At 67.2% G+C, this 55,794-nt stretch carries 50 protein-coding genes (1 of these 50 running past the window's edge); 21 read left to right on the top strand and 29 right to left on the bottom strand.

All coding sequences use genetic code 11. The annotated features are described in order from the left end of the window. The first annotated feature begins 34 nt into the window (after positions 1-34). The 5 genes from DBZ45_RS01290 to DBZ45_RS01270 all read left to right on the top strand — a co-directional run bounded on the left by DBZ45_RS01290 (position 35) and on the right by DBZ45_RS01270 (position 4,505). Positions 35-796 (top strand): CPBP family intramembrane glutamic endopeptidase, encoded by a 762-nt coding sequence (locus DBZ45_RS01290; protein ID WP_223256863.1) that lies wholly within the window; start codon positions 35-37, stop codon positions 794-796. 69 nt (positions 797-865) lie between these two features. Then, complete coding sequence (locus tag DBZ45_RS01285; protein WP_111902170.1) at positions 866-1,306, top strand: VOC family protein; 441 nt, start codon at positions 866-868, stop codon at positions 1,304-1,306. A 21-nt stretch (positions 1,307-1,327) separates the two neighbouring features. Then, entirely contained in the window at positions 1,328-2,296 is a 969-nt protein-coding gene (locus tag DBZ45_RS01280; RefSeq protein ID WP_111902169.1) for a 1,4-dihydroxy-2-naphthoyl-CoA synthase, read from the top strand. 76 nt (positions 2,297-2,372) lie between these two features. Beyond that, complete coding sequence (locus DBZ45_RS01275; protein ID WP_111902168.1) at positions 2,373-3,530, top strand: AMP-binding protein; 1,158 nt, start codon at positions 2,373-2,375, stop codon at positions 3,528-3,530. 93 nt (positions 3,531-3,623) lie between these two features. After that, positions 3,624-4,505 carry a 1,4-dihydroxy-2-naphthoate polyprenyltransferase gene (locus DBZ45_RS01270; protein ID WP_102971691.1) on the top strand — a complete coding sequence of 294 codons (882 nt, stop codon included), beginning with the start codon at positions 3,624-3,626 and terminating at the stop codon, positions 4,503-4,505. Between the two features lie 21 nt (positions 4,506-4,526). Here the strand turns inward: DBZ45_RS01270 and DBZ45_RS01265 are convergent, their stop codons facing one another. Then, a complete protein-coding gene (locus tag DBZ45_RS01265; protein WP_190242956.1) occupies positions 4,527-4,850 on the bottom strand; it encodes a DUF4229 domain-containing protein in 324 nt (107 codons plus the stop codon). A 198-nt stretch (positions 4,851-5,048) separates the two neighbouring features. On the opposite strand from DBZ45_RS01265, the gene DBZ45_RS01260 reads away from it, so the two are divergent. Both DBZ45_RS01260 and DBZ45_RS01255 read left to right on the top strand, forming a co-directional pair. Beyond that, positions 5,049-5,552 (top strand): PLD nuclease N-terminal domain-containing protein, encoded by a 504-nt coding sequence (locus DBZ45_RS01260; RefSeq protein WP_111902166.1) that lies wholly within the window; start codon positions 5,049-5,051, stop codon positions 5,550-5,552. A 158-nt stretch (positions 5,553-5,710) separates the two neighbouring features. Then, a complete protein-coding gene (locus DBZ45_RS01255; protein ID WP_111902165.1) occupies positions 5,711-6,736 on the top strand; it encodes a DUF808 domain-containing protein in 1,026 nt (341 codons plus the stop codon). A 136-nt stretch (positions 6,737-6,872) separates the two neighbouring features. Here DBZ45_RS01255 and ccsB read toward each other — a convergent pair whose 3' ends face one another. Genes ccsB through DBZ45_RS01230 form a run of 5 tightly spaced genes read right to left on the bottom strand, consistent with a single transcriptional unit; the run spans position 6,873 to position 11,766 of the window. Further along, the gene (ccsB, locus tag DBZ45_RS01250) at positions 6,873-7,982 is read right to left on the bottom strand and encodes a c-type cytochrome biogenesis protein CcsB (RefSeq protein ID WP_111902164.1); all 1,110 of its coding nucleotides are present in this window, start codon (positions 7,980-7,982) and stop codon (positions 6,873-6,875) included. Then, positions 7,982-9,724, bottom strand: coding sequence for a cytochrome c biogenesis protein ResB (gene resB / locus DBZ45_RS01245; RefSeq protein ID WP_111902163.1), 1,743 nt, complete (start codon positions 9,722-9,724; stop codon positions 7,982-7,984). Before resB ends, ccsB begins: the two co-directional genes overlap by 1 nt. Then, a complete protein-coding gene (locus DBZ45_RS01240; protein ID WP_111902162.1) occupies positions 9,724-10,479 on the bottom strand; it encodes a cytochrome c biogenesis CcdA family protein in 756 nt (251 codons plus the stop codon). Before DBZ45_RS01240 ends, resB begins: the two co-directional genes overlap by 1 nt. Positions 10,480-10,485: 6 nt before the next feature. Next, positions 10,486-11,097 (bottom strand): TlpA family protein disulfide reductase, encoded by a 612-nt coding sequence (locus DBZ45_RS01235; RefSeq protein ID WP_111902161.1) that lies wholly within the window; start codon positions 11,095-11,097, stop codon positions 10,486-10,488. 3 nt (positions 11,098-11,100) lie between these two features. Further along, positions 11,101-11,766 carry a histidine phosphatase family protein gene (locus DBZ45_RS01230; RefSeq protein ID WP_111902181.1) on the bottom strand — a complete coding sequence of 222 codons (666 nt, stop codon included), beginning with the start codon at positions 11,764-11,766 and terminating at the stop codon, positions 11,101-11,103. A 198-nt stretch (positions 11,767-11,964) separates the two neighbouring features. Here DBZ45_RS01230 and DBZ45_RS01225 point away from each other — a divergent pair, with 198 nt between their 5' ends. After that, on the top strand, positions 11,965-12,513 hold the full coding sequence (locus DBZ45_RS01225; protein ID WP_111902160.1) for a YceI family protein: 549 nt from the start codon (positions 11,965-11,967) through the stop codon (positions 12,511-12,513). A 384-nt stretch (positions 12,514-12,897) separates the two neighbouring features. Next, positions 12,898-13,797, top strand: coding sequence for a hypothetical protein (locus DBZ45_RS01220; protein WP_111902159.1), 900 nt, complete (start codon positions 12,898-12,900; stop codon positions 13,795-13,797). Between the two features lie 60 nt (positions 13,798-13,857). Here the strand turns inward: DBZ45_RS01220 and DBZ45_RS01215 are convergent, their stop codons facing one another. Both DBZ45_RS01215 and DBZ45_RS01210 read right to left on the bottom strand, forming a co-directional pair. Next, on the bottom strand, positions 13,858-14,571 hold the full coding sequence (locus DBZ45_RS01215) for a redox-sensing transcriptional repressor Rex (RefSeq protein WP_111902158.1): 714 nt from the start codon (positions 14,569-14,571) through the stop codon (positions 13,858-13,860). A gap of 86 nt (positions 14,572-14,657) precedes the next feature. After that, on the bottom strand, positions 14,658-14,915 hold the full coding sequence (locus DBZ45_RS01210; protein ID WP_111902157.1) for a glutaredoxin family protein: 258 nt from the start codon (positions 14,913-14,915) through the stop codon (positions 14,658-14,660). Between the two features lie 83 nt (positions 14,916-14,998). Between DBZ45_RS01210 and DBZ45_RS01205 the strand changes: the two genes are divergently transcribed. After that, positions 14,999-15,817, top strand: a complete 819-nt coding sequence (locus DBZ45_RS01205) for an HAD family hydrolase (RefSeq protein WP_111902156.1) — start codon at positions 14,999-15,001, stop codon at positions 15,815-15,817. A gap of 73 nt (positions 15,818-15,890) precedes the next feature. On the opposite strand, the gene DBZ45_RS01200 is transcribed toward DBZ45_RS01205, so the two are convergent. The 8 genes from DBZ45_RS01200 to DBZ45_RS01165 form a co-directional block, all read right to left on the bottom strand. Beyond that, positions 15,891-15,989: a 30S ribosomal protein bS22 gene (locus DBZ45_RS01200; RefSeq protein ID WP_003792170.1), complete on the bottom strand. Its 99-nt coding sequence runs from the start codon at positions 15,987-15,989 to the stop codon at positions 15,891-15,893. Between the two features lie 220 nt (positions 15,990-16,209). After that, a complete protein-coding gene (locus tag DBZ45_RS01195; protein WP_003797758.1) occupies positions 16,210-16,422 on the bottom strand; it encodes a helix-turn-helix domain-containing protein in 213 nt (70 codons plus the stop codon). A 98-nt stretch (positions 16,423-16,520) separates the two neighbouring features. Further along, complete coding sequence (locus tag DBZ45_RS01190; RefSeq protein WP_111902155.1) at positions 16,521-17,669, bottom strand: 3-deoxy-7-phosphoheptulonate synthase; 1,149 nt, start codon at positions 17,667-17,669, stop codon at positions 16,521-16,523. Between the two features lie 344 nt (positions 17,670-18,013). Further along, positions 18,014-19,036 carry an acetylxylan esterase gene (locus DBZ45_RS01185; protein WP_111902154.1) on the bottom strand — a complete coding sequence of 341 codons (1,023 nt, stop codon included), beginning with the start codon at positions 19,034-19,036 and terminating at the stop codon, positions 18,014-18,016. Positions 19,037-19,076: 40 nt separating this feature from the next. Beyond that, entirely contained in the window at positions 19,077-20,582 is a 1,506-nt protein-coding gene (locus tag DBZ45_RS01180; RefSeq protein ID WP_111902153.1) for a rhamnulokinase, read from the bottom strand. Further along, on the bottom strand, positions 20,579-22,624 hold the full coding sequence (locus tag DBZ45_RS01175; protein ID WP_111902180.1) for a bifunctional aldolase/short-chain dehydrogenase: 2,046 nt from the start codon (positions 22,622-22,624) through the stop codon (positions 20,579-20,581). Before DBZ45_RS01175 ends, DBZ45_RS01180 begins: the two co-directional genes overlap by 4 nt. Before the next feature lie 23 nt (positions 22,625-22,647). Next, positions 22,648-23,826 carry an L-rhamnose isomerase gene (gene rhaI / locus DBZ45_RS01170; RefSeq protein WP_111902152.1) on the bottom strand — a complete coding sequence of 393 codons (1,179 nt, stop codon included), beginning with the start codon at positions 23,824-23,826 and terminating at the stop codon, positions 22,648-22,650. A gap of 61 nt (positions 23,827-23,887) precedes the next feature. Then, positions 23,888-24,256 (bottom strand): L-rhamnose mutarotase, encoded by a 369-nt coding sequence (locus DBZ45_RS01165; protein WP_111902151.1) that lies wholly within the window; start codon positions 24,254-24,256, stop codon positions 23,888-23,890. A gap of 193 nt (positions 24,257-24,449) precedes the next feature. On the opposite strand from DBZ45_RS01165, the gene DBZ45_RS01160 reads away from it, so the two are divergent. From DBZ45_RS01160 to DBZ45_RS01150, 3 genes are all read left to right on the top strand, one after another. After that, a complete protein-coding gene (locus DBZ45_RS01160; RefSeq protein WP_111902150.1) occupies positions 24,450-25,475 on the top strand; it encodes a LacI family DNA-binding transcriptional regulator in 1,026 nt (341 codons plus the stop codon). Positions 25,476-25,636: 161 nt separating this feature from the next. Continuing rightward, positions 25,637-27,700 carry a DUF6807 family protein gene (locus DBZ45_RS01155; RefSeq protein ID WP_111902149.1) on the top strand — a complete coding sequence of 688 codons (2,064 nt, stop codon included), beginning with the start codon at positions 25,637-25,639 and terminating at the stop codon, positions 27,698-27,700. Between the two features lie 39 nt (positions 27,701-27,739). Further along, positions 27,740-29,755: a beta-galactosidase gene (locus DBZ45_RS01150; RefSeq protein ID WP_111902148.1), complete on the top strand. Its 2,016-nt coding sequence runs from the start codon at positions 27,740-27,742 to the stop codon at positions 29,753-29,755. Between the two features lie 88 nt (positions 29,756-29,843). Here DBZ45_RS01150 and DBZ45_RS01145 read toward each other — a convergent pair whose 3' ends face one another. The 3 genes from DBZ45_RS01145 to DBZ45_RS01135 all read right to left on the bottom strand — a co-directional run bounded on the left by DBZ45_RS01145 (position 29,844) and on the right by DBZ45_RS01135 (position 33,226). Continuing rightward, positions 29,844-31,193 carry an ABC transporter substrate-binding protein gene (locus tag DBZ45_RS01145; RefSeq protein WP_440130485.1) on the bottom strand — a complete coding sequence of 450 codons (1,350 nt, stop codon included), beginning with the start codon at positions 31,191-31,193 and terminating at the stop codon, positions 29,844-29,846. A 151-nt stretch (positions 31,194-31,344) separates the two neighbouring features. Then, positions 31,345-32,292: a carbohydrate ABC transporter permease gene (locus DBZ45_RS01140; protein ID WP_111902147.1), complete on the bottom strand. Its 948-nt coding sequence runs from the start codon at positions 32,290-32,292 to the stop codon at positions 31,345-31,347. Continuing rightward, positions 32,282-33,226 (bottom strand): carbohydrate ABC transporter permease, encoded by a 945-nt coding sequence (locus tag DBZ45_RS01135; RefSeq protein ID WP_111902146.1) that lies wholly within the window; start codon positions 33,224-33,226, stop codon positions 32,282-32,284. Before DBZ45_RS01135 ends, DBZ45_RS01140 begins: the two co-directional genes overlap by 11 nt. Before the next feature lie 377 nt (positions 33,227-33,603). On the opposite strand from DBZ45_RS01135, the gene DBZ45_RS01130 reads away from it, so the two are divergent. Both DBZ45_RS01130 and DBZ45_RS01125 read left to right on the top strand, forming a co-directional pair. Then, positions 33,604-35,640, top strand: coding sequence for a DUF6807 family protein (locus DBZ45_RS01130; RefSeq protein ID WP_111902145.1), 2,037 nt, complete (start codon positions 33,604-33,606; stop codon positions 35,638-35,640). Further along, positions 35,637-36,722 carry a M24 family metallopeptidase gene (locus DBZ45_RS01125; RefSeq protein WP_111902144.1) on the top strand — a complete coding sequence of 362 codons (1,086 nt, stop codon included), beginning with the start codon at positions 35,637-35,639 and terminating at the stop codon, positions 36,720-36,722. The genes DBZ45_RS01130 and DBZ45_RS01125 overlap by 4 nt, the downstream gene beginning before the upstream one ends. Before the next feature lie 114 nt (positions 36,723-36,836). On the opposite strand, the gene DBZ45_RS01120 is transcribed toward DBZ45_RS01125, so the two are convergent. Genes DBZ45_RS01120 through DBZ45_RS01105 form a run of 4 tightly spaced genes read right to left on the bottom strand, consistent with a single transcriptional unit; the run spans position 36,837 to position 41,309 of the window. Next, positions 36,837-37,970, bottom strand: coding sequence for a mandelate racemase/muconate lactonizing enzyme family protein (locus DBZ45_RS01120; RefSeq protein WP_111902143.1), 1,134 nt, complete (start codon positions 37,968-37,970; stop codon positions 36,837-36,839). Further along, a complete protein-coding gene (locus DBZ45_RS01115; RefSeq protein ID WP_111902142.1) occupies positions 37,970-38,875 on the bottom strand; it encodes a 5-dehydro-4-deoxyglucarate dehydratase in 906 nt (301 codons plus the stop codon). The genes DBZ45_RS01120 and DBZ45_RS01115 overlap by 1 nt, the downstream gene beginning before the upstream one ends. Beyond that, a complete protein-coding gene (locus tag DBZ45_RS01110; RefSeq protein ID WP_111902141.1) occupies positions 38,872-39,864 on the bottom strand; it encodes an NAD-dependent epimerase/dehydratase family protein in 993 nt (330 codons plus the stop codon). Before DBZ45_RS01110 ends, DBZ45_RS01115 begins: the two co-directional genes overlap by 4 nt. Positions 39,865-39,890: 26 nt before the next feature. Then, positions 39,891-41,309 (bottom strand): Gfo/Idh/MocA family protein, encoded by a 1,419-nt coding sequence (locus tag DBZ45_RS01105; RefSeq protein WP_111902140.1) that lies wholly within the window; start codon positions 41,307-41,309, stop codon positions 39,891-39,893. Positions 41,310-41,528: 219 nt separating this feature from the next. Here DBZ45_RS01105 and DBZ45_RS01100 point away from each other — a divergent pair, with 219 nt between their 5' ends. Further along, the gene (locus tag DBZ45_RS01100; protein ID WP_111902139.1) at positions 41,529-42,542 is read left to right on the top strand and encodes a LacI family DNA-binding transcriptional regulator; all 1,014 of its coding nucleotides are present in this window, start codon (positions 41,529-41,531) and stop codon (positions 42,540-42,542) included. A 46-nt stretch (positions 42,543-42,588) separates the two neighbouring features. Here DBZ45_RS01100 and DBZ45_RS01095 read toward each other — a convergent pair whose 3' ends face one another. After that, positions 42,589-43,179 (bottom strand): TetR/AcrR family transcriptional regulator, encoded by a 591-nt coding sequence (locus tag DBZ45_RS01095; RefSeq protein WP_111902138.1) that lies wholly within the window; start codon positions 43,177-43,179, stop codon positions 42,589-42,591. Positions 43,180-43,311: 132 nt separating this feature from the next. Between DBZ45_RS01095 and DBZ45_RS01090 the strand changes: the two genes are divergently transcribed. Together DBZ45_RS01090 and DBZ45_RS01085 are read left to right on the top strand one after the other, a co-directional pair. Further along, positions 43,312-44,589: an MFS transporter gene (locus DBZ45_RS01090; protein ID WP_111902137.1), complete on the top strand. Its 1,278-nt coding sequence runs from the start codon at positions 43,312-43,314 to the stop codon at positions 44,587-44,589. Next, positions 44,590-47,094 (top strand): beta-glucosidase family protein, encoded by a 2,505-nt coding sequence (locus tag DBZ45_RS01085; RefSeq protein WP_111902136.1) that lies wholly within the window; start codon positions 44,590-44,592, stop codon positions 47,092-47,094. It begins immediately after the preceding gene. Between the two features lie 90 nt (positions 47,095-47,184). On the opposite strand, the gene DBZ45_RS01080 is transcribed toward DBZ45_RS01085, so the two are convergent. Further along, the gene (locus DBZ45_RS01080; RefSeq protein ID WP_111902178.1) at positions 47,185-47,892 is read right to left on the bottom strand and encodes a FadR/GntR family transcriptional regulator; all 708 of its coding nucleotides are present in this window, start codon (positions 47,890-47,892) and stop codon (positions 47,185-47,187) included. Positions 47,893-47,999: 107 nt separating this feature from the next. On the opposite strand from DBZ45_RS01080, the gene DBZ45_RS01075 reads away from it, so the two are divergent. Then, on the top strand, positions 48,000-49,340 hold the full coding sequence (locus DBZ45_RS01075; RefSeq protein ID WP_111902135.1) for an alpha-hydroxy acid oxidase: 1,341 nt from the start codon (positions 48,000-48,002) through the stop codon (positions 49,338-49,340). Between the two features lie 16 nt (positions 49,341-49,356). Here the strand turns inward: DBZ45_RS01075 and DBZ45_RS01070 are convergent, their stop codons facing one another. Both DBZ45_RS01070 and DBZ45_RS01065 read right to left on the bottom strand, forming a co-directional pair. Continuing rightward, complete coding sequence (locus tag DBZ45_RS01070; RefSeq protein ID WP_111902134.1) at positions 49,357-50,037, bottom strand: ArsR/SmtB family transcription factor; 681 nt, start codon at positions 50,035-50,037, stop codon at positions 49,357-49,359. Positions 50,038-50,112: 75 nt separating this feature from the next. After that, complete coding sequence (locus DBZ45_RS01065; protein ID WP_111902133.1) at positions 50,113-51,324, bottom strand: acetoin utilization protein AcuC; 1,212 nt, start codon at positions 51,322-51,324, stop codon at positions 50,113-50,115. A gap of 105 nt (positions 51,325-51,429) precedes the next feature. Here DBZ45_RS01065 and DBZ45_RS01060 point away from each other — a divergent pair, with 105 nt between their 5' ends. Then, positions 51,430-52,863 (top strand): TrkH family potassium uptake protein, encoded by a 1,434-nt coding sequence (locus tag DBZ45_RS01060; RefSeq protein WP_111902132.1) that lies wholly within the window; start codon positions 51,430-51,432, stop codon positions 52,861-52,863. Between the two features lie 40 nt (positions 52,864-52,903). Beyond that, entirely contained in the window at positions 52,904-53,542 is a 639-nt protein-coding gene (locus DBZ45_RS01055) for a potassium channel family protein (RefSeq protein ID WP_190242957.1), read from the top strand. A 68-nt stretch (positions 53,543-53,610) separates the two neighbouring features. On the opposite strand, the gene proC is transcribed toward DBZ45_RS01055, so the two are convergent. Together proC and DBZ45_RS01045 are read right to left on the bottom strand one after the other, a co-directional pair. Beyond that, complete coding sequence (gene proC / locus DBZ45_RS01050; RefSeq protein WP_111902131.1) at positions 53,611-54,444, bottom strand: pyrroline-5-carboxylate reductase; 834 nt, start codon at positions 54,442-54,444, stop codon at positions 53,611-53,613. A gap of 474 nt (positions 54,445-54,918) precedes the next feature. Beyond that, positions 54,919-55,794, bottom strand: the 3' portion of a protein-coding gene (locus DBZ45_RS01045) for a Ppx/GppA phosphatase family protein (RefSeq protein ID WP_111902130.1). The gene runs 117 nt beyond the window's last position; the window shows 876 of its 993 coding nt (coding positions 118-993); its start codon lies off the right edge, out of view; its stop codon occupies positions 54,919-54,921.

Here is a 55,794-nt window from a genome sequence, read left to right as displayed (position 1 = left end):
GTTCGCGCGGGGGTTGGCGCATTACGCTGGAAGCATGGTGAATACCAGACGCATGCTCCCGAGTCCGCGGCCGGATCTCTACCGGTTTTCGCCGCTGGACCTCACCGCCGTGGGGCTTTATGTTGCCGTCGCGGCCTTCTTCGCGCTGGCCGGGGAACTGATCCTGCCGCTGCTGCGCGAACTTGCCCCGACGCCGGCCGTCGCGTCCTACGGCGTGAACCTCCTCTTCTACGGAGGCGTCGGCGCCCTGGCGCTGTTTGCCGCCCACGGGGTGGTGACCCGGGACCTCAAAGTGCTTGCCACCCGGCCCTGGTTCACGCTCGCCATGGTGCCGCTGGCCGTCATCGCCATGATGATTGTCACCGCGATCCTGGTGGCCGTGGGCGGGACCACCGAGACGTCCGCCAACCAGGCCGGGCTACAGGCGCTCATGCGGCAGGTGCCGGCCTGGCTCATGGTGCCGCTGATCGTTGTGGTGGGCCCGTTCGTCGAGGAGTACGTGTTCCGGCACCTGCTGATCGGGAAACTGAGCCGCCGGGTCAACATCTGGATCTGCTGCGGGCTGTCCGTGGTCCTTTTCGCTGCCCTGCACATCGTGGGCCAGGAAGCGGTCACCCTCCCCGCGCTCATGCCGTACCTGGCCATGGGCGCCACCCTGGTGTTCGTCTATGTGTGGACAGGGCGGAACCTGATGTTTTCCTACTTCGTCCACGCCACCAAGAACCTGCTCGCTGTGGTCTTTTTGTACACCATCCCGCCGGAACTCCTGGACCAGCTGCAGCGGGCCCAGAGCTAGAATCGCTCGCACCTCAGGGAGCCCCGGGCCCCCTATCCCGAGGCGGCGCCGCCGTCGTAGTTTGGTGCCATGGGACTCAACATTCAGATCGCCATCGACTGCAAGCACCCGCATGATCTCGCCGACTGGTGGGCCGAAACGCTGGACTGGTCAGTGGAGCCGCAGGATGAGGGCTTCATCCGGTCCATGATCAGCCAGGGCTTCGCGACGGAAGACCAGACCATGACGCACAACGGCAAGCTCGTGTGGAAGGAGGGCGCGGCGATCCGGCCCACCGAGGAAATCGACGCCAAGGCGCCCGCCCGGCGTCTGCTGTTCCAGACCGTGCCGGAGCAGAAGACCATCAAGAACCGGGTGCACTGGGACGTCAGGCTCGACGGCCGGAACAAGGATGACGTCCGCGCCGAGCTTGAAGCCCGCGGCGCCACGTTCCTCTGGACTGCCAGCCAGGGCCCGCACGAATGGCACACCATGGCGGACCCCGAGGGCAACGAGTTCTGCATCAGCTGAGCCGATTACTAGACTTGGACGGTGAGCAACGAATTCCCCGCCAAGGTATCCGACGTCTTTGACCCGTCCCGCTGGCGCACCGTGTCCGGCTTCGACGACTTCCAGGACCTGACCTACCACCGGCAGGTGGAGCGGTCGGACGACGGCACCGTAGCACGGGACCTGCCAACCGTCCGCATCGCGTTCAACCGGCCTGAGGTCCGCAATGCCTTCCGCCCGGGGACCGTGGACGAGCTCTACCGTGCCATGGACCACGCCCGGATGACCCCGGACGTGGCCACCGTGCTGCTCACCGGCAACGGCCCGTCACCGAAGGACGGCGGCCACTCGTTTTGCTCCGGAGGCGACCAACGGATCCGCGGCCGGGACGGCTATCGGTACGTAGTAGAGAACACAGCTGACGGCGAGACCCACGAAACCATCGACCCCGCCCGCGCCGGGCGGCTCCACATTCTGGAAGTCCAGCGGCTCATGCGGACCATGCCCAAGGTGGTCATCGCCGTCGTCAACGGCTGGGCGGCCGGCGGCGGGCACTCGCTGCACGTGGTCTCCGACCTCACCATTGCTTCGCGCCAGTTCGGAAAGTTCAAGCAGACGGATGCGACCGTGGGAAGTTTCGACGCCGGCTACGGCTCGGCGCTGCTGGCCCGGCAGATTGGCCAGAAGGCCGCCCGGGAGATCTTCTTCCTTGCCCGTGAATATTCCGCCGAGGACATGGTTCGGATGGGGGCCGTGAACGAGGCCGTTGACCATGAGCGCCTGGAGGAGGTGGCGCTGGAATACGCCGCGGACATCGCCCGGCAATCGCCGCAGGCCATCCGGATGCTCAAGTTCGCCTTCAATCTCGCCGACGACGGCCTGGCCGGCCAGCAGGTGTTCGCCGGCGAGGCCACCCGGCTGGCGTACATGACGGACGAGGCCGTGGAGGGCAAGGAGGCCTTCCTGCAAAAGCGCGACCCCGACTGGTCCCGGTTCCCGTATTACTTCTAAAGCCCGCACTCGTCGGAAGGCACCCCATGCTCCCCAGGCCCGCGCACCTCATGCCCGCACAACGCAGGAGCACACAATGAATATCGAGCCTGCCCTCAAGGCGCTGGCGGCCGCCCTCCACGGTGAGGGTCCCGCCGTCGAGCTCTCCGCCGGTCCCGACGGCGAGCCGGTGGTGACGCCAGTCCCGACGCCCGGGTTCGAGGACGCCGTCGCCGTGGTGCGCACGTCCGGGTCCACCGGGACGCCCAAGGCGACGGTCCTGACGGTGGATGCGCTGGCGGCGTCGTCGATGGCCACCGCGTTCGCGCTCAAGGGCGAGGGGCAGTGGCTGCTGGCCCTGCCGCTGCAGTACGTGGCCGGCGTCCAGGTGCTGGTGCGGTCGCTGTTCGCCGGCACCCGGCCCTGGGCCATGGACCTGTCCGGGGGCTTCACGGCCGAGGGCTTCACCGCGGCCGCCCTTGAGCTGACCGACAACATCCGCTTCACGTCGCTGGTGCCCACGCAGCTGCAGCGCCTGCTCGCCAGCCCGTCCGCGGACACACTCGCCGTGCTGCGGCGCTTCAACGGCATCCTGCTCGGCGGCGCCCCGGCCTCTGCGGAGCTCCTCGAGGCCGCTCGCGACGCCGGCCTCCGGGTGGTCACGACCTACGGCGCAGCGGAAACCTGCGGCGGCTGCATCTACGACGGCTATCCGCTCGAGGGCGTGGCCCTGCGGCTCGCCGAAGACGGCCGGATCCACCTCGGCGGGGCCACCCTCGCTGCCGGCTACCTGGGCGCGCCGCGGCAGACCGCGGAGGCCTTCATCGAGGAGGACGGCGGCCGCTGGTACCGGACCAACGACCTCGGCACGCTGGATTCCGATGGCCGGCTCACCGTGCTGGGCCGCGCCGACGACGTCATCATCACCGGCGGCGTCAAGGTCTCCGCCGCGCACGTGCAGGCGGAGCTGGAAAAGTCCGACGGCGTGGCCGCGGCTTTTGTAGCCGGCGTCGAGTCCGCGAAATGGGGCCAGGCCGTGGCGGCCTATGTGGCAGTCGCCGGGAGCGCGTCCGGGGACGGCTCCGGTGGCGCCGCACGTGACGGGGCCGCGTGGGCCGAGGAATGGCACCGCACGCTGGGGCTGCTGGCCCCCAAGACCGTCCTTCCGGCCGCTGAGCTGATCATGCTGGCCAACGGCAAGCCGGACCGGCTGGCCATGATTGAACGGCTCAACGCACTCCATCAGGGAAAGTAGAGTAGACCTGCCGCGCCGCCGCGGCTTCCGTGTGCCCAGCGCACGCCCATGCATTTTTTGAACGCATCACCGACCCAACGCGAGGTACTAACCGTGGCAACAGCCGCACAATGGATCCAAGGCGCCCGGCTCCGCACGCTGCCGGCCGCGATCGCCCCCATCCTGATCGGCTCGGCGGCGGCCTACGAGATGGCTTCCTTCCGTCCGCTCAATGCGGTTCTGGCGGCCCTCGTGGCGCTGCTGCTGCAGATCGGCGTCAACTACGCCAACGATTACTCGGACGGGATCCGCGGGACGGACGAGAACCGGGTGGGGCCGCTGCGTCTGGTCGGGTCCGGCGCCGCCCGCCCCGAGCACGTGAAATATGCCGCGTTCGGCGCCTTCGGCCTGGCGATGCTCGTGGGGCTGGTGCTGGTCATCATCACCCAGACCTGGTGGCTGCTGCTGGTGGGTGTGGGCTGCGTCATGGCGGCCTGGGGCTACACCGGCGGAAAGAACCCGTACGGCTACATGGGACTGGGAGACGTCTTCGTGTTTGTCTTCTTCGGCCTCGTGGCCACCCTCGGCACCACGTACACCCAGGCCGGGCAGATCGGCCTGCCAGCCGTGATTGGCGCCATCGGCACCGGACTCATCGCGTGCGCCCTGCTCATGGCCAACAACGTCCGGGACATCCCCTCGGACATCGAGGCGGGGAAGAAAACCCTGGCGGTGCGGCTGGGCGACAAGCACGCCCGCGAAAGCTACGTGCTGATGCTGGCCGTGGCCATCCTGCTGGTGGTGATCCTGGCGCCCACGCGGCCGTGGATGCTGATTGTGCTGCTCCTGATCCCGGCCTGCCTGATGCCGGCCTGGCTCATGATCAATGGGCGGAAGCGCAAGAGCCTCATCCCGGTCCTGAAGCAGACGGGCCTCATCAACCTGGGCTACGCGGTGCTGTTCTCACTGGGACTCGTGCTGAGCAGCGGGCTGTAAGCCCAGGCGCCTCGCTGCAGGCTACGCGCCCTCGCCGCGGGGTTCGCGGTTCTTGGCGTCGTTGCGGATGGTGACGTCCGGGTGGGTGTCCACAAGGCGGTCCTCGGCCTGGGCATCGTCCACCTCACCGGCGGTGCGGATGGGCTTGGCACGGCCGGAGAAGCGGGCATGCAGGGACGCCGTGGCCGCATCCCGCTGCTTCTGGAAGAAGAGGTAGCTGATGGCGAAGGAAATCAGCCCCGCACAGATGACGGCCAGAAACCACCCCAGCTGCAGGAAGACGAACAGCACAAACAGGGGCAGGAAGATTGCGAACCGGATCAGGGTGTATTTCAGAAAAGCCACGATCCAAGTTTAGCCGTCCTGCCTGAACGTATCCTGCCGGTGGCATAGACGCTCTGTTCCCCGCTGCTCCGGCCATCTCCGGCGCGTGGCCTGGCGCAGGTCGCGTGTCACCCGGGAATGCCGTTCGGCGTTTTGCTGGCGCATTACTGTGGGCATACTGTAATCTCCGCCGGGGCACACGGCGGCTAGACTAATTGCATGCCTCGTGTCGCCATCGCAGTCGCCGTTCTCGCCCTCTACGTCTACGGACTGGTGGACGTTATCCGGACTGATGGACGTCTCACGCGCGGGTTCTCAAAAACAACCTGGATCATCATGGTTGCGCTCCTGCCGCTCATCGGTGCCGCTCTGTGGTTCCTGATCGGCCGCCCCCGCGCGTCGGCTGTGGCCCAGCCCGTCTACCAGCACCACCCCACCGCCCCCGACGACGACCCCGACTTCCTGCGGAACCTCGAGCAGCGCCGCCGCCAGGCCGAGGCGGAACGACTCCGCAAGCTGAGGGATGACGCCGCCCGGAAGAACCAGGCCGACGGCGGCCCGCACCGCTCGGGCAGCACAGGCACGGGTACGACGGGCACTGCCGCTCCGGGCACCACCAGCGGCAGTTCGGATGCCGGCGGCCCGGCAGCGGGTGAGCCGGGTCCACGCAAGCCGGGCGCCGCGGGCGAGGCCAACGCTGAAGGCAACCCCGAGGCGAAGTAGCACCCCTCCAATCCGTATCCCATCACAATCTTCAGGGTACGGGCGCTTGGATCCGGTGTATTCATGCGTGCGACGTATACTCCGAGCATGCCAATCACGCGCCTTAGTCGAAGCCTCCACGCCCAGCCGTCCGCCGTCGAACCGTGCGGGAGCAACCTGTGAGCGGCGGTCTCGTCGCACTGCTGGACGACGTCGCCGCGTTGGCCCGCATAGCCGCCGCCTCGGTCGACGACGTCGCTGCAGGTGCTGCCAAGGCCGGGGCCAAGGCCGCCGGCGTGGTCATCGACGACGCTGCCGTCACCCCGCAGTACGTGTCGGGGGCGGACCCGTCCCGCGAACTGCCGATGATCAAGAAAATCTTCTGGGGCTCGCTCCGGAACAAGCTGTTGATCATCCTGCCAGCGCTCCTGCTCGTCAGCGCCTTCGTCCCCGGGATCATTCCGTTCATCCTCATGCTGGGCGGCACGTACCTCTGCTACGAGGGTGCCGAGAAGGTTTGGCACAAGCTCCGCGGCCACCACTCAGCGGAGGAAGATGCGCCGGCGGTGGACCGGGGGCCCGGGGCGGAGGCCAAGGTCGTCAAGGGCGCCATCACCACGGACTTTATTCTGTCCTGCGAGATCATGGTCATCGCCATGAACGAGGTGGCCACTGAATCCTTGTGGGTCCGCGCGCTCATTTTGGTCGTCGTGGCCTTCGTGATCACCATCGCCGTGTACGGTGCCGTGGCGCTCATCGTCAAAATGGACGACGTCGGCCTGCACCTGACCACCAAGGACTCAGCGGGCTCCCAACGCTTCGGCGAGCTGCTCGTCAAGGGGATGCCCGCGGTGCTGACCGCTATAACCCTCGTCGGGACGATCGCCATGCTTTGGGTTGGCGGCCACATCATGCTGCAGGGGGCACACGACCTCGGCTGGCACGCGCCGTATGACCTGGTCCATGCCCTCGAGACACCTTTCGCGGGAATCCCGGTGGTGGGCGGCTTCCTGGCCTGGCTCGTGAACACCCTGTGCTCGGCCGTCCTCGGAATCGCGTGGGGCCTCGCCGTCATGGCTGTCGTGCACCCGCTGATGAAAGTGCTGCCCTTCGGCAAGGAGAAGGGCGGGCACGAGCAGGGAGACGTCCGCGCCGCAGCCGCCGGCCCTCAGCCGACGAAACGTAACGTCGATCCAGCCCCCTAGCTCGTACCCGCACGGGCGTGCAACAGCAGTTTGAGCGCTCGCCGTTTTCGCCGAAAGGGCCGCCCAGCAGCAAGCTGAGCGGCCCTTCCTGGTGAATTGGTGAGCCAAGCGGCCCGTCTTGATAGTTCGGCAGCGCCTAAAGCCCGGAGTAGGAGTGCAGGCCGTTGAAGAACTGGTTCACGATGGTGAAGTTGAAGACCACGCACAGGTAGCCCACGATCGACAGCCAGGCCGCGCGGGTTCCCGTCCAGCCGCGGGTGGCGCGGGCGTGCAGGTAGCCGGCGTAGACCACCCAGATCACGAAGGTCCACACTTCCTTGGTGTCCCAGCCCCAGAAGCGTCCCCAGGCTTTCTCTGCCCAGATCGCACCGAACATGAGGGTGAAGGTCCAGCCGATGAAGGCGATCGCGTTGATGCGGTAGGACAGGTTCTCCAGGCTCAGCGCGGACGGCACCAGGCGCATGAAGCCCAGCTTGTCCGCACCACCGGCCGCAATGGTCCTCTGCCGGTGCGACTGCACCAGCTGCAGCGCGGACATGGCGAAGGTCAGCGTGAACAGCGCCGAGGACAGCACGGCGATGGAGACGTGGATGATCAGCCAGTAGCTCTGCAGCGCAGGCACCAGGTGGCCGACGGGCGTCCAGAACGCAACGGACGCGGCCACCAGCATGATGACCACCAGGCCCACTACGAACGTGCCGAGAAAGCGAAGGTCGCGGCGGATCAGCACCAGGAGGAACACGGCCGCGGCCACGAACGCGCCGGTGGTGAGGAACTCGTACATATTGCCCCACGGCACACGGCCGGCGCCGACAGCGCGGGTCAGCACGGCGGCGGCGTGGATCGCGGCGCCCAGGACGGTCAGTGCCACGGCAACGCGTGCGGGGGCCCGGCGTTCGCCGTAGCGCATGCTGTCGTCGGCGGTCTGCCCGGCGGCGCCGGTCGCGGAGGAGGCGTACGACGACGGCCGCTCGGCGCGGTCTGCCGGTCCGGACAGGCGGCCCTCACCGCTGCCCGCGGGCCGCGGCGCGGCTGCTCCTGCGGAGGCGCCCGCCGCCACCGGAACCTTGGCGGACGTGGCCGCCGACGCATCGGCAGCTGCGGCCTTGAGGTCAATCGCCTTCAGGGACTTGCTGCTCCTGGCCAGGTCCCACGCGAACGCGATGAAGGCGACGGTGTAGGTGCCGGCCGCCAGCAGCATGAAGAGCTCGCTGTACTGGCCCATGGTCTCGTTGATGGGAAACATTACTGGTCCTTCTTGGGCTCAGGCGAGCCGGCTGGTGGGGAGTTGGAAGGTGCTGTTTCGGGGTTGTCGGCGTCCAGGTTCCACTTGCCCGCCAGGAGGCTGCGCAGCGTGGAGGCCTCGCCGGCCAGCCGGTGGTCCTCGCCGCGGGCCAGGAGGCCGTACTCCACCATGGTCCGGCCGTCCTCGTGGGTTCCGGTGCGCACCCAGACGCGGCGGCGGTTGACGTAAAGCGAGACGATGAGGCCGGCCACGGCAAGCAGCGCGAACATCAGCGCGGAAAGCTGCCCGGGGTTGTGGTGGATGTCCACGCCCACGTACTTCTTCACGCCGTCGAACGTGATGGACCCCTTGCCTTCGGGCAGCGTGTAGGTGTTGCCCGGCGCGAGCGTGATGCCACCCGCCTCAGCCTTGCGGCTGTTGAGCTCCTTGAGGCCCTTGACGTCAAGCTCAAACACGTTCTGCGGTGCGCCCTTGTCCAGGCCGAGGTCGCCGTAGTACGAGTTCAGGCTCAGCTGCGGGTTGATGAGGTCCGGGTCGCCGCTGAAGGAGATGCCCTGCTCGGTCACGAACGCAGTCGGCAGGAAGAAGCCGGCGAATCCCAGCTGGTCGGGCTTCGCATCGGGCACCTTGATCACCACGGAGGAGTAGTAGTTCTCGCCTTGCAGCTTGGCCACCACGGGACCCTGCATGGCCACGTTGCCCTTGCCGTCGCGGACCGTGACCACCGGAGCGTACCCGTTGCCCGTCAGGTAGATGCTGGTGCCGCCGAGGGTGACGGGGTCGTTGACCTTGAGGACTTCCTTCTTGGCCGGCGCCCCGGGGTTTTCCTTGGTGGTGACGTCCGCCGTGAAGTCGATGGGCTGGCCGAACTTGCCCTGCGATTCGCGGTCGAACGTGGCCTGGAACTTGTCCAGCTGGATGGAGTAGGGCTGGAGCTGGCTGCTCTGGAAGTTGGTGCCGGGCGTGAACTGGTCGTAGCCCACCAGGGTGTTCACGAACGTGTCACCCTCCACCAGGATCCGCTGGCCGCTGTAGCCGAAGAGCCCGCCGACGGCCACAGACACCAGCACGCCGATCAGCGACGTGTGGAAGACCAGGTTTCCCACTTCCTTCAGGAAGCCGCGCTCAGCCCCCAAAGACGGCCGCGCGCCGTCGTCGTGCCTTACCTCAACGCGGTACCCGCGTTTCTTCAGCAGCGCCGCTGCCTCCTCAATGGCGTCCGACGCCGGGATCCCGGCGTCCGCTGGCACCACCAGGGTGCCGTACTCGGGCAGGCGGGAGAGCCGCTTCGGCGTGCGCGGCGGCTGCGAACGCATGGCCTTGTAATGGGCAATGGCGCGGGGCACAACGCAGCCGATCAGCGAGATGAACAGCAGGATGTAGATGGCCGAGAACCAGGCCGAGGAGTAGACGTCGTACAGCTGCACCGAATCCAGCAGCTTGCCGTAGTCGGGGTGGTCCTTGATGTACTGCGTGACCACGGAGGGGTTGGCCGGCCGCTGCGGGAACAGCGATCCGGGCACCGCGGCCACCGCCAGCAGCAGCAGGAGGAACAGCGCAGTGCGCATGCTGGTCAGCTGGGTCCAGGCCCAGCGGAGCATGCCCACAATGCCCAGGGACGGGAGGGCGGCCCCGGCCTTGGCGGCCTTCACGGCATCCTTGGGCGCGCCTTGATGGGCGGGCCCGGGCTGCGGGGCATCCTCGGCCGGGGATTTCTCGGTTGACTTCACACGCTCGCTCATCAGATCGGCAACTTCACATCGGTTTGGAACCAGTACTGCAACTCGGTGACCCAGGCCCCCCACAGACCCGTGGCCATCAGGATGCCCAGGACTATCAGTACTCCGCCGCCGGTGCGCTGGATGGCCAGCCGGTGTTTGCGGAAGAAGGACATCACGCCCGCACCGCGCCGCACCGCCAGGGCGATCAGCAGGAACGGGATGCCCAGCCCAAGGCTATAGACGAAGGCCAGGAACGCACCTTTCGCGGCGGAGGAACCGCCGGAGAGGCTCAGGAGCTGGACTGCCGAATAGGTGGGTCCGATGCAGGGCGCCCAGCCGAGGCCGAACGTGATTCCCAGCAGCGGTGCGCCCCAGAGGCCCGCCGGCGGTTTCGCGTGGATCTTGGCGTCGCGCTGGAACCAGGAGAAGCCCCCCATGAACACCACGCCCATGAGGATCACCAGGACGCCGAGGACTTGCGTAACCCAGGCGTTCTGCCCGCCAGAGATCAGCGAGCCCAGCTGTCCGAATGCGCCGCCGAGCAGCACGAAGATCACCGAGAAGCCGAGCACAAACAGGCCGATGCCCGCGAGCATGCGGCCACGCTTCTGCTTCTGCAGGTCCACACCCGTGAGGCCCGTGACATAGCCCAGGTATCCGGGCACCAACGGGAGCACGCACGGTGAGAGGAAGGACACGAGTCCGGCGAGCAGCGCCACTGGGATGGCGAGCAGCAGCGAACCGTTCAGGATGGCTTCGGCGAAGGGGCTGTTCACGGGAGGTTACTCTGCCACGGCAGACTGGATGAGAGCTTTGAGTGTGCCCTTCTCGATCTCCCCCAGAATACGCGACGCCACCCGGCCCTGCTTGTCCACCACGAGCGTCGTGGGGACGGCACCGGGGGGCACCAGGCCGGACACGGCCAGCAGCACGCTGCCGTCCTTGTCGTCGAAGCTCGGGTAGGTGAGGCCGAAGGTCTTGTCGAAGGCGTCAGCCGTGGCCTTCTCATCTCGCAGGTTAACGCCGAAGAACTGGACGCCCTTGGTCTTGAACTCCTGGTGGAGGGCCTCCAGGGACGGCGCTTCCACCCGACAGGGCGCGCAGCCGGCGAACCAGAAGTTCAGCACGGTGACCTTGCCCAGGAAGTCCTTGGGGGTCACGGCGGTGCCGTTGAACAGGGTGCCCTGGATCTGGATGCCGGACTTGCGCTCGGCTGCGGCGAACTCAGTCACGGAGCCGTCGCCGGCCACGTAGTTCTTGTTGTCCCCGGCCTTGGCCTGCTTGGCCAGGGCGTCCTCCTGGGCGCAGGCGGACAGGCCCAGCGTGAGCGCGGTGAGGGCCAGGCCGCCGGCGGCGAGGACGCTGCGGCGGGAGCTTTTGGGTGTGTCAGTCATAACTTAGGCTCCGGGGGTGCTCGAGGCACCGGGAAGAAGGGCGGCGGCGGGTTCGCTGTACTCCACGCGCAGCAGGACGCCGTCGTCGCCGAAAACCAGGGAGGTGAGGGAGGTCAGCGTGCACTCGCGTTTCCGCGGATCGTGCCACAGCGGCTTGCCCTCGGCGCTGAGCCGCGTGGCCCAGATCGGGAGCTGGTGGCAGACCAGGATGGCCTCGGCACCGTCGCCGCCCAGTTCGACGGCTTTGGCGCGCGCTTCCTGGACGGCCTCCGTCACGCGGGCTGCCTGCTGCTTGTAGGGCTCGCCCCAGGAGGGGCGGAAAGGGTTAATCAGGTGCGGCCAGTGCTTGGGTTTGCGCAGCTCGGCCTTGGTGACCTTGAGCCCTTCGAAGTAGTTTTCCGCCTCGATGATGCGGCCGTCCGTGTGGATGTCCAGCCCGAGGGCTTCCGAGGTGGGCTGGGCAGTTTCCTGGGCGCGGGTGAGCGGCGACGCCACCAGGTACACGATGTTGGCGCCCTGGGAAACGCGTTCGCGGAAGTGCTCGGCGAGCGTCTGCGCCATCTGCCGGCCAAGTTCGGAGAGGTGGAATTCAGGCAGCCTGCCGTACAGGACACCCGTGGGGTTATGGACCTCGCCGTGGCGGAGCAAATGGACAGTGGCTTGGGGCATGTCTACCAGTTTCTCAAAGGGCAGGGGCATTGGCGAAATCTTCTACATCAAGTAGAACTCAGAATTTTTTCAAAAAGTTCCCCGGCGGTGGAATAAAAGATGCAAATGCATGTTTATACTGGATGCAGCAGTTAGTTGAGGCTTCAACGAAGGCTTCAATGAGCACCCGATTGACCCACCGATACAAGGAGAACCACCATGGCACTTTCCACCGAACTCACCCGCGGCACCTGGACCCTCGACAACTCCCACAGCGAGATCGCCTTCACGGTCCGCCACGCCGGCATCAGCAAGGTCCGGGGCCAGTTCAAGGACGCCGCCGCAACCCTGGACCTCGCCGAGGACGTAACGGCCACCAAGGTTGAGGCCACCATCCAGACCGCCAGCTTCGACTCCGGTGACGTCAACCGCGACGGCCACGTCCGCGGCGAAGACTTCTTCGACGTCGAGAAGTTCCCGGAGATCTCCTTCGTCTCCAACGGCCTCGTTGCCAAGGGCGACAGCTACGAGCTCCAGGGCGACCTGACCATCAAGGGTGTCACCCGCCCCGTCACCCTCGAGACCGAATTCAACGGCGTTGCAGTTGACCCCTTCGGCAACACCCGCGCCGGTGTTTCCGCCGAGACCACCATCAGCCGCAAGGACTTCGGCCTGACCTGGAACGCCGTGCTTGAAGCCGGCGGCGTCCTGGTCAGCGACAAGGTTGCCATCAACCTGGAACTGGCCTTCATTGCACCGGCAGCGTAGGTTTCACGGCTGGTTTCCCAGCCACGGTTCCTGACACCGAAACGCCCCGTCCGCGGACTCTCCGCAGACGGGGCGTTCGGCGTTTCCGGCCTTCTGGAACTGGCAGAATCCCGAGCGATGAACCGGACCCCCGTGATCCCGGGGCCGCCCCTGATCGACACCCGGCGACGCTCGACGCAACACTTCCCGGCGACGCCGCCGATCTTCAAGGCGGAAAATCCACTGCCGGCAGCGTTTCCGCAGGTTGGGCCGCCTTTGGAATACCTCTCCGGAATGATCCACCGCGTACCCGCTGAGGGGTACGGTGGGAAGTGAACCATGCTGGGGAGGGCAGGCGTCTGAACCGGTAGCCGATTCAGAACGTCACTACGCAAAGGACCGCTCATGAGCAATCCTCCAGTTCCGCACTCCAATGACCCCGGCTCCAATGAGCCCAACGACGGTTCCCAGCCAGGCAACGGGCAGCCACGCTACGGTCAGGACGCGCCCCAGTACGGCCAGAACAATCCCCAGTTCGGTCAGGGCGAGCAGGGCACCCCGCAGTACGGCCAGAACTCGCCGCAGTACGGACAGGGCGGACAAAGCACCCCGCAGTACGGAGAGAATGCTCCGCAGTACGGCCAGAACTCGCCACAGTATGGACAGGGCGGACAGGGCGGACAAGGCGGACAAGGCGCACCGCAGTACGGACAGCCCCAGTATGGCCAGAACCCGCCGCAGTATGGACAGCCGCAGTCCGGCCAGTCCCCCTACGGCCAGAGTCCTTACGGCCAGTCCCCCTACGGGCAGTACCCGTCGGAACAGGCCCAGGCAGCCACCGGCGCCGGCGTCCCGAAACTCGTGAATAATTCCTTCTGGATGATCATCGCTGCGGGTGTCCTGTGGATCCTGTCCATCCTGATCACGATTCCCACCCTGGATGACCCAGCCATGCGGAGCACGTTCGAGGAGCAGCTGCGCGGCAGCGGCCAGAACATCGCGTTCGAGGACGTTAAGGGCTTCATCATCGGAACCATGGTGGTTTTTGCCCTGATCGGCGCCGGCCTCTACGCGCTGGTGGCGTTCAACGTCCGGAAGGGCAAGAACTGGGCGCGCATTCTGGGCACTGTCCTTGCCGCTCTTTCCGTGTTCAGCCTCTTCCCGGCGGGCCTGAACACCCTGGCGGGCCTCCTCGGCATCGCCGCGATCATCATGCTGTACCTGCCGGGAGCGGCACCGTACTTCCAGAAGCCGCAGCCGTTCGCCAATCCGTACTCGCAGCCGGGCGGCCCCTACGGCCGCTAGGCACCGCGCAAAAGCAACAAGTCTTACCGCCAACGGGCGCGGATTCCTGAAAGGCCGGAGTTATTCCGGCTGACCGGGGGTCTGCGCCCGTTGCGCGTGGTAGGCCAGGATCTGCAGCTCGGTGGCCATGTCCACCTTCCTCAGCGTCACGCCGCCGGGCACCTGGAGCATCACGGGAGCAAAACTGAGGATGCTGCGCACGCCGGCGCCCACCACCCGGTCACAGATGCTCTGGGCCACTGCGGCAGGCAGCGCCAGCACCACCATGTTGGTGCCGGTCCGCTCCAGGACCGCCTCCAGGTCGGCAACGTCACTGACCCGCAGCCAGCCCACCTCGTTGCCCACTACCATCTGGTCGGCGTCGAAGATGGCCACCACGTCAAAGCCCCTGGATTCGAAGCCGCCGTAGCGAGCCAGCGCCTTGCCCAGGTTGCCGGCGCCGACAATCGCGACTTTCCAGTCATGCGTCAGGCCCAGTGCGGCGGCGATGTGGCGACTCAGGTACTGCACCTCATAGCCCACGCCCCGGGTGCCGTAGGAGCCCACGTGCGACAGATCCTTGCGGAGGGTTGAGGAGCTGACCCCGGAAAGCTCAGCAAGTGATTCGGAGGAGACCCGCTCGGTACCTTCGGCCAGCAGGGAGTTCAGCGCGCGCAGGTAGATCGTCAGCCGGGCCACGGCCGCCGGCGGAATCTGCTTTCCGGCAGCCCCGGTGGGCACGGTTGGCCCGACTGGCCCGGGAACGGCCTGGGGTGGTGAATCGAGCGAAGTCACTATCTGCTCCGTTGCGTCGCGTTGTGAGTCCACTCTAAATCCCCATCAGTTAAGTCAACAAAGCCGACGCCATTGTTCGAAATCGGCTAATCCCCCGCGATGGCACGGCGGAGGACGCGCTCCAGGCGGGCCTCGTCGATCTTCCAGAAGTCGCGCTGGATGCCGTCCACCAGCACCACCGGAATCTCCTCGGCGTAGCGGTCGCGGAGTTCGTCGTCGGTGTCCAACTGCCGCTCCGACCACGAAAGTCCCAGCCCGGCAGTTACCCGCCCGACGGCGTCGCGCGCCGCGGCGCACAGGTGGCAGTCAGCTTTGGTGAGGAGAACGACGTCGGGGTTTGCCATGGTTCAACCGTATCGCCGTTCCCGGCGGTGAGCGACGCGGCGGCAGTCAGTCGCGGCGTACTGCATTGACTAGACTCAGTGGCATGCCCGAGGAGAAGTACGTCGCTGTGGCCCACCGTCCGGTTGCGAAGCAGCAGCACGGCGAGGCAGCCTTCTTCGACGTGGACAACACCCTCATGCGGGGCGCCAGCCTGTTCCACGTGGCCAGGAAAATGCACCAGCGCGGAGCCTTCACGCTGGCGCAGGCGGCGGGTATGGCGTGGAAGCAGCTCAAGTTTGTGCTCCGGGGCGAGAATCTCAATGACGTCCACGCGGTGCGGGATTCAGCCCTGAGGCTTGCCGCCGGCATCACGGAGGAGGACATCAGGGCGCTGGGCGAGGAAGTCTACGACGAGATGATCGCCTCCCGGATCTGGCCCGGTGCGAAGGCCCTGGCCGAGCAGCACCTGCGGGTAGGCCGGAAGGTGTGGCTCGTCACAGCGACGCCGATCGAGGTGGCCACCGTGATTTCCACGCGGCTGGGGCTCACCGGCGCCCTCGGCACCGTGGGCGAGACGAAGGACGGCTTCTACACCGGCAGGCTCGTCGGGGACATCCTGCACGGCGCAGCCAAGGCCGTGGCGGTACAGGGCGTCGCGGACCAGCAAGGGCTGGACCTGAAGCGCTGCTGGGCCTATAGCGACTCCTACAACGACATCCCGCTGCTGACGATGGTGGGCCACCCCGTGGCGATCAACCCGGACGCCCGGCTGCGCAAGCACGCCCGCGAACACAACTGGCCGGTCTACGACTTCCGCTCAGGCCGCCGGGCCGCCACCCTGGGCCTCAAAGCAGCCACAGCAGGCGGAGCAGTCTACGGCCTGTGGCGGGGCTACACGCGCTTCCGCGGCCCCCGGGTCTGACACGCTTTCCTGCTCAGACGCAAAAATGCCCGCACCCTCGAAAGGGAACGGGCATTGACGCGTAGAGCGGACTCTACTTCTTATTGCGGCGCTGGTGGCGGGTCTTACGAAGCAACTTGCGGTGCTTCTTCTTGGCCATACGCTTGCGACGCTTCTTAATAACTGAACCCACGAAAGTTCCTTACAAACTAGATGCAGTACCTGTCTGATGGAGAAGGTCCGTGGACTGAGCAACAGACTGAACAACTGACAGATTCTTACAATGACGTAAAACGTTCCTTAACAGGGTACCGCTTATCCGGAGCATCCCCTGACCAGCACAGTCCGTGGCGTGCAGCGGCCCCCAAGGCGGCTGCAGCAACCACGGGATCGGTGCGGTCAGTAGGGTCCGGTTAGGCGGTGCCCGTATGACCGTCCACGACAGCACCCTTGAGGTACTGTTCGACGGCGGTCTCCGGGACGCGGTAGGAGCGGCCGAACCTGACGGCGGGCATCTCCCCCGAATGGACAAGGCGGTACACGGTCATTTTGGAGACACGCATTACCTCAGCCACCTCGGCCACGGTCAAGAACTTGGCGTTCGAGAAGTTCGACTCTGCGGACATTACCCATATTCCTTTGCTCTCAGCAACGACGCCGGCCTATCTGCGGTGTGCGCCGATGCTGAGCCATCGAACAACCGTGTTCTAGTTACTCTAGATGCTCACGTGGCCATTGTGAAAGCCCGCCGTTTCCGCGACGATGCCGCCAGCTGTTCGAGCACGGACGCCGTCACATCCCACTCCATGCAGGCATCCGTGACGCTCTGGCCGTAGGTCAGGTCCGAGCGGCCGGCGGCGTGTTCGGCCACATCGAGGTTCTGCGCGCCGCCCACCAGGAAGCTCTCCAGCATGACGCCGGCAATGGCCCCGGCGGCCGTTCCCGCGTCCTCGAGCTGGGCGCCGATCTCGAGCGCCACCTCGGCCTGGCGGTGGTGGCTCTTACCGCTGTTGGCGTGGCTGGCGTCCACGATCAGCCGCGGGTTGAGGTTCTTGGCGGCGAGCTTGGCAGAGGCCGCCTCGACGTCGGCTGCGGAGTAGTTGGGGCCCTTCCGGCCGCCGCGGAGGATCACATGGGTGTCAGTGTTGCCCGCGGTGGACACCAGGGCGGCCCGGCCGTCGCCGTCGATCCCGAGGAAAGCCTGGGCTGCGGCGGCAGCACCGCAAGCGTCGACGGCGACCTGGAGGTCGCCGTCGGTCCCGTTCTTGAAGCCGATGGGCATGGAAAGGCCGGAGGCGAGCTGCCGGTGGATCTGGCTTTCCGTGGTGCGCGCACCGATGGCGCCCCAGGAAATGAGGTCGGCCATGTACTGCGGGCTGATGGGCTCGAGGAACTCGGTGGCGGTGGGCAACCCCAGGGCGGCGACCTGCTGCAGGAAGCTGCGTGCCGCGCGCAGGCCGCCGGCGATGTCGTGGCTGCCGTCGAGGTGCGGATCGTTGATGAGGCCCTTCCAGCCCACCGTGGTGCGGGGCTTTTCGAAGTAGGCCCGCAGGACGATGAGCAGGTCTTCCTTGTGCTTCTCGGCCTGGCTGACCAGCCGGCGGGCGTACTCCAGGCCGGCCTTGGGGTCGTGGATGGAGCACGGACCGACGATCACCAGCAGGCGGTCGTCCACCCCGTCCATGATGGCCCGGACCTCGTCCCTTCCGCGTTCGACGACGTCGGCCGCCTTCGCGTCCAGCGGCAGTTCCGCCATCATCTCCTGCGGTGTGGGCAGAGCGGTGAGCTCGCTGACCCTCAGGTTCGACGTGGACTGGCGTTTCGACGTCGATGATGCGGACGACTGCTGGGTTTCGGTGGCTGTTGCGCTCATTTTCGGGGGTCCTGTTCCGGCTGGGAGCGGGCCCCTGATCAGAACCCGCCGTAGATATGGCGAAGGGCAGAGAATGATCTCTGCCCTGTTGGCTCTGAAGGAAAGTTGGATGCGTGTCAGTTAGACGCGGGCCCCTCCAGAGCCAACGAAAAATACGCATACCAACGGTTAGTCATGGAAACGACCATAAGCCCGCACCGGGGGATCGCCAAATCGGCCGCGTCATATTCGGACCGCGCGGCACCGCGGATGGGCAGGAGCGCGAACGGACATTTGTGGCCCCCGGAAGCGTTTCCCAAGGGCCACGAGTGTACGTTCGCGCTGTTCCTGTTGACGGGAGCGGCTCAGTCCAGGAGCTTGCGCAGGTACTGCAACTGCCGGATCCAGTGGTGCTCCTGGCCGCCCTCGTGGTTGTTGAAGCGGTAGACGTCGATGTCCTTCGCCGGTCCCCCAGCCGCCACTCCCCCGCCGGCGCCGGTCCCGTAGGCGTTGTAGCTGGCGAAAACGGTCGACGGCGGACAAACGTCGTCCATCTGCGCCACGGAGAATAGCGCCGGGGCGATGGCGGAGCGTCCCAGGTTGACGCCGTCGAAGTAATTCAGCACGGCCAGCATGGGCTCGTACCGATCGCGGTGCCGGCCGAGGAAGGCCGCGATTTCCGGATAGGGGCCGCGCGGCGCGATGTCGATCGCGCGCGGGAAGTCCTGGAGGAACGGGACGTCGGGCAGGGCGGCAATGACGCCGTCGAGCCGCCCGGCAGCGAGGCCGGCCACGGCGACGGTGATCCCGCCGCCCTGGCTCACGCCCGCCACCACAATCCGGGACGCGTCCACGTCCGGATGCGACTGGGCGGCCTCGACGGCACGGAACGCATCCATGTACACGCGGCGGTAGTAATAGTCCTCGCGGCTGGCCGCACCCCGCGTCATGAGGCCCGCATACGCCACCTCACCTGCCGACGGATGCGGGTCCGCGGTGTCGCCGACTGCCCCCGAGTAACCCTGGCCGCGGGTGTCCATGATGAAGTGCGCGTACCCTGCCTGCGCCCACCTCGTGTCCTGGTTCACCAGTCCCCGGCCGCCGGAATAGCCGGCATACTGCACGACGGCGGGCAGCGGGCTCCCGGCTTTCCGGGTCACCGGCAGGTGCAGCCAGCCTTTCACCGGGTCACCTCCGTAGCCGGCGAACCTGACGTCGAAGGTGTCCACGACGGCCAGGTAGTTCTCCACCGGCTCGAAGACGGCGCTTAGCGGGAAGGTCCTTGCGTCCCGGATCGTGCGGTCCCAGAAGGCCTCGAAGTCCGGCGGCAGGACGGCCGAGGAGGTGTACTGGCGGAGCTCCTCAAGGGGAAGATCGAACAGCGGCATGGATTTTCCATTCTGGGGGTTGGCGGGCAGTTGCGTCCTATCAGACCAGCGCGGCCTCGAACCTGTCGAGCCTGTGTGACGCGCGCACCAGCGCCCGCAGCGCGTCGAGTCCGCCGGCGACGGCGCCGGCGGCGCGGGCCTGGATAAGCACGTTGCCGAGGGCCGTGGCCTCGACCGGACCGGCGATGACGGGTTTGCCGGTGGCCTGCGCGGTGAGCTGGCACAGCAGCGCGTTCTGCGAGCCGCCGCCGACGATGTGCACCACGGCTACGGCAACGCCGGCGAGGCGTTCGGCGTCGGCGATGGTGCGCGCATACCCTGCCGCGAGGCTGTCCAGGATACAGCGCACGATCGCCGCTGCCTCGTCGGGAAGCACGGCGCCCGTGTTGCGGGCGGCGGCGCGGATGCGGTCCGGCATGTTGTCTGGGGCGATGAAGGCGGGATCGTCCGGGTTGATCCGGGGCCCGCCGGCCGGGAGCGCCGCGGCCGCATCGAGGAGATCCCCGATCGCCGGCCGGTAGCCGCCGTCGGCCCAGGTCCGTTGGCATTCGCTGAGCAGCCAGAGGCCGCCGACGTTGCGCAAGTACCGGGTGGTGCCGTCCACGCCGCGCTCGTTGGTGAAGTTCGCCGCGCGGCTGGCTTCGGTGAGCACCGGGCTGTTCAGTTCCAGCCCAACGAGGGACCAGGTGCCTGAGGAGATGTACGCGAAGTTCTCCTGCTCCGCGGGGACCGCGGCGACGGCCGAGGCGGTGTCGTGCGAGCCGACGGCCACCACCTTCGTTGCCGCGGGCAGCCCGGTCTGTTCCGCGATTCCGGGCAGCAGGGTGCCGAGTGTTTCGCCGGGCTGGATCAGCGGCGGGAACAGATCCTTGGGCAGGCCCAGGGGTCCGAACAGCTCGCTGGCCCACTCCCCCGCGACGGCGTCGAACAGCCCGGTGGTGGAGGCGTTGGTGGCCTCGGTGCGGCGCTGCCCGGTGAGCAGGAACGCGATCAGGTCCGGGATCAGCAGGGCCTGCAGCCCGCCGAGGTCCGGTTCGGTGGCGAGCTGATAGAGCGTGTTGAATTGCAGGAACTGCAGGCCGGTGGTGGCGTAGAGCCGTGCCGGGTCCAGCTTCCCGTGCACCCGGGCCACGGCGCCGCGGCTGCGTTCGTCCCGGTAGCTGTACGGCTGCGCGGTGAGCTCGCCGGCCGTGTTGACCAGGCCGTAGTCCACCGCCCAGGTGTCGATGCCGATGCTGCTGATGGTTTCCCCACGCTCGCCCGCAATCCGGGCGGCGGCAGCGAGGCCGGTGAGCACCTCGGCGAAGAGGGCGTCAAAGTCCCAGCGCAGGCCGCCGTCGGACTCCACCACACCGTTGGGGAAACGGTGCACGACGTCGAGCGTGGCCCGCGCCGGACCGCCGTCGCCTGCGTCTTCTCGAGAACCGAGCCGCCCCAGGATTACGCGCCCCGAGGAGGCACCAATATCGACAGCGGCGAACACACTGCCGGCGAACAGGCCGCCGTCGACACTCCCCTTTGCACTGGGTGCCGATGCGGTGCTCACCGGAGGAAGGCTGCCGCTACGCCGGCGTCCACGGGGATGTGGAGGCCGGTGGTGTGGGAGAGTTCGTTGCTGGTGAGCACGGCCGCGGCGTTGGCGACGTGTTCGGGCAGGACTTCGCGTTTGAGCAGGGTGCGCTGGGCGTAGTACTCGCCCAGTTTCTCCTCGTCCACGCCGTAGACGGCGGCGCGCTTGGCGCCCCAGCCGCCGGCGAAAATCCCGGAGCCGCGGACCACGCCGTCGGGGTTGATGCCGTTGACGCGGATGCCGTGCTCGCCCAGTTCCGCGGCGAGCAGGCGGACCTGGTGGGCCTGGTCGGCCTTGGTGGCGGAGTAGGCGATGTTGTTCGGGCCGGCGAACACGGAGTTCTTGGAGGAGATGTAGATGATGTCCCCGCCCAGGCCCTGTTCGATCATGACCTTGGCGGCGGCCTTGGCCACCAGGAAGGAGCCCTTGGCCATGACGTTGTGCTGGAGGTCCCAGTCCTTTTCGGTGGTGTCGAGCAGCGGCTTGGAGATGGACAGGCCGGCGTTGTTCACTATCAGGTCCACGCCGCCGAAGGCCAGTACGGCCTCGTCGATCGCGGCGGCCACCTGGGCTTCGTTGGTGACGTCGGCCTGGATGCCGACGGCCACATCCGGGCCGCCAAGCTCCTCGGCGACGGCCCGGGCGTTCTCGAGGTTGAGGTCCGCGATGACCACGCAGGCGCCTTCGGCGGCGAGGCGGGTGGCGATGGCCTTGCCGATGCCGGAGGCCGCGCCGGTGACCAGGGCGATGCGGGTGGCGTGGGACTTGGGTTTGGGCATCCGGGCCAGCTTGGCTTCCTCCAGGGCCCAGTACTCGATCCGGAACTTCTCGGATTCCTCAATCGGGGCGTACGTGGAGATCGCCTCGGCGCCGCGCATCACGTTGATCGCGTTCAGGTAGAACTCCCCGGCGACCCGGGCGGTCTGCTTGTCCTTGCCGTAGGAGAACATGCCCACGCCCGGGACCAGGACGATGGCGGGGTCGGCGCCGCGGAGCGCTGGTGAGTCGGCGTCGGCGTGGCGGTCGTAGTAGGCCTGGTAGTCCTCGCGGTAGGCGGTGTGGAGTTCCTTCAGCCGTGCCACGGAGTCCTCGATCGAGGCACCGGCGGGCAGGTCCAGGATGAGCGGTTTGACCTTGGTGCGGAGGAAGTGGTCCGGGCAGGAGGTGCCGAGTGCACCGAGGCCGGGGTGTTCGGCGGCTTCGAGGAACTCCAGCACGGCAGGGTGGTCGCTGAAGTGGCCCACCTGCGGCCTGTCCGCGGAGGCCAGGCCGCGGATCACCGGGGCCAGCGCGGCGGCCTTCGCTTTGCGCTCAGCCTCGGGCAGCGGGGCGTAGCCGGGCAGCCTCGGGCCGAAGGGTTCGGCCTTGCCGTTGGCGGCGATGTACTGCTCGGCCTGTTCGATGATCCAGAGCGAGTTCGCTTCTGCTTCCTCACTGGTCTCGCCCCAGGCGGTGATGCCGTGGCCGCCGAGGATGGTGCCGATGGCCTGCGGGTTGGCGTCCTTGATCGCGGCGATGTCCAGGCCCAGCTGGAACCCGGGCCGGCGCCACGGCACCCACACCACCTTGTCACCGAAGATCTTCGCGGTCAGCGCCTCACCGTCCGCGGCGGTGGCGACGGCGATCCCCGAGTCCGGGTGCAGGTGGTCCACGTGCGCGGCGTCCACCAGCCCGTGCATGGCCGTGTCGATCGACGGGGCGGCGCCGCCCTTGCCGTGCAGGCAGTAATCAAACGCGGCGACCATCTCGTCCTCGCGCTCCACGCCCGGGTAGACGTTCTTCAGCGCCCGCAGCCGGTCCAGCCGCAGCACCGCGAGGTTCTGCGCCTGCAGGGTGCCAAGGTCACCGCCGGAGCCCTTCACCCACAGCAGCTGGACGTCCTCACCAGTGACAGGGTCCTTCTCAAAACCCTTCGCGGAGGTGTTGCCGCCGGCGAAATTCGTGTTCCGCTTGTCCGCGCCCAGGCGGTTGGAACGCGCGATCAGGTCTTCAACAGTCTTGTTTGCTGTGTTCTGCATGTCTGTGTTCTGCATATTCATGCCTAAGCGCCCCATCCGGCTTGCTGGCCGCCCGCGCGGTCCTCGTTGATTTGCTTCTGGTAGCCACTGGCCTTGTAGGCGGCGAGCGGGTCGGCGGGCAGGCCGCGGGATTCACGCCATTCGGCCAGGACCGGCCGGACGTCGGTGTAGAAGGCGTCGTTGAACACCGCGTTGGCGGCGAGGACATCCCCGGCACGCTGCGCCTCGGCCAGCGCGGCCGTGTCCACCAGCATTGCGCGGGCGGTCATCTCCTGCACGTTCAGCACCGAGCGGATCTGGCCCGGGATCTTCTCCTCCAGGTTGTGGCACTGGTCCAGCATCAGCGCGACGCCTGCATTGTCTCCTGCGGACTTGCCGAAGCCGCCGCCGCGGATCACCTCGTGCATGATGCGGAACAGCTGGAACGGGTCCGCGGCGCCCACGATCAGGTCGTCATCGGCGTAGAAGCGGGAGTTGAAGTCGAACGAGCCCAGCTTGCCCAGGCGCAGCAGCTGCATCACGATGAACTCGATGTTGGTGCCGGGCGCGTGGTGGCCGGTGTCCAGGCAGACAAATGCCTTCTCGCCCAGGGCCAGGGTCTGCGCGTACGAGGTGCCCCAGTCCGGAACGTCCGTGTGGTAGAAAGCCGGCTCGAAGAACTTGTACTCCAGCACCAGGCGCTGGTCCTCGCCCAGGCGGGCGTAGATCTCCTGCAGCGATTCGGCCAGCCGGTCCTGGCGGCCGCGCATGTCGTCCTGGCCCGGGTAGTTGGTGCCGTCCGCGAGCCAGATCTTCAGGTCCCGGGACCCGGTGGCATGCATGATCTCGATGCACTCAAAGTGGTGGTCGATCGCGCGGCGCCGGACGGCGTCGTCAGACGACGTCAGCGAGCCGAACTTGTACTCGTCATCCTGGAAGGTGTTCGAATTGATCGTGCCCAGCCCCACGCCCAGACCGGCCGCGTACTCCTTCAGGGCGGCGTAGTCATCCACCTTGTCCCACGGGATGTGCAGCGCAACGGTGGGCGCGAGGCCGGTCAGCTCGTGGACCTTGGCGGCATCCGCCAGTTTCTCCTGGACGGTGCGCGGGGTACCGGGCGTGCCGAACACCTTGAACCTGGTGCCCGAGTTCCCGTAAGCCCACGACGGCACCTCAATCGCGAGCTCCGAAAGCCGGCCCAAAGCCGATGCTGTGTTGTTCATGATCAGTCTTTCGTCAGTGTTTGGCAGTGAAAGTTGTTGGAGGATTCAGTGCTTGAAAGCTTTAGTGCTCGACGACGACGGCGGCAGCGTTGCTGCCGGTTGCGGCGGCCAGCTGCTCCTCAAGGTTGAACACCTCATCGAGGACCCGGAAGCCCTCGTCCGGCGGAACATCACTGTCCCGGAAGAGCGTGGCCATCTCCGCCTGCCAGCGGGCGTTGACGTCTGTGAGGGCCATCCGGGCCCGCGCCGAGTCAAAGTCGTCGCATTCGAGGTAGCCGATCAGCAGCCCGTCGCCGTCCATGAACAGCGAGTAGTTGTTCCAGCCCGCGTCCTTGAGCGCGGCCAGCATCTCCGGCCAGACGGCGGCGTGGCGCCGGCGGTACTCCCCCAGCAGCTCCGGCTGGACGGAGGAGCGGAAGCAAACCCTCATGTTGTACTCCTGTGGACGTTTCGGGTGCGGCGGGCCAGCGGAAACCGATTCGTGTGGCTGTGAACTTTCGCGATCTTGAACATCCGCCGTCGTTGAATCGTTTCATTGTTACGATTCAAAGTACTCTGGACGGAAGAAGGGTGTCAAGCGTTTTCACCCGGACGGGCAAATCGACCTTCGGAGGATCAGCAGAATGTCACGGGCCGCCAGCATCAAGGACGTCGCCACCCATGCGCAGGTCGCAGTGGGAACCGTCTCCAACGTCCTCAACAACCCTGACCGCGTCTCCAAGCGCACCAAGGACAGGGTGCTGCAAGCTATCGACGAGCTCGGCTTCGTCCGCAACGACGCCGCCCGGCAGCTGCGTGCTGGGCACAGCCGGACCATCGGCGTCGTGGTCCTGGACGTCGGCAACCCCTTCTTCACGTCGCTGGTCCGCGCCGCCGAGGACGCTGCCGCCATGAACGGCAGCGCCGTGCTGCTGGGCGACAGCGGCCACGACGCGAACCGGGAATCGCACTACATCGACCTCTTCCAGGAACAGCGGGTCCAGGGCCTGCTCATCTCCCCGGTGGGCGACGTGGCCGACCGGCTGGAAGCCCTCCGACAGCGCGGTGTTCCCACGGTGCTGGTGGACCGGCGAGCCGACGAGGACCGCTTCAGTTCCGTATCGGTGGATGACGACGCCGGCGGCTACCTTGCCGCCCGGCACCTCCTCGATCTCGGGCGGAGGAAGTTAGCCTTCGTGGGCGGGCCGCTGTCCATCCGCCAGGTCTCCGACCGCCTCCTCGGCGCCCGCCGGGCCGTGGACGAGGTGGACGGTGCAACACTGGAGATACTCGACTCGGACGGCCAGTCCGTGCTTGCCGGTCGCGGCCTGGGCAACAGCCTCGTGGACCGGGGTGCCGGCGACATGCCGGACGGCATCTTCTGCGCCAACGACCTGCTGGCGCTCGGCGTGATGCAGTCGCTGACCATGATGAACGGTGTTCGCATTCCGGAGGACGTGGCCCTGATCGGCTACGACGACATCGATTTCGCCGTGTCCGCCGTGGTGCCGCTCTCCTCCATCCGCCAGCCCACCGACGCAATCGGCAGGACCGCCATTGAACTCCTGACCGAAGAGCTGGACGCGCAGCACCCGCAGCACCGCGCCGTCGTGTTTACGCCCGAGCTGGTGGTCCGGCACAGCACTGCCGGAGCTGACGCGCCCCACTAATCCGGGCGCACCAAGACGGCACCGACGGGCCGGGCGCTCCCGGCCAAGGAGTACACTGGGTGCCAGACGAACCGGGAAAGCGCTTGCCACGCCTGTGCGAACGCTCCCGGCGACGGTAGACGATGGCGTCGCGCAGCACCGCAGCGCCGGACAGGAGCACCATGGATACCCCTCTGACGCAGCCCGGCCCGCCAACCCTGCCGGCCGCCAAAGCCGCCTCCCCGCGCCGCACCGGTCCCGCCCGCGTCGCGCTGATCGGCGTCCACGGCTTCGGCGCCCACCACCTGAAGAATCTCGAACGGCTGACCCGGGCCGGCGCGGTGGAACTCGTGGCCGTGGCGGACCCCAATCCGCCGTCCCCGGGAGCGCTGCCGGACTCGACGGCGGTCCACCCCGACCTGCAGTCCCTCCTGGCCGGCGAGCACGGCCTGGACGTGGTCATCGTGGCCACCCCCATCCAGACCCACGCGCCGCTTGCCCTGGCCACCCTTGCCTCCGGCGCCGACCTCTATTTGGAGAAACCCCCGGTGGCGTCGCTGGCCGACTTCCGGCAGTTGCAGGAGGCCGCTGAAGCATCCGGGCGCAGCGTGCAGATCGGCTTCCAGAGCCTCGGATCGCAGGCGCTGGCGGCCATTGACGAGCTCCTCAGGGACGGCACCATCGGCACCCTGCAGGGGATCGGTGCAACCGGGCGCTGGGTGCGGGACCGCGCCTACTACAAGCGTTCCCGGTGGGCCGGCAAGCGGAGCATGGATGGCGTGGACGTGGTGGACGGTGTGGCCACCAATCCCCTGGCGCACGCCATCGCCACCGCACTGCGGATCGCGGGCGCCCGGACCGTCGATGACGTGTCCTCCGTGGAGACGGACCTCTACCGCGCAAACGACATCGAGGCCGACGACACGTCGGTCATTCGGATCCGGACCTCCGCCGGTCTGCCGATCACGTGCGCCCTGACGCTCTGCGCGTCGGAGTCCGTGGAGCCGTACATCACCCTGCAGGGCTCCCGGGGAACGGCCGTCTTCCATTACACGAAAGACCGGCTGCACGTCAGCAACGCGGACGGGGAGCACTCGCTGGAGTTCGGCCGCGACGACCTCACCGAAAACCTGCTGGAGCACCTGGCCGAAGGCTCGGAACTCACCAGCGCCCTCAACGACTCCGGTGCGTTCATGCTGGTGCTCGAGGCCGTCCGCACGGCCGAACCGCCGGCGCCGCTCACTTCTGGCTACGTGCGCTGGGAGGGCGACGGCGAGGCCGCCCATGCGGTGATCCCGGGGATCGAGGACGCCCTGGAGCGGGCCATCGGCGCACACGCCACCTTCAGTGAACTGGCCCTGCCGTGGGCGCGGCCGGCTGATCCTGCCGCCGCCACAGTGCTGTTCGACGACGACGGCGGCCGTCCGCTCGCAGTCCAGCGCACCGGCGCGCGGCTCAACGCTGGGTTATCGCCGCGCCCCTACCTGCACCCCGTCAGCACGCTCGGCGGAACTCTCGTGACGGACCATCTCCCCGCCGACCATCCGTGGCATCTCGGCGCCGGCTTCGCACTCCAGGACGTCAACGGCACCAACTTCTGGGGCGGCAGGACATACACACGCGACGCCGGAGCGTACGTCTCCCGGCAGGACCACGGCCGGATCGAACTGCTTCCCCCGGGTTCGGACATGCCGAACGAGCCGGACGTCCGGCAGCTCCGCTGGCTCGGCACGGACGGACAGCCCCTGCTCACCGAACAGCGGACCGCCAGCCGCGAAGTCCTCGGCGAGCGCGTATGGCGCCTGGACCTGGGCACGGAACTGACCGCCGTCGTCGACGTTTCACTGGGCAGCCCCGGCTCCAACGGTGCCGCGGGCAGCGGCTACGGCGGCTTCTTCTGGCGCCTTCCGGCCTGCAGCGGCGCCCGCATCTTCACGTCCGACGCCGAGGGCGAACCGGCCGTCCACGGTTCCGTGGCGCCGTGGCTGGCCTGGACCGCCTCCTTCGGCGAAGTCCCAGGCATCAGGTCCGGGCAGCCCGCGACCCTCGTGTTCAGCGCTCCGGCCGAGTCCGCCCATCCCTGGTTTGTCCGCTGCTCCGGCTACCCCGCCGTCGGATCGGCCCTGGCCTGGGACAAGCCGGTGGCCCTGGCTGCCGGGGAATCGCTGCAACGGAGCCTCAGCGTGTGGGTGTGCGACGGCGAACTGTCGCCGGCCGCCGTCGCATCCCTGGTGGCGCGGCGCTAGCCTAAGACAGGGTCAGCACCGTCCCGGCAAAGGAGCCCCATGCCCGAGCAAGAAGCCTCTCCTCAAGATCCCCTCTGGAACAGCGGCCCCGGCCTGGCATTTGGCGGGGACTACAACCCCGAGCAGTGGCCGGCCGACGTCCGGCTGGAGGACATCGGCCTCATGAAGGAGGCCGGGGTGACCCTCCTCAGCGTGGCCATCTTTTCCTGGGCACTTCTCGAGCCGAGTGAAGGCGAGTACGACTTTGCCTGGCTGGACGAGGTGCTGGACAGCCTGGACGGCGCGGGCATCAGGGTTGCCCTCGCCACCGCCACGGCCGCTCCCCCGGCCTGGCTGGTGCGGAAGTATCCGGAAGTCCTGCCGGTAACGGCGGAGGGCACCGTCCTGGAACGCGGCTCCCGGCGGCACTACTCGCCGTCGTCCGCTGTTTACCGCCGGTATGCCACAGGCATTACCCGGACACTGGCCGAACGGTACAAGGACCATCCGGCGCTGGCGCTGTGGCACGTGGACAACGAACTGGGCTGCCACGTTTCAGAGTTCTACGGCGACGAGGACGCCGCGGCGTTCCGGCTCTGGCTGGAGCGGCGGTACGGCAGCATTGAGGCAGTGAACGAGGCCTGGGGAACGGCCTTCTGGTCCCAGCACTATGCCTCGTTCGAGGAGATCATCCCGCCGCGGGCCGCCCCCACCACCCTCAATCCGACGCAGCGGCTGGACTTCCAGCGGTTCAGCTCCTGGGCACTGATGGACTACTACCGGAGCCTGCTGGCAGTTATCCGCGAGCTGACCCCCAACGTTCCGGCCACCACCAACCTCATGGTGTCCAGCGCCACCAAGTCCCTTGACTACTTCGACTGGGCGAAGGACCTGGATGTGGTGGCCAATGACCACTACCTCGTGGCCGCAGATCCGGAGCGCGAAATCGAACTCGCGTTCAGCGCGGACCTCACGCGTGGCGTCGCGGGAAACAGGCCGTGGATCCTGATGGAACACTCGACGTCGGCCGTGAACTGGCAGGCCCGCAACCAGCCGAAGATGCCCGGCGAAATGCTCCGCAACTCGCTGGCCCACGTGGCCCGCGGCGCCGACGCCGTCATGTTCTTCCAGTGGCGGCAGAGCGTTGCCGGCGCGGAGAAGTTCCATTCGGCGATGGTGCCGCACGGCGGGCGCGACACCCGGGTATGGCGGGAAGTGGTGGCCCTCGGCGAAGCCCTGCAGCGGCTTGGCCCGGTCAAAGGCTCCACCGTGGAATCCCGTGTGGCCATCGTGTTCGACTACGAGGCATGGTGGGCCAGCGAACTGGACTCGCATCCAAGCGAGGACGTGAAATATCTCGACCTGATCCGGGAATTCCACCGCTCGCTGTTCCTGCGCGGCGTGGGCGTGGACTTCGTCCCTCCCTCCGCCGACTTCTCCGGCTACGACCTGGTCCTGGTGTGCACGCTCTATTGCGTCACCGATGCCGCCGCGGCCAACATCGCCGGTGCTGCCGAGGCCGGTGCGACCGTGCTGGTCGGCTACTTCAGCGGCATCGTCGACGAACGCGACCACATCAGGCTGGGCGGCTACCCCGGTGCTTTCCGGGAGCTGCTGGGCATCCGGGCCGAGGAGTTCCACCCGCTGCTCGAGGGCGGGCAGGTGACACTGAGCGACGGCACCCTTGGCCGGGTCTGGAGCGAGCACGTCCACCTTGCCGGGGCCGAGGCGGTGGCCACGTTCACCGGCTACCCGCTCTCCGGCGTGCCCGCACTGACCTGGAGGAGCACCGGCCGCGGTGCCGCCTGGTACCTGGCCACCCTCCCCGACCGCGACGGCATCGAACGCCTGCTGGACCGGCTCCTGGCCGAAGCGGGAGTGGCAGCGTGCGCGGAGGCCGCTGCCGGCGTCGAACTGACCCGACGGGTCAGCGCAGACGGGCGCCGTTTCCTCTTCGCCATCAACCACGGCCCGGAGGACGCGGAAGTGAAGGCCGACGGCGAGGAACTGTTGGGCGGCGGCCGTTTCGGCGGCATTGTCCCCGGCGGAGCGGTTGCCGTGATCGCCGAAGACTGACCGTTTCTCTGGAGTATTTGACCGCACGGAAAACCCCGGGCAATCTCCCTTGGGAGACGGCCCGGGGGTTTTGCTTCCCGTGGTGGAGCTAGCTGCTGATGGCTGAGGTCATCTCATCCACCGCTTTCTTGCCGGCTTCATCTGTCGAGAGCCTGTTGAACAGCACCTCCGAGGTGTAGCGCTTAATGATTTCCTGGATGGCGCCTGCGCCCTTCGGCGGCGGGGCAGGAGCCTCACCCAGTTCGTTCTTGATCTGGTCGATGAACTTCACAACTTTGACGTCCGCGGGGGTCAGCTTGGTGGAGATCGCCTCGCGCACATCGGTGTTCGGGTAGACACCGCGGTCGGCCAGGAGTGCTTCGCCGGCCTTGGTGTCGTTTGCCAGGAAGTTGATGAACTTGGCGACTTCCTCAGGGTGCTTGGTCCTGGAGGATGCCGACCAGAACTGCGAGGCCTTGTACCAGAGCTGGGCATCAGCGGCGGAGCCGGTCTTTGTGGGGAACCTGAGAACCTTCAGTTCCGAGCCCGCGGCCTTTTCGAGGGCGGGAAGCTGGTTGGACCACCAGAAGGCGAGTCCATTCTTACCCGTTGCGAGACCGCTCTGGTCCAGGGGCGCTGCTTCAGCTTCAACAACCTCCGACGCCGAGGGAACCGCCTTGCCCTCACTCATCTGTTTCAGGAACGCCCACCAGGCGGCGACGTCCGCGGGCTCAAAGCCGAGCTTGCCGTCTTCGGTGTAGAGGGACTTTCCGTTCTGCCTCAGCCATACTCCGAGGGATGCCTCGTCGGTCCCGTAGGCGGCCGCGCCGTAGGTGCCCTTCGGGGATTTGGCGGTGACTTCGGCCGAAATGCGCTCGAAGTCTTCCCAGGTCCAGGTCGCGTCGTCGGGCAATGCCACACCTGCAGCCTTGAACACAGCCGGGTTCGCAAGGATGGTGGCTGCATTGATGCCGGCCGGGATACCCGTCAGGCCGTCGTCGCTCTGGCCCGCCTTCAGGGTGGCCTCGTCGAGCTTGGACGTGTCGATGTCGTACTTCGAGAGGTCAAGCAGCGCTCCGCGGCTGGAGTACTCGGTGATGTACTTTTCGTCCATCTGGATGATGTCCGGAGCGTCGTTCGCGGCCACCTGCGTGGCCAGCTTGTCCCAGTAACCGCTCCAGTCGCCGTACTCCGGCTTGATCTTGATGTTCGGGTTCTCGGCTTCGAAGGCCTTGATGGCCTCCTGGGTCACCTGCGCCCGCTTGTCGCTGCCCCACCAGGAGAAACGGAGTTCAACCTTTCCGTCGGCGCTCTGGGCGGCAGATCCCCCGCCACAGGCGCTGAGCGCAAGGACGGCGGCCGCTGCGGCGGCAACCACTCCCGCCTTTCGCAGCCATCGCGGGGTCTTAGTTACCTGGGTCCGGCTGGCCTCGGCATCAGGGCCAGATTTGGAGAACAGTTGCACAGTTCACTCCGATCTTCTTTGATCTTGAAGGAGAAGGAAAACGCTTTCCAACTAATGTTATAAGTATCTGTCTTGTATTACAAGCACGTGGCTTGATTGGACAGGGCGCCCTCGATGCCGGGCCGGAGCCCAGCGTTCATCCGCCCTACTTGATGCCGGTCGTGGCGATTCCCTTGATGAGGAACCTTTGCCCAAAGAGGAAAACCAGGAACACGGGCAGGAGCGAAACGATGGACATGGCGAAGAGTGAGCCCCAGCTTGTGGCGGACTGCGAATCCACGAACGCCCGGAGCGCTACGGGAACGGTGAACATGTCGGGGTCCGTCAGATAGATGAGGGCCCCGAAGAAGTCGTTCCACGTCCAGATGAAGGTAAAGATGGTGGTGGTGGCCAGCGCCGGGACCATCAACGGCAGAATCACGCGGAGGAAGATCCGCGGGTGGCCGGCGCCGTCGATCCTTGCCGCCTCATCCAGTTCCTTAGGGATCCCCCGGATGAACTGGACCATGAGGAACACGAAGAACGCGTCGGTGGCCAGCAGCTTCGGAACGATGAGCGGCCAGAAGGTGTTCACCCAGCCGATCTGCGAGAACAGGATGTACTGCGGGACAATCACCACGTGGAACGGCAGCATGATGGTGAGCAGCATGATGCCGAAGAAGATCTTTTGCCCTGTGAACTGGAGCCTTGCGAAGGCATAGGCAGCCATGGAGCAGGAGATCAGGTTGCCCAGGATTGATCCCAGCACAACCACCGCGGAATTGATCATGTAGTGGCCGAACCCGTGGGTCAGCGCTGACCATCCGTCCGTGTAGTTGCCCATTTCCAGGGTGTTGAGCCACAGGCCAGGGTCGCGGAAGATGAGTTCATTGGCGCGCAGCGAGGAAACAACCATCCACAGCAGCGGGTAGATCATGACTCCGCCGCTGACGATCAGTATCGCGTGCTTGATCAGTGCATTGGTCCGCGCGCTGCGGCTAAAGGCAAGGCTGCCGCGTGATTCGCGGTTCTTGCGCGGCCTTCGGGGGTTCGTTGGCTTGCCGGCCGAAGCTTTGTTGCTCGGGGCGGGAAGCGTCTCCAGCTTAGTCGTCATAGAAAACCCAATACTTTGCAGCGATGAAGTTGATGGCAGTGAAGGCGCCGATGATGACCAGCAGGAACCAGGCCATGGCCGAGGCGTATCCCATATCAAACTGGCCGAAGCCCTTTTGGTAGAGGTAGAGCGTGAAGAACATGGTCGAATCGGAAGGCCCGCCGTTGCCGCCAGAGACGATGAATGCCTGGGTGAACGACTGGAATGATCCAATGATCTGCAGCACCAGGTTGAAGAAGATGATGGGGCTCAGCAGCGGAAGGGTGATCCGCCAGAACTTCTGGAGCTTGGTGGCCCCGTCCACCTCGGCGGCTTCGTAGTACATGTTCGGAATCTGGCGCAGGCCGGCCAGGAAGATGATCATCGGAGCGCCGAAAGTCCAGACATGGAGCAGGATAATCGAGCCAAGAGCCGTGCTCGGGTCGGAGATCCACCCCGGCCCTTCAATGCCGCCAAGGGCCAGAACCTGATTCACGAGGCCTGTGGTGCCGAAGATCTGCTTCCACAGGATAGCGATGGCCACCGAACCGCCCAGCAGGGACGGCAAGTAGAAGATGGACCGGTAGAACGGCAGGCCGCGCAGGCCCTTGTCCAGCACCAGTGCGATCAGCAGGGCAACCGCCAGCTGCAGCGGAACGCCCACGAGTACGTACGTGAACGTCACCCCGAGCGAATTGTGCAGCCTGGCGTCGGTGAACATCCGCTGAAAGTTCTCCAGGCCTACCCACTCCGGGGCCTGGATCAGGTTGTAGTCGGTGAAAGAGAGGTACAGCGACATGACCATGGGACCGACGGTGATGGCCACGAGTCCCACCAGCCACGGCAGCAGGAAGATGTAGGCGGCTTTGTTGTCCCGACCGTTTGCCTTCTTCTCTTCGGCGGTCTTCGGCCCCTTGCGGCGCGAGAGGGAGGTGAGTTCGCTGATGGCACTCACGGCGCGCACCTCGCTCGTTGCGGCTTAGGTATGTGTTGAGCGGCCATGCGGTCTCCTTTGGTCATCGTGGCCATTCCCGCGCCCGGGGGTCCGTCCCAGGAAGTCCCGGGACCGCCCATTGCCGCGGTTTAGTGCTTCGTTCAGCGGGAGCGATTTGTGCCCCCCGTCACTGCTGTGAAGCGGTCGGTACAACGGTAAACGCTTTCCAAGGCGATGTACAGATTATTTCGGAAATTCAGGAAAACGCTTTCCACCTCCTGACAAAGAAGCGAAACCACCCCTCGGGGACGTGTGAGAAAACGCTTTCTCAGGTACGGTGTTAGTGCCTGCGTTTCCCTCCCTGTCCAGCAGTACTTCCCACGCAAGGATCAACCCGCATGTCGCTACCTTCCGCTTACGCTCCCTCTCGCGCCGCCGGTCCCCAAAAGGCGCAGAACCAGGTCCCCCGGATCGCCCTCGTCGGCGTGCACGGTTTCGGCGCGCGGCACCTGGCCAACCTGGCCCGGCTGGAGGCCTCCGGAGTGCTCGATTTCGTGGCAGTTGCGGACCCCCGCCCTCCCGCAGACGGAGTCCTGGACGGCTCCGTAGCCGTCTTCGAGACCCTCGATCACCTCCTTCAGGCGGGGACCGCTCCGGATGTCGTCATCCTGGCCACCCCCATCCAGACGCATGTTCCCCTCGCCATTGCTGCCCTGCGCGCAGGCGCGGACGTTTACGTGGAGAAGCCCCCCGCAGCGTCCCTGCAGCAGTTCCAGGAACTGCTGCAGGCCGCCGAGTCGGCAGGCCGGCTCGTCCAGGTTGGCTTCCAGAGCCTGGGATCTGGAGCGCTGCCCGCCATCCGGCGGCTTATCGCGGACGGGGAGATCGGTGACGTGCTCGGACTGGGCGCCTCGGGAACCTGGCTCAGGACGCGCGGCTACTTCAAGCGCTCGTGCTGGGCCGGCAAGCGGGCAATCAACGGAACCGATGTTGTTGACGGCGTCGCCACCAACGCGCTGGCACACGCCGTCGTGACGGGTCTGAGCATCGCCGCTGCCCGCACCCTGGATGATGTGGCCAGCGTGGACACCGATCTCTACCGCGCCCACCCTACTGAAAGCGACGACACGTCTGTGATCCGGGTCCTCACCTCCGCGGGACAGGTTCTCACTTGCGCCCTGACCCTTTGCGCCGCCCGGCAGACGCGTCCTTCCATCACTGTTTTCGGCACGGCTGGCAAGGCAGAGCTCTTTTACACGGAGGATGAACTCGTGGTGAGCACTGACCACGGCGAGCGCCGGGAAGTATTCCCCCGCACGGATCTGCTGGAGAATCTGCTGGAGGTACGCGCCGCGGGCGGGGAGCTGCTCAGTCCGCTGTCCGGCTCGGGAGCCTTTATGGCTGTGCTCGAAGCAATCCGAACGGCACCCGCACCGCAGCAGATCGACGACAGGTACATCAAGTGGGAAGGCAGCGGCGATGATGCCCACCCCGTCGTGGAGGGAATCGCTGAACTCATCGAACGGGCCGCTCTCGCCCAGGCAACGTTCTCCGAACTGGGCGCACCGTGGGCCAGACCGCTGGAGCCAGCCGCCATTTGCACGGTCGCCGGACGCGAAGTAGCCAGCTATCAGGATGGCAGCCGCATACGCCCCATCTCATCCCCGCGGCCTTACCTGCATCCGGTTCGCACGCTGGCCGGCACCGTGGTGACTGACCACCAGCCCACCGATCACGTGTGGCACCTTGGCGCCGGAGTGGCAGTGCAGGACGTCAACGGCATCAACTTCTGGGGCGGGCGGACGTACACGCGCGAGGCTGGCCGCTACGTCTGGCGCCCGGACCACGGCACGATTGTGCGCACCCCAACGAGCAGTGACTCATCCGGCGGTGCGCTGTCTGAGGTACTGTCCTGGAACGGACCCGACGGCGCCCCGGTCCTGGGGGAGCAGCGCAACTGGGCGTGGGCCGCCGTCGACCTTCAGACCTGGCGCCTGACACTCGACTTCACCCTGACGCCGGCGGGTGACGCTCCCGTCAGCCTGGGCAGCCCCGGTTCCAACGGGCGGCGGCTAGGCGGCTACGGCGGGTTCTTCTGGCGCCTGGCTTCCAGCGACGATGCACGTGTTTGGTCCCCGGCGGCATCCGGGGAGGCCGCTGTGCATGGATCCGTGAGCCAGTGGCTCGCGTGGAGCGGAACCTTCGACGAAGAACCGGCCACGCTGGTCTTCACAGCCCCGACGGATTGCCACGATCGGTGGTTCGTGCGGGTCGGCAGTTATCCAGGTGTCGGACAATCGCTCGCTTGGGAGGAGCCGGTGCTCCTGCAGCCCGGCGAATCGGTCACCAGGAGTGTCACCGTGTTCGTGTCCGATGCACGGCTTGGAACCGCTGACATTGACGCACTGGTGACGGGCATGGAGGCCAGCTCATGAACGCCGGGCAGGTTGGCCAGGCGCTGGCGGACCGGGCGAGAAAGCGGCGGCGGGTGCTGGACATTCTCGACGCCGCGGGGCGCGACTCGCTCCTGCTGACCAGCCACACCGCCCTCGCCTGGTATCTGGACGGCAGCCGCGTGCACATCAGTCTGGCGGGCGACCCGATCGCGGCGCTCCTCGTGGACCGGACCGGCGACCGCCTCATCACCTTCAATAATGAGGCGGAACGGCTCGCCGCCGAAGAGCTGCCACCCGGCGTCGAACTTCACACGGTTCCCTGGCACGGCCAGCTCACGGACGCCGTCGGTGCGCTGGCCGGACCCGTCGGGCCGCTGGCAGAGAAGAGCGTGGCCACGGAACTGCGGGCAGCCCGGCAGCCCATGCTGCCCGGCGAGAGTGCCCGCTACGCGCAGCTGTGCGCGGATGCCGCAGGCGCCATGACCGACGTCCTGTCCCGGGCGACGCCGGAGACCACTGAGTTCGAGGTCGCCTCCGCCCTTGCCGCACGGATCGTCGCGGCGGGTGCGGAGCCCCTGGTTCTGCTCTGCAACGGCAGCTCGCGCAACGCGTTCCGGCACCCGCTGGCCACCCACTCACCCTTGGGCCGCCGCGCCATGGCCGTGGTCTGCGCCCGGCGGCACGGCCTGGTGGCCAACGTGACCAGGTGGGTGAGGTTCGACGCCGGCACCCCCGACGAGCTCGACGCCGAGAAACGCATCGCGGCGGTTGAGGCGGACATCCTCGCTGCCACGGTTCCGGGCGCCCGGCTCGGCGGCATCTTCACCGAGATCCAGTCCGCGTACGCCCGGCACGGCTTCGGCGCCGACCAGTGGACGCTGCACCACCAGGGCGGACCCGCCGGCTACGCAGGCCGCGATCCGCGCGCCACCGCCGCCGCCGCCACGGACGACGTCGTGGTGCCCCACCAGGCCTTTACCTGGAATCCGTCCGGCCCGGGCGTCAAGATCGAGGACACGGTCCAGCTGACGGCGGCGGGAACCAGCGTCCTGACGCTCGACCCGCGGTGGCCGTCGTCGGACGTCAACGGGCTCCCCCGGCCGCTGACGCTGCAGCTTTAGCCCGGGATAACTCAGCAATGCAGACCAAACTCGGTAGCAGCAAAGGGCGTTCCCAGACCTGGGAACGCCCTGTGCTGCTACTTACTTGGGGTGACCGCGCTTGCTCGCGCGTACCTACGAGAGCCGGAACGCCGGGTCGGCCGGAAGGTCGAAGCTGCGGTCCCGCGGCTCGGGCAGGAGTGCCGCGGTGAAGCTGAACCCCAGTCCCGGGAGGCCCGTGCCGTAAAGGCGGCTGTTCCGGATCCGGACCGGCGACTGGCCGGCCAGAATGCCTAGCTGTTCGAAGGAGGCGTCCTCCACGTCCTCTACGCTCACCGCCTCGGCGAGGGTCAGGGCCAGCTGGCCGGACAGCTCGGGCAGCAGGTGCGGCGCCACCCGGATGCTGTTGGCGCGGGCCAGCTCAACGATGCGCCGGAACGGCGTAATTCCGCCCACCCGGATGATGTTGGGCTGGATGATGTCCACCGCCTCGGCCTCGATGAAGTCGCGGAAGCGGTAGATGGTGTGGAGGTTCTCGCCCAGGGCGATGGGCACCGGCGACTGCTTCCGCAGCCGCCGGTAGGCCGAGAGGTCGTCGGCGCGCAGGGGTTCCTCCAGCCAGTCCAGGCCGAATTCACCCAGCACGTCCAGGGCACGGAGCGCAGCGGGCAGGTCCCAGCGCTGGTTCGCGTCGATCATGAGCCGGCGGTCCGGGCCGAGCACCGAGCGGACCGCTGCCACGCGTTCGGCATCCTCCGCAAGGTCCGGCTTGCCCACCTTGATCTTCACGGCCCGGTGGCCCGCGGCCACCCACCGCTCGGTCTGCGCAACGAGTTCCTCGAGGGAGTAGTGCAGGTTCACGCCCGACCCGTAGATTTCCACCGATTCCTGGCGCTGGCCCAGCAGCCCGGCCACGGACACGCCCGCGGCACGGGCCGCCAGGTCCCAGAGGGCCAGATCGACGCCGGCCATCGCGATGGTGGTCAGCCCGCCTCCGCCGGCCTCGTGCAGCCGTTTCCAGAGCTGGTCCCAGACCATCTCCGGGTTGGCGTCCAGCCCGGCAATGAATGGGGCGATGTCATGGTCAAGGAGGGCCTTGACGGCCTGTGGCCCAATGGTGGGCGTCCAGGAAAAACCGTGCCCCGCACCGCCGTCGTCCGTGAAGAGGCTGGTGGCGATGATGTGGTTCTCCGGCGCATCAGCACCCCAGCTGCGCCGCAGCGGCACCGTAATCAGGCGCGAGTGGAGCCCCGTGATCTTGGCCGCCATCAGCGGCCGGCCAGCTCGTGGCCCTTGGCCAGGATTGCCTTAAGCTCCACGAGCTGGTCCTCGGTGGGGTCCACCAGCGGTGGCCGGACCGGTCCGACCGCCAGTCCGTTGAGGCGCAGCCCGGCCTTAATCAGGGAGACGCCAAAGCCCGGGGTCTGGTCCCGCAGGCGCACAAGCGGCGCGTAAAAGCCGTCGAGCAGGGCCTCCCGGCGGGCCTCGTCGCCGCTGGCGTAGGCGTCGTAGTAGGCCGTGGCGACCTCCGGTGCCATGGCGAAGGCCGCCGAGGAGTACAGCGGGATGCCGAGTCCGCGGTAGGCGCCCTGCGTCAGTTCGGCGGTCAGCAGGCCGTTGAAGAGCAGGAAATCCTCCCGGCCGCTGGCCTTCACGGCGGAGACGATCTCCTGGGCCAGGCCGACGTCGCCGATCCCGTCCTTGAAGCCGATCACCTTGGCGTTGGCGGCCAGCCGCGAAATAGCCTTGGCCGTGAATTTTGCCGTGCCGCGGTGGTACACAATCACCGGGAGGCTGCTCGCGCCCGCCACCGCCTCGATGTAGGCCACCACGCCGTCGGTGGGACCGGAGACCAGGTACGGCGGCAGGACCAGCAGCGCGTCGGCGCCCGCTTCCTCGGCTGCGCGGGCCGCGGCCAGCGCGTGGCCCAGGGGGCCGCCGGCGCCGGCGATGACCGGCACTTGGCCGTTGACGGTTTCGACGGCGGCCGCCACCACGGTACGCACCTCGTCGATGCTCAGGGCATGGAATTCGCCGGTTCCGCAGGCCGGGAACACCCCGCCGGGACGGTGCGCCATGCGGGAGGCGATGTGTTCCTTCAGGACATCAACGTCCACTGCGCCGTCGGCGCCGAAGGGGGTGACGGGAAAGAAAAGCACGCCGTCGAGTTTCATGTGGTCTCCTGTGATCCGGGGGTGGCTGGTCGTGTGGTGACTGGTCCTGTGGCGGCGCCGACCAGGACTTCCTCGGCTCGGGCTTCCTCTGTCCGGGCGAGTTCTGTGCGCCACGTGCGCCGGGGTTCCCAGCCGAGCAGCCGCTTGGCTTTGGCGATGGAAAAGGCGGGGCTGGTGCCGGTGAGTCCGGCGGCGTGCCCGGCACTGCCGGGCAGGAACCGGGGCAGAAGCGCGGCCAGCGGTTCGGTGGCCAGTGCATCGGCCGCGCCCACAAAGAAGGTCTCGCCGTTGGGGATGGACTCCATGTTCCGCAGGAGCACATCCAGGAAATCGGCCACGTCACGGGCATCCACGTAGTTGAAGAGGGCCGGCGCGGACAGGGCGGGGTCGGCGAGGCGTTCGCGGACGGTGTGCCCCTGCTGGGTAGGGGCACCCTCCCATTCCTCCGGCGAAATGACGTAGCAGGGACGAAAGGCCGCATAGCGGATGCGGCCTCCCTGGGCAGCTGCGAACATCTGCACCGTCTGTTCGGCAATCAGTTTCGACAGCGCGTAGGCGTTCCAGGGGCGGGGCGCCGTGGCCTCGTCCACCGGGAAGGAGTCCGGCAGCCAGCCGGCCGGTGAGCCGTAGCCCAGGACCGTGGGGCTGCTGGCCGTGATGATCTTCCCGATTCCGAGTTCGGTGGCCGCGCTGACCACCGCGAAGGCGAGGCGGGTGTTCGTGCTGAAAATGACCTCCTCGGGTGCACTGAAAGGCACGGCAATAGCAGCGAGGTGGATGACGGCGTCGGGCGCTGCGCGTTCCAGGAGGCGGAACGCCTCGCCGGGAACCAGCAGGTCCGCCGTTTCCTGCTCGACGCCGGCCGGAAACGTGCCGGCCGGGACAGCGTCGCGGTCCGCCGAGATCACCTCGTGGCCCGCCGCGGCGAGGCCCGAAACGACACTGCGTCCCAGCCGCCCGGCGCCGCCGGTGACAAGAATTCTGCTCATGGGTGTTGTTCCTGTTCCTGCTGCGTTCAGGCCCGGCCGCGGCGCAGTTCCACGCCCAGGCCGAGTTCGCTGATAAGGACGGGGAGCTCGGTTTCCAGCGACGCGTTGCCCGCGACGCCGACGGCTACTGAGCGCACGCCGTCGAGGTATCCGGACGGGCGTCCCAGCGGATCCTCGCGCGGGCCGTTGAAAAGGTCGGAAAGCAGGAGGTTGTCGCCGCCGCCGTGGCCGCCCTCGCCATTGACGATGGGCACTTCATAGGCGGGCTCCCAGTGGCGCTGGACCACGAGGCGCTCACCGTTGCGGCGTACGGCGTCGTCCTCCTCCACGGGCGTGGCGGAGGGGTCCACCACCGTCTTCTTGTCGGTGCTGTGGACGACGGCGGCACGCTCCACCACCTCCAGCTCAGCCCTGCCCTCAGTGCCGTTGACGGCAACCCGGTAGCCCTCCCAGGGGCTGTGTGCGTTCAGGGAGTAGCTGAGCGTGGGCCCGCCGTCGTAGTCCACCGTCAACGCCAGGTTGTCCTCAATGGTGATTCCCCCGGTGAAGACGTCCTGGTCCCGGCGGTAGCCGTCAAACTTCTCGTTGTCGTAGTACAGCTCGCGCAGCCGCTCGTCCTCGCGGAGGTCCAAGGCGAAGGGATCCCTGCCCTGGGAGCCGTCCTCCACGGGGCCTTCATCTGTGGTGCCGCGCTCGGGCCGGGCGCCGAGGCCACGCTCCGCGGCATTTTTGGCGCCGTAGAACCGTAGCCCGCCCGAGGCGTAGACCCGCTCGGGCACGTCGTCGATCCACCAGTTGACCAGGTCGAAGTGGTGGGAGGCCTTGTGGATGAGAAGCCCGCCGGAGTTCTGCTTGTCGCGGTGCCAGCGGCGGAAGTAGTCGGCGCCGTGGACCGTGTCCAGGACCCAGCTGAAGTCGACGGACGTGACCTTGCCGATCACGCCGTCCTGGATGACCTGCTTCAGCGCGCTGTTCCGCGGCGAGTAGCGGTAGTTGAAGGTGACCACCACGTTGCGGCCAGTGGCCGCCGCCGCCGAGGTGATGCGGCGGCAGCCCTCCGCGTCGATGGTCAGCGGCTTTTCGACGACCACGTCGGCCCCCGCCTCCAGCGCCTCGACGATGTAGTCGGCGTGGGTGTAGTCGGGGGTGGTGACGATGACGCGGTCGATCGCCTGGGCCCTGACGTATTCCGTCAGGTTTCCGGGCTCGAACGAGTCCGCTGCACCCTCCCCGCCGAGTTCTTGGATGAGCCGCTGGTAGTACTCCACGCGGCCGGGATTGGCGTCCGAGAGGGCCACCAGCTCGGCCACATCGGCGTGCTGGCCGAGGATGGCGCGGATGTACATTTCCGAGCGGCCGCCGGTGCCGATCAGGGCAATGCGGGACCGCGTTACCGGTGATTTCGTTTCAGGCTGCGGCTGCCGGGCGGTGTCGACATTGACCATGGGTGGGCCCCTTTCCAAAGGCGGTAGGCGGGCGGCTTGACGCCCTGCCCACATGAAGGAAGAATCCTGAGAAAGCGTTTTCTCGAAACGTTATAAGCTTTGTATCAAGACACCGGCCAGCGCGTCAACCATCTTTCAAAAAGCCGGGCGCGCAGCAGCAGCGGACCGTGTTAGCGTTCCGTGGCAGCGGACTGACGGCGGAGGATAGGAAGGAAACACATGGGCAGGAGAACCGGCAGCGGGCGTATCGGCATCGCGGACGTCGCACTGAAGGCCGGCGTCTCGCACGCCACCGTTTCCCGTGTGATGAACGGCAACTTCACGGTGGATCCCGCCATTGCCCAGCGCGTGCGGGATGCCGCGGCGGAACTGAACTACCAGCCGAATCCCGTGGGCCGCAGCCTTGCCCTGGGGAAGACCGACACCATCGGCATCGTGGTGCCAGACCTCGCCAACCCCACGTTCCAGGCCATCCTGCGCGGGCTGAGCATGGCCGCGGCCCAGGACGGATACCGCGTGCTCATCGCCGACTCCTCGGAAGTCTCCAGCGAGGAGGCGATTCTGGCCGGGGAAGCTCGGCGGCGCTGCGACGGGCTCGTACTGTGCGCGCCGCGCATGGGCGACGCCGAACTCGAGGAGCTGGCGCCGTCACTGCACCCCATGGTTCTGATCAACCGCAGCACCACGGAATCCCGCGTGCCAAGCCTTGAGGTGGACTACAGCCAGGGCGTGCAGGAGCTCGCGGAACATCTGGTGGACCTGGGGCATACCAGCATCGCCTTCCTGGCCGGCCCCGCCCGAAGCGCCTCCAACCGGGCACGCATGGCAGGGCTGGACAAGTTCCGGGCCGCACATCCCGGCGTCGAACTCCGGATGCTCGAGGGCGGCTCCAGCTTCGAAACCGGCCACGAAGCGGTGGACGAGGTGCTGGCCAGCGGGGCCACCGGTGTCCTCGCGTTCAACGACCTCGTGGCCATGGGACTCCTGAGTGGACTGCACGAGCGCGGCGTACGCGTTCCCGAGGATATCTCCATCACCGGCTTCGACGACATCCCTTTCGCCCGGTACACCACCCCGCCGCTCACCACCGCCGCGGTGCCGATCACGGAGCTCGGCGAACACGCCTGGCACAGCCTGCGGGCCCTGATCCGCAACGCCGAGGCACCCGAGGAGGAGTCCACCTTCCAACCGCGGCTGGAGATCCGAGGAAGCACCGGCCCCTTGGCAAAGTAACCTCCTGGGTCTGGAGGTTTGTCCGCGGGTTTCGGTCTGCCGACGGTTACGGCTTGGCCGGGACCAGGAGCACGTCGACGAGCTCCGTCAGGCCGCCGGCCATGTCCACTTTCTTGTCGTACAGCCACTGCAGCTGGAGGCCGTCGAAGGCGGCGATGACCAGCCTGGCGAGGGACTCCGCCGTAACATCAGACCGCACTTCCCCCACCTCCTGGCGCCGGCCAATGTCGAGCGCCAGCTCCTCCACCAGCTGGGAGTACCTGTCCTGGAAGTAGCCGTGCGAAGCGTGCCCGGGATCATTGGCCGTGGCCGATGCCACGGCGTAGAGCGTGGTCAGCCCGGGCTCCTTCTCGTTCCGTTCCGCCACGGACGCCAGAATGGGCAGGCCAAACTCGGCCAATCCCCCAAGGTCCCTGCTGCGGCGGTCCCGCTCGGCCAGCACCGCCGTCAGCAGCTCCTGCTTGCCGCTGAAGTAGTGGAAGAGCGTTGCTTCCTTGACCCCCACGAGCTCGGCAACGCGCTTGAGGGCCGTACCCTCAAAGCCTTCGGTGGCAAAGACATCGGTGGCGGTCTGGATGATCTGCTCGCGGCGTTCGGCGCCTTTGGCGTACTGCCCGCGGGGCTTGGAGGGAGACATTTCGACAGTTTATTTCACGGCCCCCGTTCACGGGCGACAAGTCAATATCCAGCAAAACCTAGTCACACTAGGTTTTTGGCGCTACGCTTTCTCAGAGGCCCAACGGTGGGTCACTTTTCGTCAGGAGGCAATGTGGCCATCGAATCCCTATCCGAAGAGACCGCGGCATCACCCGCGCTGTCATCAACCGCAGGACCGTCCGTCAAGGCACCGAGGGCCTACGTCATCGGCATGCCCATCGCCAGCGCCGGCCTCTGGATGGCCCTGCTCGCACCGGCCCTCGTCGTCCTCGCCATCAAGATCTCCGAGATCACCACCCCCGAAACCAGGGCAGGGGCCCTGAGCCTGGTGGCCGGCGTCGGGGCCGTCATCGCCCTGCTGGCAAACCCGTTCTTCGGACGCCTGAGCGACCGCACCACTTCCCGGTTCGGCATGCGCAAGCCGTGGATTGTTGGCGGCTCACTGATCGGACTCGGCGCACTGTTCTTCCTGGGCCTCGCCGGCGATGTAGCCGGCGTCCTGGGTGCCTGGGTGGTGGCGCAGCTGGGATTCAACGCCGCGCTGGCCGCCCTCGTTGCGACCCTTCCGGACCAGGCCGCCCCCGCCGAGCGCGGCCGCCTCTCCGGGCTCATCGGCATGACCCTGCCGATCGGCCTGGTGGCCGCGGCCTACTTTGCGCAGCTCTTCGACAACGCCTTCCAGATGGCGGTGGTTCCCGGCATCGTGGGCACCGCGCTGGCCATCGGCTTCGCGTTCACGTTCAAGGACCGTGTGCTCACTGAACGGCCGGCGCCCCTGAACCTGAAGGAGATCGTGGGGTCCTTCTACTTCGACCCGCGCCTTCACCCCGGCCTCGGCTGGGCCTGGCTGACCAAGTTCATGGTCTACGTGGGCTACTGCGCCGGCCTGCTCTACCTGCCGTACTTCTTCGCGGACCAGCTCCACGTGGCAGAGGAAAACATCGCCTCCCTGGTCTTCCAGGCCACCCTGGTCAGCTCCGCCGGAACAGTCGTCACCAGCATTGCGGGCGGCTTGATCAGTGACCGGATCGGCAAGCGCAAGACCCTTGTCATCGCCTCCAGCCTCATCATCATGGCCGGCCTCATCGTCATCGCCATGAGCCCCGGCACGGACCAGGTCCTCGTGGGCCAGGCGATCGTGGGCCTGGGCCTGGGCTGTTTCGGCGCCGTCGACGTGGCCCTCATCGCCGACCTGCTGCCCACCGACCAGACCGAAAATGCCAAGACCTTCGGTGTCTTCAACATTGCCCAGGCGCTCCCCCAGTCCATCGTTCCGGCAGTCGCCTTCCCGGTCATCGCCCTCGGCGGCTACCCTGCCCTCTTCCTCGGCGGGGCCGCCGTCGGCATCATCGGCGCCGTCCTCGTCACCCGCATCAAAGGAGTCAAGTAAATGAACCCCACACTGTCCGCACAGAAGACCTTCCGCGCCGCGAACGCGGAACTGCCGGCGGAAGCCGAGGCGCGCCTGCGCGAACTGGCCGGGAGCCTGAGCCTGGAACAGCAGGTCACGCTGTTGACGGGCGCCGACGTCTGGGCCACGCACGCCTTGCCGGAAATTGGCCTGAGCCGGATCGTGCTGTCCGACGGCCCCGCCGGCGTCCGCGGCGAAGACTTCGACGAGCGGCACGACTCAGTCTCCCTGCCGTCGTCGTCCGCCCTGTCCGCCACGTGGAGTGTGGACATCGCCCGCCGCTACGGCCAGGTCCTCGGCCAGGAGGCGCGCCGCAAGGGTGTCCACGCAGTCCTCGGCCCCACCATCAACCTGCACCGTTCCCCGCTGGGCGGCCGCCATTTCGAATGCATGAGCGAGGATCCGCGCCTCACCGCAACCCTGGCCGCCGGCTACGTTTCCGGCGTGCAGTCCATGGGCGTGGGCGCCACCCCCAAGCACTACCTGGCCAATGAGGCCGAGACGGAGCGCTTCACCTCCGATTCCGTGGTGGATGAACGGCCCCTGCGGGAGCTCTACCTGGCCGCTTTCGAGGACGCCATCACCGAGGCCCGCGCCTGGCTGGTCATGAGCTCCTACAACTCCATCAACGGCACCACGGCCAGCGAGAACAAGCTCCTCGAAACCCCTTTGTCCAGTGAGTGGGGCTTCGACGGCGTCGTGGTCTCGGACTGGACCGGCGTCCGTTCGGTGGATGCCGCAAACGCCCACCAGGACCTGGAAATGCCGGGGCCGGTGGGCCACTGGGGCGTCAAGCTGCTCGCCGCCGTCGAGGACGGCCGCGTCAGCCGGGACGCGATCCTGGAAAAGGTCACCCGTATCCTGCGCCTTGCCGCCAGGGTCGGCTCGCTCGAAGGCTTCGAGCCGGTCACCGCCTACCCCGCAGAGCTCGACGGCGCACAGGTGGCCCGAGAAGTGGCGGTCCGCGGCGCGGTGCTGGTCCGCAACGAGGGCGGCCTGCTGCCGCTCGACGCCGGCACGTTGGGCAGCGTTGCCGTCATCGGGCACAACGCCGAGGAGGCCCGCACGCAGGGCGGCGGAAGCGCCACGGTCATGCCCAAGTACAACGTCTCGCCGCTGGAGGGCCTGCGCAAGGCACTGCCTGACGACGTCACCGTCACCTACGCCCGCGGCGCCAAGGTGGCGGAGGGGCTGCAGCCGTTCGCCCGCAACGCCCTGCACAACCCGGTCAGCGGGGTGCCCGGCATGCGCGTCACCTTCCTGGCCGCCGACGGTACGGAGATTTCGGGCGAGGACCGGCTGGCCTCGCACCTGATTTGGTTCGGCGTCGGCATTCCGGAGGGAACGGCGGCCATCCGCATGCAGACCGAATGGACAGCGGAATCCGCCGGCGTCCGCCACCTCGGCGTGGGAACGGTGGGCCACATCGCCGTCTCCATCGGCGGCATCGAGGTCTTCAAGGGTGAACTGGAGGACGGCACCGATGTCCTGGGCGCCGCCCTGTTCGATCCGCCCCAGACCATCCACGCCTTCGAGGCCGCCGCCGGCCAGCGGTTCGCCATCGACGCGCTGTACCAGCTGCCGCCGCAGCAGGAGATTCCGCTGACGGCCATCCTGCTCGGCGAGGAGGCCACCGTCGCCGACCCGCAGGCCGAGATCCGGGCGGCCGTCGAAGCGGCACGGACGGCGGATGTCGCGGTCGTCGTGGTGGGCACCAACGCCGCCATCGAATCCGAGGGTTTCGACCGCAAGGACCTGGACCTGCCCGGCCACCAGAACGAGCTTGTTGAGGCCGTGGCCGCGGTCAACCCGCGCACCGTCGTGGTGGTCAACTCCGGTTCTCCGGTGCTGATGCCGTGGCTGGACAGGGTCAGTTCGGTGCTGCTGGGCTGGTTCGGCGGGCAGGAGTTCGGCACCGCGGTGGCGGACATCCTGCTCGGCAAGGAGGAGCCCGGGGGCCGGCTGCCCACCACCTGGCCGGCCGCGCTCGAGGACGTACCCGTGCTAAACACCACGCCCGTTGACGGCAAGGTGGTCTACACCGAGGGCATCCACGTGGGCTACCGCGCCTGGCTCAAGCAGCAGGCCGCTGGCGGTGCCGCTCCGCTGCTGCCGTTCGGTTTCGGCCTCGGCTACACGACGTTCGAACTCGGCACCGCGCACGCACCGCAGTCCGTTCCGGCCGGCCAGGACCTCGTGCTGCACGTCCCCGTCCGGAACACCGGCACGCGCACCGGCCGCGAAGTGGTCCAGGTCTACCTGTCCCGTGAGGATTCGGCGGTGGAGCGGCCGGTCCGCTGGCTGGCCGGGTACGCCGGGACCCACCTGGCGGCAGGCGGCACGGACACCGTTGAGGTGCGGATCCCGGCCCGCGCGTTTGGCCATTACGACGGCGGCTGGCAGGTTGAGCGCGGCTCGTTCCGTCTGCTGGTGGGGCGGCACGCGGCGGACGACTTCCAAGCGATGGAGGTCGAGGTCCGCTAACCCCACTGCGCTTTGGAGTTCTTGTCCAGGTATCGCGAGTTGCCCCCCCTTTGGGGCCATTATCTGGACAAAAACTCGCCCGCACGTCGGCTACGGCCGGGCCGGGTCCGAATCCTTCGGGCCCAGCCCGGCTTCTTTGTAGTACCCCCGGATGTGGGCGGCAACAAGCTCCGCCGCCCGGCCGCCGTCGTCCTTCCGGATGGCCGCGAGGATCTCACGGTGCTCGGCCCGGAGCCGCGAGGCGGTGGCGTCCCAGTCCGGCAGGTTCGCGGTCAACTGCCCCGCGTAGCCCTGGATGGCCTCCCGCAGCGACCCCATCATGGCGCTGACCACGGCATTGCCTGCGGCGTCGGCGAGTGCCAGATGGAAGCGGACATCCAGGGCAAGGAAGTCGTCGACGGCGTGTCCCTCGTCCATGTCGTCCAGCAGGGCCCCGGCGAGGTCGAGTCCGGGGGCGTCCGGCAGGGCCCGGGCGGCCGCCCAGGACTCGAGCAGCACGCGGGTCTCCACCACGTCCTCCACCGGCAGGTGCTGCGTGGCGACGTGAAGCCGCAGCGCGGAGCCCAGTGCCGCCGTCGGATCCGAGATCACCACCGTTCCGGCTTCGGGGCCGGAACCCACGCCGGCCCGGACCACGCCCAGGGCCTCGAGGACCCGGATGGCCTCGCGGACGGAGGTCCGGGAGACGCCGAGCTGTTCAGCCAATGTCCGTTCGGCCGGAAGGCGGCCGCCGACGGCGAGCTGGCCGCCGGAGAGCTGGTCCTCGATCCACCGCAGGACAAGTTGGTGCGTGCGCATGAGCCCATGGTACTTGATGTGGTTGGACCACATGCTTTAGAGTGTGGTTAGACCACAGCGGGGAGACTCCTGTTCAGCATCTCCCGGCCTGCCCACGGAGGAAAGCCATGACCCACACCATCCAGCCGAGCAACCCCGAGGCCACCCCCGCCCCGGATGCGACGGACATTCCGGCCACGCGGCCCGCCACGGGCGTCGCCGCGGCGGCCGCAGAAGTTCCGGCCGCCCTGAAGCGCCGCATCCCGAAGTACTCGGACCTCGCCCCGCTGATGCAGTTTAAGAAGCCCGAGTTCAGCAAGGAAGCGCGGCTCAAGCGCGCCAGCACCGTCTGGGAACTGCGCGACATCGCCAAGCGGCGCACCCCGCAGGCCCCGTTTGACTACACCGACGGCGCCGCGGAGGAAGAGATCACCCTGCGACGTGCCCGTGAGGCGTTCCTGGACATCGAGTTCCGCCCGGGCATCCTGCGTAATGTGTCCAGCATCGACCTGAGCACCGACATTCTGGGCAAGTCCTCCCGTCTGCCCGTGGGCATCGCGCCCACCGGCTTCACCCGGATGATGCAGTCCGAGGGTGAATATGCCGGCTCGCAAGCCGCCGAAGCCGCCGGCATCCCCTACACGCTCTCCACCATGGGCACCGCCTCGATCGAGGACGTGGCCGCGGCAGCACCCAACGGCCGGAACTGGTTCCAGCTGTACCTCTGGACGGACCGGGACCGCTCCCTCGAACTGATTGAGCGGGCAGCCAAGGCCGGGAACGATACCCTGATGGTCACGGTGGACACCGCCGTCGCCGGGGCACGCCTCCGAGACGTCCGCAACGGCATGACCATCCCGCCGGCCCTGACCCTGAAGACGGTCCTGGACGCGTCCTACCGGCCGGCCTGGTGGTTCAATTTCCTCACCCACGAGCCGCTCACCTTCGCGTCGCTTTCGCGGTACACGGGCACGGTGGCCGACCTCATCAACTCGATGTTCGACCCCACCCTCACCTTCGAGGACCTGGACTGGCTGCGCGAAACCTGGAAGGGCAAGCTCGTGGTCAAGGGCATCCAGACCGTGGACGACGCCCGCAAGGTGGTGGACCACGGCGCCGACGGCATCGTGCTGTCCAACCATGGCGGCCGCCAACTGGACCGCGCACCCATCCCCTTCCACCTGCTTCCGGAAGTTTCCCAGGCGCTCAAGGCGGACAACAGCAACGCCGCGATCATGCTGGACACGGGCATCATGAGCGGCGCGGACATCATCGCCGCGCTGGCCCTCGGGGCCGACTTCACGCTCATCGGCCGCGCCTACCTCTACGGGCTCATGGCCGGCGGCCGGGCCGGCGTCGACCGCGTCCTGCAGATTCTCGAAAAGGACATGGCCCGCACCATGGCGCTCCTCGGCGTCAGCAGCATTTCCGAGCTGACCCCGGACCACGTGCGGATCCTCGGCAAGTAGCCTGCTCCCGCCGCAGTTACTTTTTGCGGCCGAACTTGGGCAGGTTGGCCAGCAGGTCGGCGGCCTTCGTCGCGGCGCGGCCCACGGTGCGGCCGATCTGCTGCGGGACGGTGTCGTCCTGGCCGGCGCTGCCCGGGATCTGACCGCTTGGCACCTGTCCGCCGGGAACCACGACGGCGGGACTCAGCTGGCCGCTCGCCGGCCGCCCGGGTGCGTGGGTCGCGTCGTCCGCCGTGCTGCCGGCATGTGCCGCGGCGGCTGCAGCGAAGGCGTCCGGGACTTCCGCGGCAGGGCTGACCGCGGCAGGGTTGGCCGCGGCAGGCACCGGGCTTCCGGTCGATGTTCCGGCTGGGGCGGCGGCACGGGCAGCAGCGGCCTGGGCTTCCGCGGCCTCCTGAGGGGCGGCGTCCGGTGACGCTGCGGCGGAAGCCGCACGTCCGACGTCGAACGTCTCCAGCCAACTGGCCACGCCCGCCAGCGGTTTCCGGTTGAGCGCGTAGTAGCGCTTCTGGCCCTGCGCACGCATGCTCACCAGGTCGGCTTCACGCAGCACCTTGAGGTGTTTGGAGATGGTGGGCTGGCTGGCGGCGAGCTCCTCGACCAGCTCCCCCACTGCTTTGTCCCCCGCCTGGAGGGACACGAGAATGTCGCGCCGCGTTGCCTCCGCAATGACGGCAAATACGTCGTCTGTCACCATGAGACCCACCCTAGCGACATATACGCCAAATGGCATCTACTATTTCGCCCGTGGCCGGCCCGTGAAGAAACGGAACTAGTCGAACCAGGGGTCCAGGCCATAAAGCGGGAAGACTTCCTTGCGGGTGGCCATCACGGTCCGGTCGATGTCGTCGTTGGGATCGAAACCCACCTCCCACGACCGCCACCAGACGTCGGCGTCGTCGCCCATGCTCTCCGGCGTGTCAACGCCGTAGCGCTCCTGCACGTACTTCCGCCACGCCTCCGGCACGGGGGTCCGCAACGGCACCGGACGGTTCGCCGCGATGCCGATCAGGTGGCTCCACGTCCGCGGCACCACGCCCGTGATGTGGTATCCGCCGCCGCCGGTGGCGATCCAGCGGTTTCCGCAGTACCGGGCGGCGAGGCTCGCGACGGCGGTAGCGGCCTCGCGCTGACCGTCCACACTCACGTTCAAATGGGTCAGGGGATCAAGCCGGTGCGAGTCGCAGCCGTGCTGGCTGACGATGACCTCGGGCGCGAACGCGCCCACCAGCTGCGGGACCACGGCGTGGAAAGCCCGCAGCCAGCCGGCGTCCCCCGTTCCCGCAGGCAGTGCCACGTTCACCGCGCTGCCCAGGGCCTCGGGGCCGCCAATCTCGTTGGCGAAGCCGGTGCCGGGAAACAGGGACATGCCGGTTTCGTGCAGCGAGATGGTGAGGACGCGGGAGTCGTCCCAGAAGATGCTCTGCGTCCCGTCCCCGTGGTGGGCATCGACGTCGATATATGCCACCCGCTGCACGCCGCCGTCGAGCAGTTTCCGGACCGCCAGGGCAGCATCGTTGTAGACGCAGAAGCCGCTGGCCCGGTCCCGGGATGCGTGGTGGAGGCCGCCGCCGAAGTTCACGGCCCGGACCGCCGATCCGTCCAGGATCGAGCTCGCCGCGAGGAGGGAGCCGCCTGCCAGGCGTGCCGCGGCCTCGTGCATCCCGGCGAACGCGGGATCGTCCTCGGTGCCCAGCCCGTAGGACTCGTCCGCGGCGGCGGGGTTGTCGCTGGCCCGGCGCACCGCGGCCACGAAGTCGGGGCTGTGCACCGTGGTGAGCTCGCCGTCGTCGGCCACGTCCGGGGCAGCCAGGGTGACGTGCCCAAGATCCAGCAGGCCCAGGCTGCCTGCCAGCCGGGCGGTCAGGTCCAGGCGCTCCGGCGCCATGGGGTGGCCCGGGCCGAAGTTGTAGGCCGTCATGGCGGCGTCCCACACCACCGTCGTCGGCAATGCAGGGAGGCTGAGTCCGGGGTGGAGTGTCATCACTCACAGGCTACCGGAGCCCCGTCTGTTCCCAAGCCCGGCCACGGCGCGGTGTTTAGTGGTTTACTACTGGAGGAAGCAGAGTCAATCGAGGAACAGCCGCACATGACCCAAAGCCAGTCGAGGTCCAAGAGCCCGGCCAGCTGGCAGCTCGCACCGCCGGAGCGTGAGGGCCTGTGGATATTCACGGGCATCCGTGACTTTATCGATGACATTGCCAACACATCGCCGGCCCGTCTTGCCCTGAGCGCCTTCGTGGTGGTTATCGTCCTCTTCACCGCTCTCCTGTCCCTGCCGGCCTCCTCGGCAACCGGTGACTTCACGCCGCTCCACCAGTCCCTCTTCACCGCCGTCTCGGCCGTCTGTGTCACGGGCCTGACCGTGGTGTCCACCGCCGTGCACTGGTCCTTCTTCGGCCAGCTGATCATCCTGGTCGGCATTTTCGTCGGCGGCCTCGGCACGCTGACGTTGGCCTCGCTGCTGGCCCTCATGGTGAGCAAGAAGCTGGGGGTCAGGGGCAAGCTCATCGCCCAGGAGGCCATGAACAACGCGGGCCGGCTGGGTGAGGTGGGTACGCTGCTGCGGATCGTCATCACCACCTCAGTGGTCATCGAGGCCGTCCTCGCGATCGCCCTGATCCCGCGCTTCATGGTCCTCGGCGAGCCTTTCTGGCAGTCCGTCTGGCACGGCGTCTTCTACTCGATCTCGTCCTTCAATAACGCCGGATTCACCCCGCATTCGGATGGCATCGTCCCCTACGAAACAGACCTCTGGATCCTCATCCCGCTCATGCTTGGAGTGTTCCTCGGCAGCCTCGGCTTCCCCGTCGTCATGGTGCTGCAGCAAAACGGGCTGAACTGGAAAAAGTGGAACCTCCACACGAAGCTCACCATCCAGGTCTCGTTCATCCTGCTCGCGGCCGGAACCGTGCTGTGGGCGCTCATGGAATGGGACAACGCCCGGACCATCGGCGGCATGGGCCTCGGCGACAAGATCACGCACTCGCTCTTCGCCTCCGTCATGACGCGCTCCGGCGGCTTCAACCTGGTGGACCAGAACCAGATGGAATCCACCACCATGCTGCTCACCGACGCCCTCATGTTTGCCGGTGGCGGCTCCGCTTCAACGGCCGGCGGCATCAAGGTCACCACCATCGCCGTCATGTTCCTGGCCATCATCGCCGAAGCCCGCGGCGACGCCGACGTCAAGGTCTACGGCCGCACCATCCCGGAGGGCACCATGCGCGTGGCCATCTCCGTGATCGTGGCCGGCGCAACGCTGGTGTCCGCGTCCGCCTTCCTACTCCTGCACATCAGCGGCGCATCCCTGGACCGGGTGCTGTTCGAAACGATTTCAGCCTTCGCCACAGTCGGCCTCAGTACAAACCTCAGCGCCGAGCTGCCGCCGGAGGGCGTGTATGTGCTGTCGGCCCTGATGTTCGCAGGCCGCGTCGGCACCGTCACGCTTGCCGCTGCCCTGGCCCTGCGCCAGCGCAGCCAGCTGTACCACTACCCGGAAGAGAGGCCAATCATTGGCTAATTCGTCAGGCGCTCCCAACCGCCCCGCCCACAACGCGCCGGTGCTGGTGATCGGGCTGGGCCGCTTCGGTTCCTCCACGGCCGAGCAGCTGGTCAAGCAGGGCCGTGAGGTGCTGGCCATCGAACGCGACAGGTCCCTGGTCCAGAAATGGTCACCCGTTCTGACCCATGTGGTGGAGGCGGACGCCACCAACATCGACGCGCTGCGCCAGCTGGGCGCACAGGAGTTCAGCTCGGCCGTGGTGGGTGTGGGGACGTCCATCGAGTCCTCGGTGCTCATCACCGTGAACCTGGTGGACCTCGGCATCGAGCACCTGTGGGTCAAGGCGATCACGCCCTCCCACGGCAAGATCCTTACCCGCATCGGCGCCAACCACGTTATCTACCCCGAGGCCGACGCCGGCGTCCGCGCCGCGCACCTGGTCTCCGGGCGCATGCTGGACTTTATCGAGTTCGACGACGACTTCGCGATCGTGAAGATGTATCCCCCGCGTGAAACGGTCGGTTTCACCCTGGACGAGTCCAAGGTCCGGTCCAAGTACGGCGTGACCATCGTGGGCGTGAAGTCCCCGGGCGAAGACTTCACCTACGCCCGGCCTGAGACCAAGGTGTCCGCCCGCGACATGCTGATCGTGTCCGGCCACGTGGACCTGCTGGAGCGGTTCGCCGCCCGGCCGTAGCGGCGGCGATGGGCCCACGCCCGCAGGGTTCCCTGGCCGAGCTTGCGAGGTAAGGGTGCGGGTGGGGACTAGCCGAGCTGCTTGGTGATTTCGGCGGCGCGGTCGGCCGCGGCGCGTGCGCCCGCGGCGATGATGGCTGGCATGCCGCGGTCATCGAACGTGGCGATGGCGCGCTCGGTGGTGCCATTGGGGCTGGTCACGGCTTTGCGCAGAGCAGAGGGTTCGGCGCCGGGTTCCGCGAGCATGAGGCCAGCTCCCGCAACGGTTTCGCGGGCCAGCAGGAGCGCCAGCTCCTCGTCAAGGCCCAGTTCAACGCCGGCGGCGGCCATGGCCTCGGCCAGGTAGAACGCATAAGCCGGGCCGGAACCGCTGATCGCGCTGAGAGCGTCCACCTGCTCCTCCGGGATTTCGACGACGGTTCCCACCGCGCCGAGTATGTCTTTCGCCCGCTGGAGCTGCTCGGGCGAGCAGTGGGTGCCCGCAGACACCGAGACCACGCCGCGGCCAAGCTTCGCCGGAGTGTTGGGCATCGTCCTGATCACCGGCTGGCCCGGGGGCAGGGCAGCTTCGAGCTGGGCGATGGAAACGGCGGCAGCAACGCTGATGACGATCGTGTCCGGGGAAAGTGAGCCACTGACTTCACGGGCCAGTTCGGCGATGCCCACGGGCTTCACGCCGAGAATCACGATGCCGGCACCCTTTGCCGCCTGCTTGTTGTTGTCGGGTTCTTCACTGCCGGCGATGGCCGTGATGCCGGAGTGCCGTTCGGCCAGCTCGGCAGCCCGCTCCGCGCGCCGTACGGTGGCCACGATCTCCATGGGATCCGTGCCGCTCTCCAGCAGGCCGCCCAGGATGGCCTCGTTCATTGATCCACAGCCAAGAAATGCGATTCGGTTGCTCATTGCTCCATCATTGCAGTTCACCGCGCCGGATGCAGACCGGTGGCCATTCACAGGAAGCTCACATGTTGGTCGAAGCATTCACACACCTTCGGCCCCTAACTTAGGTAGTACCTCATTGAGGGTGCGAGTGATGAAGCAAGCATGGGGATGCTTGTCAGGCACCGACGGTCTGCAGTGGTTTTGCCCATTTTTTCTGCAGCAGGCCGTCGGTGTCTCTGCTTTTAACCCCGTCGCGTTAAACCCCCGCCCAGCGCCCGTCGGATTCCCAGCCGGCTTTCAGGTAAATCCCCCAGAACACCCATACTCCCCCGTTAGAGTAGAAAACGCCTCACAGGTGCGAGTGATGGAGCCGGTTCCTTCGGGACTGGCGCGGCGCCGGTCGGTTGCAGAAGTGTTCCCCCCAGCTTCTTCTGCGTAGCCGGCCGGCGCTTGCTCGTTTAAGGCCCGCCGGCGAGTGAACGCGGAACGCGAGCCCTAGATGGCTGGCAGCACGGAAACCTGCGGAACAACCACGTGCGGTGCAGGTTCCAGCGGGCCGTCGACGACCAGCTGGTCGAGCCGGCGGAGGATGAGGCCCTCGCGCAGCGCCCAGGGGCAGATCTTGATTTTCTTGTACTCAAAGAGCTCCAGGGCCGCTTCAGCCACCAGCGCACCGGCGAGCAGCTGGTTGGCACGCGCCTCGGATACGCCCGGAAGGTGCAGCCGGTCTTCGGTCTTCATGGCAGAGATCCGCTGTGCCCAGATGCCGAGGTCGGTGCGGTTGAGGTCGCGCTTCACATAGGGGCCGGCGTCGCTCGGGGCAGCCCCGGCAATCCGCGCCAGCGAGCGGAAGGTCTTCGAGGTGCCGGCCAGGACGTTCGCCCTGCCCACCTCGTTGAAGTTGCGCACCACCGGTTTGAGGGTGGCTCTGATGTAGCGGCGCAGTTCCTTGACGCTCTTCGCGGAGGGCGGATCCTCGTGCAGCCAATCCCGGGTCAGCCGGCTCGCACCGAGGGGAACGGAGGTTGCCAGTTCCGGCAGTTCGTCCTGCCCCAATGCCATTTCGAAGGAACCGCCGCCGATGTCGAAGTTCAGGACCGTTCCGGCGCCCCAGCCATACCAGCGGCGGACGGCGAAGAATGTCATGGACGCCTCCTCGCTGCCCGAGAGTTCCTGCAGCGTCACCGTCGTTTCGTGCTTCACCCGCGCCAGCACCGCGGGCCCGTTGGTGGCCTCGCGAATGGCTGACGTGCAGAAGGCCAGCAGGTCGTCGGCCTTGTGCCGCGCCGCGAACTCCCAGGCCTCGAGCACGAACTCCGTGAGCTCATGCTGGCCGGCGTCGGTGATGTTGCCGTCCCCATCGAGGTACTG

Source organism: Arthrobacter globiformis (assembly GCF_003261175.1).
In the GTDB taxonomy this organism is placed as follows: domain Bacteria; phylum Actinomycetota; class Actinomycetes; order Actinomycetales; family Micrococcaceae; genus Arthrobacter; species Arthrobacter globiformis_A.
The sequence above is the reverse complement of the archived record's forward strand: the minus strand, read 5'-3'. Positions and strand labels throughout refer to the sequence as shown.

Excerpts from the sequence above, each read along its gene's own strand:
- DBZ45_RS01290 (WP_223256863.1), top strand. The coding sequence starts at position 35 with ATGGTGAATACCAGACGCATGCTCCCGAGTCCGCGGCCGGATCTCTAC.
- DBZ45_RS01285 (WP_111902170.1), top strand. The coding sequence starts at position 866 with ATGGGACTCAACATTCAGATCGCCATCGACTGCAAGCACCCGCATGAT.
- DBZ45_RS01275 (WP_111902168.1), top strand. The coding sequence starts at position 2,373 with ATGAATATCGAGCCTGCCCTCAAGGCGCTGGCGGCCGCCCTCCACGGT.
- DBZ45_RS01260 (WP_111902166.1), top strand. The coding sequence starts at position 5,049 with ATGCCTCGTGTCGCCATCGCAGTCGCCGTTCTCGCCCTCTACGTCTAC.
- ccsB (WP_111902164.1), bottom strand. The coding sequence starts at position 7,982 with ATGTTTCCCATCAACGAGACCATGGGCCAGTACAGCGAGCTCTTCATG.
- resB (WP_111902163.1), bottom strand. The coding sequence starts at position 9,724 with ATGAGCGAGCGTGTGAAGTCAACCGAGAAATCCCCGGCCGAGGATGCC.
- DBZ45_RS01235 (WP_111902161.1), bottom strand. The coding sequence starts at position 11,097 with ATGACTGACACACCCAAAAGCTCCCGCCGCAGCGTCCTCGCCGCCGGC.
- DBZ45_RS01230 (WP_111902181.1), bottom strand. The coding sequence starts at position 11,766 with ATGCCCCAAGCCACTGTCCATTTGCTCCGCCACGGCGAGGTCCATAAC.
- DBZ45_RS01225 (WP_111902160.1), top strand. The coding sequence starts at position 11,965 with ATGGCACTTTCCACCGAACTCACCCGCGGCACCTGGACCCTCGACAAC.
- DBZ45_RS01220 (WP_111902159.1), top strand. The coding sequence starts at position 12,898 with ATGAGCAATCCTCCAGTTCCGCACTCCAATGACCCCGGCTCCAATGAG.
- DBZ45_RS01210 (WP_111902157.1), bottom strand. The coding sequence starts at position 14,915 with ATGGCAAACCCCGACGTCGTTCTCCTCACCAAAGCTGACTGCCACCTG.
- DBZ45_RS01205 (WP_111902156.1), top strand. The coding sequence starts at position 14,999 with ATGCCCGAGGAGAAGTACGTCGCTGTGGCCCACCGTCCGGTTGCGAAG.
- DBZ45_RS01195 (WP_003797758.1), bottom strand. The coding sequence starts at position 16,422 with ATGTCCGCAGAGTCGAACTTCTCGAACGCCAAGTTCTTGACCGTGGCC.
- DBZ45_RS01190 (WP_111902155.1), bottom strand. The coding sequence starts at position 17,669 with ATGAGCGCAACAGCCACCGAAACCCAGCAGTCGTCCGCATCATCGACG.
- DBZ45_RS01185 (WP_111902154.1), bottom strand. The coding sequence starts at position 19,036 with ATGCCGCTGTTCGATCTTCCCCTTGAGGAGCTCCGCCAGTACACCTCC.
- DBZ45_RS01175 (WP_111902180.1), bottom strand. The coding sequence starts at position 22,624 with ATGCAGAACACAGCAAACAAGACTGTTGAAGACCTGATCGCGCGTTCC.
- rhaI (WP_111902152.1), bottom strand. The coding sequence starts at position 23,826 with ATGAACAACACAGCATCGGCTTTGGGCCGGCTTTCGGAGCTCGCGATT.
- DBZ45_RS01165 (WP_111902151.1), bottom strand. The coding sequence starts at position 24,256 with ATGAGGGTTTGCTTCCGCTCCTCCGTCCAGCCGGAGCTGCTGGGGGAG.
- DBZ45_RS01160 (WP_111902150.1), top strand. The coding sequence starts at position 24,450 with ATGTCACGGGCCGCCAGCATCAAGGACGTCGCCACCCATGCGCAGGTC.
- DBZ45_RS01155 (WP_111902149.1), top strand. The coding sequence starts at position 25,637 with ATGGATACCCCTCTGACGCAGCCCGGCCCGCCAACCCTGCCGGCCGCC.
- DBZ45_RS01150 (WP_111902148.1), top strand. The coding sequence starts at position 27,740 with ATGCCCGAGCAAGAAGCCTCTCCTCAAGATCCCCTCTGGAACAGCGGC.
- DBZ45_RS01140 (WP_111902147.1), bottom strand. The coding sequence starts at position 32,292 with ATGACGACTAAGCTGGAGACGCTTCCCGCCCCGAGCAACAAAGCTTCG.
- DBZ45_RS01130 (WP_111902145.1), top strand. The coding sequence starts at position 33,604 with ATGTCGCTACCTTCCGCTTACGCTCCCTCTCGCGCCGCCGGTCCCCAA.
- DBZ45_RS01125 (WP_111902144.1), top strand. The coding sequence starts at position 35,637 with ATGAACGCCGGGCAGGTTGGCCAGGCGCTGGCGGACCGGGCGAGAAAG.
- DBZ45_RS01120 (WP_111902143.1), bottom strand. The coding sequence starts at position 37,970 with ATGGCGGCCAAGATCACGGGGCTCCACTCGCGCCTGATTACGGTGCCG.
- DBZ45_RS01115 (WP_111902142.1), bottom strand. The coding sequence starts at position 38,875 with ATGAAACTCGACGGCGTGCTTTTCTTTCCCGTCACCCCCTTCGGCGCC.
- DBZ45_RS01110 (WP_111902141.1), bottom strand. The coding sequence starts at position 39,864 with ATGAGCAGAATTCTTGTCACCGGCGGCGCCGGGCGGCTGGGACGCAGT.
- DBZ45_RS01105 (WP_111902140.1), bottom strand. The coding sequence starts at position 41,309 with ATGGTCAATGTCGACACCGCCCGGCAGCCGCAGCCTGAAACGAAATCA.
- DBZ45_RS01100 (WP_111902139.1), top strand. The coding sequence starts at position 41,529 with ATGGGCAGGAGAACCGGCAGCGGGCGTATCGGCATCGCGGACGTCGCA.
- DBZ45_RS01095 (WP_111902138.1), bottom strand. The coding sequence starts at position 43,179 with ATGTCTCCCTCCAAGCCCCGCGGGCAGTACGCCAAAGGCGCCGAACGC.
- DBZ45_RS01085 (WP_111902136.1), top strand. The coding sequence starts at position 44,590 with ATGAACCCCACACTGTCCGCACAGAAGACCTTCCGCGCCGCGAACGCG.
- DBZ45_RS01080 (WP_111902178.1), bottom strand. The coding sequence starts at position 47,892 with ATGCGCACGCACCAACTTGTCCTGCGGTGGATCGAGGACCAGCTCTCC.
- DBZ45_RS01075 (WP_111902135.1), top strand. The coding sequence starts at position 48,000 with ATGACCCACACCATCCAGCCGAGCAACCCCGAGGCCACCCCCGCCCCG.
- DBZ45_RS01070 (WP_111902134.1), bottom strand. The coding sequence starts at position 50,037 with ATGGTGACAGACGACGTATTTGCCGTCATTGCGGAGGCAACGCGGCGC.
- DBZ45_RS01065 (WP_111902133.1), bottom strand. The coding sequence starts at position 51,324 with ATGACACTCCACCCCGGACTCAGCCTCCCTGCATTGCCGACGACGGTG.
- DBZ45_RS01060 (WP_111902132.1), top strand. The coding sequence starts at position 51,430 with ATGACCCAAAGCCAGTCGAGGTCCAAGAGCCCGGCCAGCTGGCAGCTC.
- proC (WP_111902131.1), bottom strand. The coding sequence starts at position 54,444 with ATGAGCAACCGAATCGCATTTCTTGGCTGTGGATCAATGAACGAGGCC.